This window comes from Microbacterium sp. 2MCAF23 (assembly GCF_052115565.1).
Classification (GTDB): Bacteria; Actinomycetota; Actinomycetes; order Actinomycetales; family Microbacteriaceae; genus Microbacterium.
This window is the reverse complement of sequence record NZ_JBFRGY010000001.1, coordinates 1-54880: the sequence shown is the minus strand read 5'-3', so window position 1 is coordinate 54880 and position 54880 is coordinate 1. Positions and strand designations below refer to the sequence as shown.

The window sequence follows — 54880 nt, the reverse complement described above, 5'->3', positions numbered from 1 at the left end:
AGTACGCGCGCTGGGGGTCGACGAGCAGCACGCTGAGCAGCGTTCCGGCGATCGCGACGACCGCCACCCGCAGCAGCAGCGCCCGGGCGTCGCGGTCCAGCCGCGGACGACGGGCGATCTGCGTCCGCGGCGGCGGGGCGACGACGCCCCTGGCGCGCGCGATCAGGAAGGCCGCCACGGCGATCACGTAGGCGGTGAGGGCGCCCACGGCGAGCGCGCCGAGGAAGAGCAGCGGATCCACGATCCGCCGACCGCCGGAGCTCCCGGTGACGTGCGTGGCGAGCCCGTAGACCAGCACGAAGAACACCGGTCCGGGCGGACCCAGCCGGAAGCCGTAGTGCAACGCGGCGGTGGCGAGCGAGACCCCGACCAGGCCGATCGCGGCGGCCACGGGGTACGGGGCGAGCACTGCGCCGATCGCCGCGCACAGGAGGATCGCGACGCCCACGACGGGCAGCAGACGAAGACGCACGAGCGGGGCGGCGCCGACCAGGTAGATCGCCGTGAAGGCGCCGCTCGCCGCCATCACTCCGATGGCCGGCTGCCCCAGCAGCGTGAACAGGGCCACGGGCAGGAACATCGACAGCGCCGCCTGCAGGGCGACCGGCCATCGACGGCTCGGAGCCGGCGCGAGCGTGAAATGGCTTCGCGCCCACACCCGGATCAGGGCGGTCGGCGGGCGCGAGGACGACGGATCAGGAGAACGCGGATCGGATCCGGTCATCCGCCCACCTCCTCCCGCACACGGCCGGAAGCCAGACTACGCGCCTCGCTCAGGCGACGCGCGTGAACCTCGGGCCGCTGTATCCGTCGCGCTCGACGCGCTCCTCGAACATGGCGAGCGGGCGCGCCCAGTGGCTGTAGTCGTCGTAGAGCTTGCGGTAGAAGACCAGCTGCTCCTCGGTCTCACTGTGCCGGCCCACCGCGATCACCTCGTAGCGGGCGCCCTTGAAGTGCTGGTAGATCCCTGGTTCGACCGCCATGCCCTGCATCCTCTCCCGTGGTCCGTCCGCCGTCCGCGCGGCGACGCGATCCTGGTGCCGACGTCCGTCGACTCCTCGATCGAAGAGCCTCCCATGCCCGCGGCATCTCCGCGGGCGCCGACAGGCCGCCTCGCTATCATCGAGTGATGGCCGATTCCTCCGCAGCGCCCCGCAGCACCGGCCGCTATCGCAAGGGCATCGCCCGGCGGCAGGAGATCCTCGACAAGGCCATCGAGGTGTTCGCACGCCGCGGATCGCAGAAGACGAGCCTGCGCGCGATCGCGCAGGAGGTCGGTGTCACCCATGCGGCGCTGACGCACTACTTCGGATCCCTCGAGGAGCTGCTGGTCGAGGTCTACCGCGCGTCCGAGAGCGCGACCGACACCGCCCATCCGGTTCCCGCGGACGTCCGCCCCGCGCTGTCGATGCGCACCGCCGCGGAGCGCAACCGCCGCATCCCCGGCCTCGTGCAGCTCTACTCGACGCTGGTGTCGACGGCGCTCGAGGATTCGCACGCTGCCGCGCAGGAGTTCATCACGCAGCGCTTCAGCCGCATCCGCACCGGGATGGCCGCACAGGTGCGGCAGTTGCAGGCCTCGGGTGAGGTGCGCGCCGACCTCGACCCGGATCTCGTCGCCGCCCTCGTCATCGCAGCCTCCGACGGCCTGCAGACGCAGTGGCTGCTCGATGACACCGTCGACCATGAGGCCGCCCTCGAGATGCTGGACCGGCTGCTCTCCCGCGACGACAGCACCGACTGAGCCGGGATCCTGTTTCCCTCCCCGCACCACGTTTCCCTCCCCGCAAACGCGCGAACACGCGAAGGGAAACCTGACCAGGGGAGGGAAACGTTCCTCCCCTGGTCATCACCGCGCGCGGTTCAGAGCGTGGCGACGAAGGGGTCGAAGCCCTCGGGCAGCAGCGGCACAGGAGCCACCGTGCTCTGGACCTCGATGGTCTGCCCGGTGCGAGCCGACTCCTGAGCGGACAGCAGCACGTCCAGCACGTGGAAGCCGAGCTCGCCGGAGGCGACGTGCGGCCGGTTCGCGGCGATCGCGCGCACCATGTCGAGTGCGCCCAGCCCGCGGCCGATCTCGATGTCCTCGTGGGTGATCTCGACCCACTCCTGCTCGAACGACATGCCGTCGCGCAGCACACCGAGCGGCTTCACGTAGGCGATCCGCCCGGCGAACATGTTGGGATCCGGGATCACGATCGTGCCTTCGGTGCCGTGGATCTCGACGATGCCGTGGCGCTCCAGCGCGGAGTCGAAGCTCAGCAGACTCTGCGCCTGGGCGCCCTGCTCGAAGGCCGTGACGATCTGGATCGTCGAGGGCACCTCGACCGGAAACAGGGCTCCGGCGTTCGGGCCCGTGCGGATCTCGCGCTCCTCACGCGCCTTGCTGCCGACCGCCGCGACGCTCGCGACCGGGCCGAGCAGGCTCACGAGGGCCGAGAAGTAGTACGGCCCCATGTCCAGCAGCGGGCCGGCGCCCTCGGCGAAGAGGAATGCGGGGCTGGGGTGCCAGAGGTCCGGCCCCTGCGTCTGGAATGCGGTCTGCGCGAACAGCGGGCGCCCGATCACGCCGCTCTCGATCGCCCGGCGCGCGGCCTGGAAGCCGGGACCGAGCAGGGTGTCGGGAGCGGAGCCGACGCGCAGCCCCGCGGCCGCGGCCTCGCGCAGCAGCTCCGCAGCGCCCTCGCGGTCGAGTCCGAGCGGCTTCTCCGTCCACACGTGCTTGCCCGCGGCGATCGCGGCCCGCGAGACCTCCACGTGCACGGCGGGGATGGTGAGGTTGATCACGAGGTCCACCCCGGGGTGCGCGAGGACGTCCTCGGCGGATCCGAAGGCCGCGACACCGTACTTCTCGGCCTGCGCCTGGGCGCGGTCGAGCAGCAGATCCCCGACGATGAGCACCTCGGTGTCGGGGAACCGTGCGAGGTTCTGCAGGTAGGTGTCGCTGATGACGCCGCCGCCGATGACGCCGATCCCGACCGCGCTCATCGGGCGAATCCGCCCTCGGTGAGGAAGGCGTAGCTGGCGGCGATGTCCGCGAAGACGTCGCCGGGCGCGTTGTCGTACTCGATGATGGCGTACTGCACCGCCGACGCCGCACGCAGGGCGTCGGCGAGCGGCACATCGCCACTGCCCGCGTGGCGCTGGTCGAGGCTGTCCGAGCCGAACTCGCCGGCGCCCGGGGCGAACGGGTTGCTCTCGGGAGCGATGCCGTCCTTGACGTGCACCGCGACGAGGCGGTCGCCCAGGCGGGAGACGAGGGCGGGGACGTCCTGCCCGCCGACGAGCGCCCAGTACAGGTCGAGCTCGAGCGCGACTCGCGCGTCGGTGAGCGCCACGAAACGCTCGTAAGCGCTCTGACCGTCGAAGTCGGCCACGAACTCCTGTGCGTGGTTGTGATAGCCGACGGCGAGCCCGAAGCCCGCCGCGGTGTCGGCGAGGGCGTTGAGCCGGTCGGCGATCTCGGTGACCCCGTCCAGCGTGAACCAGCGCTCAGGGGCCACGAACGGGTCGATGACGGTGGTCATGCCGAGCTTCGCGGCAGCCTCGAAGACGACTTCGGGGGCCGGCGTGGGGATGGATCCGTCCGGAGTCCACAGTTCGTCGGAGAGCAGCGGCGCGTGCCCGGTGGGCGAGGCGAGGCCCGAGGCATCGAGCGCGGCGCGGATCTCGTCCGGGCGGCGCACGAAGTCGAACGCCTCCACGTTGCGCAGTCCGATGGCGGCGAGCTTGTCGAGCGAGCCCGACATGTCGGCGGAGAACTCCCCCGCGAGTGTGTACAGCTGAACCGAGGTTTCCGGCAGGGCCACGTCGACCTTCCTTCTCTGAGAGGGGACGGGCGCACGCGGCCCGTCCGGTCAGCGTAGCAGAAACCTCCAAGTGGAGGTAATAGGAATTCGCCGGAGTTCGCCACGTCGAATCCCGCTTCGCCCGCGATACCGTGGTCGACAGGGCTTCCGCGGCATGCATGACGGGGGCCCGACCCTCTGCAACGTTGTAGAGTGGCTCGGGACAGGGGGGTGCACATGGCGGTGACGCTGCACGACGTGGCGCGGATCGCCGGCGTCTCCATCAAGACGGTGTCGAACGTCATCAACGACTACCCGCACATCCGCCCCGCCACGAAGCAGCGGGTCGAGGACGCGATCGCCGAGCTGGGCTACACCCCGAACCTCACGGCGCGCAACCTCCGATCGGGACGCACCGGTGCGATCGCGCTCGCTCTGCCCGACCTGGGCCTGGCCTACTTCGCAGAGCTGGCAGCCTCCGTGATCGCCGCCGCGGAGGCCTCGGGGGTCTCGGTGCTGGTGGAGCAGACCGGGGCGGATCCGGCCCGCGAGCGCGAATTGCTGCGCAGCCCCCGCCTGAAGCTGACCGACGGGCTCATTTTCAGTCCCCTGGGCCTCGGCCAGGAGGACGCAGCCGCCCTCCAGGTCCCCTACCCGATGGTGCTGCTCGGCGAGCGCATCTTCGACGGGCCCACCGACCACGTGACGATGCGCAATGTGGAGGCCGCACGGGCGGCGACGGCGTATCTGCTCGCGTCCGGTCGGCGCCGCATCGCGGTGATCGGCGCGCACGAGGGCGAGGTCGTCGGATCCGCCGCACTCCGCCTCCAGGGCTATCGCGAGGCGCTGGAGGAGGCGGGGATCGGGTTCGACGAGGATCTGATCGGGTACACGACGTTCTGGCACCGCGCCAACGGCGCACTCACGATGCGCGACGTGCTCGCGCGCGGCGTGGCGTTCGACGCCGTGTTCGGGCTCAACGACACGCTCGCGCTCGGCGCCATGCGCGTGCTCCAGGAGGCCGGCCGGCGCGTGCCGGACGACGTCGCCGTGATCGGCTTCGACGACCTGGACGAGGCGGAGTACTCGATCCCGTCGCTGACCACGGTCGATCCCGGTCGCGAATGGATCGCGAAGACGGCGGTGGACGCCCTGCTCGAGCGCATCTCGGGCGAGTTGGATCAGGCGCCGCGGCTTCTGCTGGCCGACTTCCGGATCCGTGAGCGGGAGTCCGCCCCGGCCTGATCGCGCACCGCGCGGGCGCTTCGTCCGCAGCGGTGCAGGATCGACCGCGACGTGAGGAGGGCAATGGCGAACGCGCCGCCCTCCTCACGCCCGCGCGCTACTGGATGCCCTCGCGGAGCAGGCGCCACTGCTGCTGCGCCGATCCGTCCGCGGTCCGCTGCTGCGCGTATGCTCCGTCCGCCGTCGATCCACCTGCGATCTCCAGCGGCTTCCCCGAATTGGCGTTGGTCAGGGTCCAGTAGCCGCCCGACGTGCTCGGCGCCCAGACCTGGGTGGCGTTCCCGGTCGGACCCCATTGGGCGGCGCGCACGCCGTCGGCTGTCTGCGCGCCGGGGATCTCGAGCAGCTTGCCGCTGTTGGCGTTGAGGAGCTGGAGCCCGTTGGGCACCGTGCGCACGTTCCAGACCTGCGTGGCGTTGCCGGTGTCGCCCCACTGCCCCGCCCCTGCCCCGTCGGTCGTCAGCGCACTGGCGATCTCGAGGTACTTGCCGCTGGTGCGGCTCGCGATCCGGAACTGGGGGTCCAGTCCGCCGGCCTGCGCGAGCTGGATCGGATCGAGCTCGGCGTACGAGGTGCCCTTGGCGAACGCGATGGTGTTGGCGCCGGCGTTCAGCGTGACCGGCATCTGCGCCCATCCGTACCGACCCCAGTTGACGGTCGCCGGGTAGTTCAGCGCCGTCGACGAACCGCCGTTCACACGCACGCCGTGCGTCGATGCCGCGCCGGTGCCGTTGTCGTAGCGCACGTTCATGACGTAGGAGCCCGCGGTCGGCACGTGCACCGTGAAGGTCACCGTGCTGGTGGCGTTGTTGATGTTGCCGACCTTGCCGCCGTTCGAGGCGTCGGGGTCGGTCACGAGCGACGTGTCCGAGGTGCGCGCGGCCTTCTCCGCCTCGTACTGCTGGGCGTCGAGCGGGATGGATCCCACCCGGATGTCGTTGTACGTGGTCGCCGGGTTCTCGACGTTCGTCGCCTGGTAGAGCGTGCGCCCGTCGACCGAGGAGTCGATGCTCTGCGCGAATCCGCTGAACGTGCCGCCCTCGGCATCGGGTCCGTCGTAGGTGACCGCCATCGGCAGCCGCTCCCAGGGCCCCTCGCCCAGGTTGTAGTTGACGTAGAAGTTCTGCCCGCCCGTCGATGGTGCCCGTCGCATCGAGCGACCACTTCGACGCCACGACGACCATGCCCTTCGGGCCTCCCGCGGGCACCCACTTGACGTAGGGCGAGGATCCGATCCCCCGGCCGTTCGCGAGCGCGATCGCCGTGCCGATGCTCGACGTCGGAGCCCAGTTGAGCCCGTCCGGCGAGGTCTTGAAATACACGGGTGCGGTGTTCTTCGTCTGCGAAGGGCGATTCACGACCTCATAGGTGGCGAGGTATCGGCCGTCCGGCAGCTTGGTGACGGTGATCATGCCGGGACGATCCGACTGGTTGGTCGGCGCCGAGACGTTGACGAGGGATCCCCAGGTCTGGCCGCCGTCGGTCGAGCGCCGGTACGAGACCGCCTGCAGCACGCCGCTGGACTTCTGCCGCTCGTCCGAGAAGTAGGCGGCGAGACCGCCCTGCCCGTCGACGATGAGCGACGGCTCCCACACCGTGCTGGTCGTGGACGAGGGCGAAGGGTCGTAGACGGCGGGGCCGCCCGTGTCGATCGTGCTCAGGTACGACCAGGACAGCCCGTGATCGGCGCTTTTGTACACCACGAGGCGACTGCTCGACCGGTCCTCCGGCATGACCATGCCCGCGAGCAGCAACGTGCCCGCGGCGAGCGATCCGGTCGCCTGCGGCACCTCGTAGAGGAACGGCTGCGCGGTCCTCGTCAGGGTGGGGAACGTGGCGCTGGGCACGACGTCCGTCACGTGCGTCCAGGTGGCGCCGTCATCGGTGCTGCGGTAGATCGGATAGACCTGCGTACCTCCGACCAGCACCAGCTGGTCGAACGTCACGATCTGGGTGCCGTTCGCCGTTCCGCTGTTCTTCAGCACGATGTTCTTCGCGTAGGTGGTGCCGGCCGCGCGGCCTCCTTCCGGATTGAAGGAGGTTCCCGCGGCCGGCGAGTACACGAGAGACCCGTTCCCCGTCGTCACCGCCTGTGCGGGTGCGGCGGCGAGCGCTCCGGCGATGAGGGCGGCGGCCGCCGCGATCATCACGATGCGTGCCCGACGTGCGCGGGACCTGTCCCCGAGGGGGGAGATGCTCATGCTCTTTCCTCTCTCCAGCTGACCCGGCCGCGGGCGCGGGCGGGCACGACGATGACTCGCCGTGCGGGCTCAGCCGATCAGAACCTCGGCCCAGGACACGGCCGGAAGCGCGAGGCGCAGGATCGAGCCGTCCCGGGTGAACGGCAACGCGGTCAGGGCGACGCGATCGGGGTCGTCGAGCGTGTTCGCCGCGTCGAGGTCGGCATCGGCGAGCACCCGGGCGGTCACTTCGAGCGCGGACGCGTCGCCGAGCTCCGAGAGGTCGATCGCGAGCTCGGTGGGCGCATCCATGGCGCGGTTCACGGCGTAGACGGCGAACCGGCCCGCTTCCGCGTCGTGCGTGGCGACAGCGTCGACGAGCGCGACCTCGCCGAACCTCTCCGTCGTGTACGTGCCGCTCGTGACGTCGACGTCGAGGGCGACGCCGCGACCGTGCGCGGAGGTGGCCGCGAAGGGGAAGAACGTCGTCTGCCGCCAGGCCGGGCCCCCGGGCTCGGTCATGATCGGCGCGATCACGTTCACCAGCTGGGCGAGCGAGGCGCTCGTGACCCGGTCGGCGTGCTTGAGCAGGGTGATGAGGAGGCTGCCGAAGACGACGGCGTCCGAGACCGTGTACACGTCCTCGAGCAACCGCGGCGCGATCGGCCAGTTGTCGACGCCCGCGATCCGGTCGACCTGCTCGAACCGGGTGTTGTACCAGATGTTCCACTCGTCGAACGAGATGTCGATGCTCTTGTCGCTGCCCTTGACGGCCTTCACGTGGTCCGCGGTGGCGACGACGCTGCGGATGAAATGGTCCATGTCGACGCCCGAGGCGAGGAAGCTGCCGAGGTCGCCGGTGTTCTCGTAGTAGGCATGGCAGGAGATGTAGTCCACGTCGTCGTAGGCGTGGGTGAGCGTGACCCTCTCCCACTCGCCGAACGTGGGCATCGACGAACTGGACGATCCGCACACCACCAGCTCGAGATCCGGATCCACCATCTTCATGGCCTGGGCGGTCTTGGCCGCGAGCGTCCCGTAGGCCTCCGCCGTGCTGTGGCCGACCTGCCAGGGGCCGTCCATCTCGTTGCCGAGGCACCACATGCGCACGTCGAACGGCTGGGTGCGTCCGTTGGCGATGCGCTGCTCGGCCAGGGCGGTTCCGCTGCGGTGGTTCGCGTACTCGAGGAGCTCGAGGGCTTCGGCGGTGCCGCGGGTGCCCAGGTTGACCGCGAGCATCAGCTCGCTGCCGACCTTGTCGAGCCAGCTCTGGAACTCGTGCAGGCCGATCTCGTTCGTCTCAGTGGAGTGCCAGGCGAGGTCGAGGCGGCGCGGGCGCTCCGCGCGCGGACCGACCGAGTCCTCCCATTTGAAGCCCGAGACGAAGTTGCCGCCCGGGTAGCGGATGGCGGAGACGCCGAGCTCCTTCACCAGCTCGATCACATCCGTGCGGAATCCGTCGGCATCTGCGCTCGGGTGCCCGGGCTCGTAGATGCCGTCGTACACGGCGCGGCCAAGATGCTCCAGGAAGGAACCGTAGAGGCGGGGAGCAACGGCGCCGATCACGGCGGAGGGACGGAGGGAGAGGCTTGCCTTGTTCATGCGTGCTTCCGTGAGAAGGGTGAGAGGGGTCAGAGCGAGGCCGCGTCGGCGGCGAAGCGTCGGAATCGGTCCGCGACGGGATTGGCCGCTCGCAGGAGCCCTGCGGGCGACTCGACGAGGTCGTGCAGCCCCATGGTCAGCAGGTGGTCGGCGCGGGGCGCGTCGGTGTGGCGCCAGGTCCACTCGTACATGTCGAAGAGCGGCCACCAGACGTAGCCGACGACGTCGGCACCCTCCGCCCGCATGCGGGCGACGAGGCCGAGCGAGTCCTCGAGCCACGCGACGCGCTCCTCGACGGATCCGGTCACGCAGGTCTCGGTGACCATGACGGGCGCCCCGTATCGGCGGGCGAAGGACTCGAGCGCTTCCCGGAGCCCGGCGACGCCGCGGTCGATGCTGGGTCGAGGATCGGCGAAACCGCCGCCGTGGTGCACCCCCGCCTCGAACAGCTCGGTCGAGTGGCGCGGGTAGTAGTTGACGCCCATGACGTCGGGCCGCACCGCGTGGGCGCGGAACCACTCCAGCTCCTCATCGGTGACGGCCGGGGCCAGTCGGTCGCGCAGCGGATGGTCGGCATCGACGCGGCCCGTCACCAGATCCTCCACAAGGTGCACCTGGTGACGCAGGCGCTCGGCCTCCGCACGGTGCTCGGGGGCGTCATCGTCGCCGACGAAGCTCACGGCGGCGTCCACGTGCACGAACACGGCACGCTCCCCGACGACCTCGGCGATCGCACGCTGGCTGCGCACGAAGCCGCGCGCGAGGTTCGCGGCGATCCGGGCGAAGCCCTCGGCGCCCTCCAGGTAGGGCGGCCAGTACCCGTACTCGCCGCAGAACAGCGCGTGGATCACCGGCTCGTTCACCGGCGTGTAGTCGAACACTCGGCCGCCGTAGCGCTCCGCGAACCGGCGCGCGTACTCCTCGACGTGGCGCGGATACGCCGGGTTCGCGAACTGATCCTCGAGCCAGAGCGGCGTGCCGTAGTGCAGCAGATCCACGATGGGTCGCAGCCCTTGGGCGAGCAGCGCCTCGATCGCGCGATCCGTCCAGGCCCAGTCCCACTCGCCTTCGGCGGGCGCGACGCGATACCAGGGGACGCCCCAGCGCAGCACCGAGGCTCCGACTCCGGCGGCGAGCGCGAAGTCCTCCGCGAAGCGCTCGTAGTGCTCGGTGAGCTCGTATTCGTCGATCGCGCGCTCGCCGGGACGGCTCTGCGGCACGAAGGTGTCCTCGATGCCGAGGCCGAGATGGAGGCGCCCGTCCTGGAACCAGCGGCGCGGTTGCGTCGTCGTCATTTGAGTCCTGTCGTCGCGACGCTCTCGATGAAGCGCCTCTGCATGATGAGGAACATCACGGCCAGCGGGAGCACCGCGATGAGCGCGCCGGCCATCATGGTGCCGTAGGGGATGATCCCGCTCGGACCGGTCAGGAGGGTGAGGCCCGAGGTGATCGTCCCCATCTCCGGCGAAGTCGTGAACACGAGCGGCCAGAGCAGGTCGTTCCAGTTGTTCACGAAGGTGAAGATCGCCAGGGTGAGCATCGCCGGCACCGCGTTGGGCAGCACGATGCTGCGGAAGATCCGGAACTCCCCTGCGCCGTCGATGCGGGCCGCGTTGTCGAGGTCGCGGGGCAGGGAGATGAAGAACTGGCGGAGGAAGAAGATCCCGAACGCGTCGGCGGCGCGGGGGATGATGAGTCCGGCGAACGTGTTCACCCAGCCCAGCTGAGCGACCAGCTGGTAGACCGGGATGAGCGTCGCCTGGAACGGGATCATCAGGCTCGCGACGATCACGACCAGCAGCACCCTGTTGCCGCGGAAGTCGAGACGCGCCAGCGCATAGGCGGCGAGCGAGTCGAAGACGAGAGCGAACACGGTCACCCCGCCTGCGAAGAGCAGGCTGTTCAGGAACAGGCGCCCGAAGGGCAGATCGTGGAAGATGCGGGTGAAGTTGTCGAGCGTCCAGGCGCCCGGCAGCAGCGTCGGCGGGTAGGCGTTGATCTCCGCGGCGGGTTTGAAGGCCGTGAAGACGATGACCAGCACCGGCAGCAGCACGAGAGCAGCCAGCACCAGCACAGCCAGGAACAGCAGCCAGCGCTCAGCGATGCGGCCGAGGCGGCGGCGGGGAGCACGTGCCTGAGATCCGGACACGGTGGCGACGCGGGTGGCGGATGCGGTGTGCGCGGTCATCAGAGGTTGTCCTTCTCTCGGCGCCCGAAGAATCGGAACTGCACCAGGCTGAGGATCAGGGTCGCTGCGAGGAGGACGTACGACAACGCGGTCGCGCCACCGAGGTCGAGCTTCTTGAAGCCCTCCTGATAGATCTCCATCACGACCGTCTGCGTCGAGCGGTAGGGGCCTCCCCCGGTCATCACGTAGATCTGGTCGAAGGCCTGAAGAGCGGCGATCATGGCGAACGTCACGACGAACGCGAGGGTGTTGCTGAGTTGCGGGAGGGTCACGTTGGTGAATCGCCGCCAGGCGCCCGCGCCGTCGATCTTGGCGGCCTCGTACAGCGATTCGGGGATCTCCTGCAGGCCGGCGATGAAGATGACCATGTAGAAGCCGAAGCTCTTCCAGATCGCGACGAGCACGACGGCCGGCATCGCGAGGGTCGGATCCTGAAGGACATTGCCGAGCTGGACGCCGATCGAACGCAACCAATGGTTGAGGAGACCGACCTGCGGATCCAGCAGGTAGGTCCATGCGAACGCCGCGACGGCGAGGGAGACGATGAACGGGAGGAAGAAGGCAGTGCGGAAGAAGCCCCGGCCGATGAGCCCCCTGTTGCCGAGGAGCAGGGCCAGGAGAAGCGCGGCGACCAGCGCCGTCGGAGTGAACAGCACGGTGTAGAAGGCCGTATTGCCCAGCGACGACAGGATGCGCGGATCCGTGAAGACGCGCACATAGTTCTCGAGGCCGACCCACTCCTCGACTCCGAAGCCGCTCGCGTTCGTGAACGACAGGCGGAGAGCGGACAGCATCGGCCACCCGACGAAGGCGATGAGGACGACGAGGGCGGGGAGCAGGAAGAGGAGTGCGATCGGGCTGCGCCGCGCAGTCCGGGGGCGGCCGCCGAGAGGAGCCGGCGGACGGTAGGCGCGTCTGCGCACGACGGGGCGGGTGGGAGAGGTCATGATCGCTTTCGTGGGCCGGACGGCCGCCCGCGGGCGGCCGTCCGGAGTGGGTCATTTGCCGAGCGTCTGAGAAACCTGCGCAGAGGCAGACTTGAGGAGGGCCGAGGGATCGCCGCCGGTCAGAGACTTCTGCGTGGCTTCGTCGACCGCGGCGAGCACGTCGGTGCTGTCGGCGACGCCGGGCAGGAGCGGGCGGGCCGTACCGGCGAGCTCGGTGAGGGACGCGACCACCGGGTTCGACGAGACGGCCGAGGCAGGAACGTCGGAGCGCAGCGGCGGCCAGCCGGATCCCAGCGACCACTTCGTCGCCACGTCTTTCGTGAAGAAGTAGGCGAAGAACTTCTCGGCTGCCGCCTTCTTGGCGGGATCCGCCTGCGCCGTCACGGCGGCGGAGATGCCGATCGCCGACACGGCATCGGCCTTCGGGCCGGCGGGGACGCCGGCGATGCCGTAGTCGATCTTGTTCTCCGTCGCCACGGAAGCCATCCACGGACCTCCGACCTCCATGGCCGCCTTGCCGGACGAGAACAGCTTGTCGGCGGCGACGCCGTCGAGACCGGTCGGAGAGATCTTGCCGTCCTTCACCGCGATTGCCCAGTAGGAGAGCGTTTCGGCGTTCGCGCTCGAGTCGAGCACGGACTTCCCGTTGTCCACGATCCCGCCGCCGTTGCCGTAGAACAGGGTGGGCCACACGCCGTTTCCGACGGTGGCGTGATCGGGCAGCGCGAGGCCGTACTGCTCTGGCGTGCCGTCACCGTCGGCGTCGACCGTGAGCTTCTTGGCGTCGGCGACCCATTCGTCCCACGACTTCGGGAAGGACGTGATGCCGGCCTTGTCGAAGAGGGCCTTGTTGTAGATGACCGAGAGCGGCACGAAGCCGGTGGGGATTCCGTAGTACGAGCCGTCGACCTTCTCCATCTCGACCGCGCTCTTGTTGAGCGAGGCACTTGTCACGGCGTCGCTCGCATAGAAGTCGTCGAGCTTGGCGAATGCTCCCTTGCCGGCGTAGACCGGAAGGTTCTCCGCGGGCAGAGCGACGATGTCCGGCCCGGTCTTGGCGGACAGCGCGGGCAGCAGGGTGTCGCCGATGACGGCCCAGGTCTTGGTCTCGGTCTTGATCGTGATGCCCTTCTGGGACTTGTTGAAGTCCTGGACGATCTGGTCGAGCACCTTGCCGTCGGCCTCGGTGTAGCCGTGCCAGAAGGTGAGCGTCACGGGTGCCGAGGAAGCGGATCCGGTTGATCCGGAGCATCCGGTCAGCGCTGCGGTGACGCCGGCGGCGACCACGGCGGCCGCAAGCAGTTTCTTCATTGAATGCCTCTCGTGATTCCGATCGCCTCTGATCGGTCGGGTTTACAACGTTGTACTTCAACGTTGTAAACCCGAGTTTAGACACGCGGATCTGGTACGTCAACGCCTGCTTGTCACGACTTCGACACGACGGGATCAGCCGCGGCGCTGCGGCCCTCCTTCGCGACGTTCCGGCACAGCTGAGCGGCGTGATGCCTAAGCAATAACGGCGCCAGTGGCTACCGGCGGGAAGGCACGGCCGGGTTGAGCCGGTTCAGCGCGGTGAACATCGGATCGAACGTGCGGAGCTGCGTGAAGAGGACCAATGACCGATGACCCGATGCTCGAAGGACGCAGGTGGCGGGAGTGCCCAGGAACCTGCCCGCACCGGTGATCGCGCTCACAGGCAACGCACCGCTGGCGAACGGTGCTTTCCACCGCAGCGTCTCACCGACGAGCTCGACTCGATACGCAGTTCGGAACAGCCACCAGTAGATGTTCCATCCGAGGGCACCGAACCAGAGCGCGAGGAACCACAACGGCGGCCCGGCGTGACCGGTCGCTGTCCGTACCAGGATGAACACGCCCGCGACGACGAGGATCGACATGATGAGCAGTTGGAACCCCACCCACACGACCGGCAGCGACCAAGTCTGGATCCCGGTCGCCTCGTCCCGTTCATCGCGCGTCATGGCTCCCCCTCTGGAGTGCTGTCGGCTGACAGTACCAACGCGCGGCGACGCCCGCTGCTAACTGAGCTCGCACAGTTCCGCCGTCCGATCTCCACCCGCGTCCCCGGTGTTGAGCGTCCCCTGGGGCTCGAACAGGATCGCCTGGACTTCTCCCTCTGCCTTCGGGCAGTGTTCGACGCCCCGCGGCACGACGAAGAGGTCGTTCGGGTTCAACACGACATCCCGATCTCGGAGCTGGATCGTGAGCTGTCCACTCACCACCATGAAGAGCTCATCGGTCTCGGGGTGCGTGTGCCAGACGAACTCGCCCTGCAGCTTGACCACCTTGAGGTCGTAGTCGTTGATGCTCGCGAGTCGATGCGGCTGCCAATGCTCGCCGATCGTAGAGAGCGCTCATCGTCGGATGGTTCGCCGCCCGCAAGAGGATCCTCGCCGCGGCGCGCGAACGCGAGGGCTTCGCCCGGGGCGGGATCCGTCAGGTCACGACGGCCGCGTCACTCCAGCCGTGTGATGTCGACCGAGACGAACAGCTCCGACGCGCCGGATCCGGCGTAGACCCCGCGAAGAGGCGCGATGTCGGAATAGTCGCGGCCGACGCCCACGAACACATGCGACGGGCCGATCTCGACGAGGTTGGTGGGGTCGTACCCGCACCACCGGCCCGAGAACCACTCCACCCAGGCGTGCGACTCGCCCACGACGGTCTCCCCCACCTTCGGATCCGCGTCCGGATGCAGATAGCCCGAAACGTACCGGGACGGAATGCCTGCGGCGCGGAGCATCCCGAGCGTCACATGTGCGATGTCCTGGCACACCCCTGCGCGCGCCGGCCATGCGTCGCGGGCCGTCGAGTTCACGCCCGTCACGCCGCGGCGGTAGGTCATCGCCTCGCCGACCACCCGGCAGATGGCCGTCGCCGCGTCATCGATGCCGTCGTGCGAGGCCCGGGTCTCGGCCGCGATTTCGCGCATCTGCTCGTCCGGCTCGGTGGCGTGCGTCTGGATCAGCATCTCCGCGACGTCAAGCGACGTCGCTGCGGCGTGTGCGATCTGCGCCCAGCCGATCTCGCGGCCCCGAGCGGGGACCGTCCGCGTCTCGACGACGCTCGTCGCCACGACGGAGAGCTCCTCATGCGGGGTGAGCACCTCGAAGGCGGTCACCGGGGTTCCCCAATGGTCGTTGTAGGTATTCGGATGCGTCGCCGGCTGAGTCTCGACGCGGGCCTGCAGCACGAGCTGACGATCCTGCGTGCGCGGCAGCATGCGGGCCTCGTTGTACGAGGCTGTCGCGGGCGAGGCGTACTGGAAGCCGGTGCGGTGCACGATCCTGAGCCTGGTCATAGCGTCTCCTCGGTCCAGACGGGTGCGGCGATCGATGGGAAGTACTGGTCCTGCACGGCGTTGCTGATCGTGGAGACGCTCTCCTGCACGTGATGCATGCTGCTCTCCAGCACGAGCACGAGATCCGCCACGGGACGGTACTCCAGATCCGATCGGAGTCGTCCGATCGCCCGTCCCACGGCGTCGGGTGGCAGCAGCGGCGAACTCTGTCCGATGCGCTGCAGGCTCTCCTCGGCGCGGATCACGCTCGACAGCACCGAGCGCGGGAAATGCCGGTCGATCAGGAGGAACTCCGTCGCCGAGGTCGCGGTCGGCATGGACCGATGCACCCGCAGATGGGCGTCGTACGCATCGCAGCTGCGCAACAGCGTCATCCAGTTGATCGCACCCCCGCCGTCGGTGCGCGCGGCGGAGACCAGCAGCCGCGCGGTCATGTCGGCGGCCTCCAGCGCACGCCCGAGCACGAAGAAATACCAGGCCTCATCACGGCTCATCGACGTCTCGGCGACGCCATAGGTCAGCGCCGCGCGCTCGCGCACCCATTGGAAGAAGGAGTGGGACCGCTCGAAGTCGACGCGCAGCGGCAGGCGGGCGTTGGTCGTGTTCAACACCTCCCAGAGGTCCTGGGAGATCACCTCGCGGGCGCGGCGGGCGTTCTCACGGGCGGAGGACAGCGAATGCGCGACGGAGATGGCCCTGGTCCGATCCGTCGCGAGCGCGCGGAGCGCGTCACCGCGACGCGGGTTGCCCCCGGCCGCATCCGGCATGCCCATGACGGACAGCACGGTGCGGCACACCGACTCCTCGTCGGCCCACGGATCCTCGAGCAGCAGCTGCAGGTGCACGTCGAGGATGCGCGCGGTGCCGTCAGCGCGTTCGACATATCGCCCGATCCAGAACAGCGCCTCGGCGATCCGGCTCAGCATGATGCCTCCTCCTGCCGCACTTGCTGTTGTTGTTGTTGCTGCTGCTGCTGCTGCTGCTGCGGATCATCGAGCGGCGGCACGGGCAGCGGCAGGACCGAAGCACCGGAGAGCCCGGCGGCGGACGGCGCGGCGACCCTGGCGGCGCGGATCGTCGCCGAGGCCCGCGGCATCGCGGGATCCTCCAGCACCCAGGTGTCCTTCGAGCCGCCGCCCTGGCTCGAGTTCACGACGAGCTGCCCCTCCGGGAGCGCCACGCGGGTGAGGCCGCCCGGCAGCACCCAGATGTCCTCACCGTCGTTGACCGCGAACGGCCGGAGATCGGAGTGCCGGGGCCGGAAGCCGTCGTCCACGAGCGTGGGGATCGTGGACAGCTGCACGACCGGTTGCGCGATCCACCCTCGCGGATCGGCGGCGAGCGTCTTCCGCGCCGCATCGAGCTCGGCACGCGAGGCGGCGGGACCCATGATCAGCCCCTTGCCACCGGACCCGTCGACCGGCTTCACGACCAGTTCGTCCAGCCGGTCGAGCACCTCTTCGAGGGCGCCAGGATCCTCCAGCCGCCAGGTGTCGACGTTCGCCAGGATCGGCTCCTCGGAGAGGTAATAGCGGATCAGGTCGGGCACGTAGGTGTAGACGAGCTTGTCGTCGGCGACGCCGTTGCCCACCGCGTTCGCGATCGTGACGTTGCCGAGCCGGGCCGCGTTCAGGATCCCGGCCGCCCCCAGCATCGAGTCGGGGCGGAACTGCTGCGGATCCAGGTACTCGTCATCCACACGGCGGTAGATCACGTCCACCCGGCGCGGGCCGGTGGTGGTGTGCATCCAGACCCGCCCGCCGGAGCAGAACAGATCGCGGCCCTCCACCAGCTCGACGCCCATCAGCCGCGCCAGCAGCGTGTGCTCGTAGTACGCCGAGTTGAACACGCCAGGTGTCAGCACCACGACCGTCGGATCGTCGGCGGCCGACGGAGCCGCCGCGCGCAGGGCGCCGAGCAGGCGGTTCGGATAGTCGACCACGGGCAGCACGCGCATGTCCGCGAACATCTCCGGCACCATCTGCGCCAGCGCCCGCCGGTTGGCGAGCACGTAGCTCACCCCGCTCGGCACCCGGACGTTGTCCTCCAGCACCCGCCACCCACCCGACTCGTCCCGGATGACGTCGATCCCGGCGACCTGGATCCGCACTCCGTTCGCGGCCACGATCCCCGCCGCCTGCCGGTGGAAGTGGCTCGAGGAGGCGATCAGCGGAGCCGGCACCACGCCGTCCGTGACGCACCGGCGTGCGCCGTACACGTCTGCGAGAAACGCCTCCAGCGCCCGCACCCGCTGCGCGACGCCGAGGTCGACCTCGCGCCACTCGTCGGACGCGATCACCCGAGGGACGACGTCGAGCGGGAACGGACGCTCCTCGCCGGCGAAGTCGAAGGTCACACCCTGTGACAGATACGCCCCGGCGAGCGCCTCGACCCGCCCTTGGAGATCGTCCGCCGACATGTCGCTGAGGGCACGGTGGATGGATCGGTACGGATCCCTGGCGGCGAGTTCCGCGCCCGCATCGTGCGCGTCGAACATCTCATCCCAGGGAGAACCGGATCGGGATCCCGCGGTCTGTCGACTCCAGTAGCCGGCGAAGGACGTTTCCATGACTGGACCTTTCCACCCGCGCATTTCGCGGGGATTTCCGGCGGAAGTCCGCGATGCAACATGGCGAGCGCGCTCCGGGCAGGTCAGCCGCACGGATCCGGCCGGCCACCTCGTCCGCATATCAGGCACCCTGACTGTCGAAAGTCGGTAAGTGTGCGGATTTCATCGTGATGCACCCGTAACAGATACGTAATTCGTTGTTATCGCGCGGACATTGACTCGAAACCGCATCCCGCATACCGTTCTGTTCATGTCAACAACACCCATCCAGCTGGAACGCCCCGAAGGCAAGGGGCTGGCGGCCGGAACGCTGGGCCTCTGGGGCTCGACCGTCATCGGCCTGGCGTCCACGGCACCGGTGTACTCCCTCGTCGCGTCCCTCGGATGGGTGGTCATCGCGGTCGGAGCCCAGGCGCCCATCGCTTTCGTGCTCGCCTTCGTGCCGATGCTGCTGATCGCCTTCGCCTATCGGGAGCTGAACAACGCGGTTCCCGACTGCGGCACCACCTTCACCTGGGCCACCAAGGCGTTCGGTCCGTGGGTGGGCTGGATGGGCGGCTGGGGCGTCGCGGTCGCCGGCATGGTCGTCCTCGCCAACCTCGCGCAGATCGCCTCCGTGTACTTCTGGTCCCTGATCGGCTTCGATCTCGAGAACAGCGACTGGCGCGTCATCCTCGCCGCGGTCGTCTTCATCGCCGCGATGACCTGGGTCAGCTGGCGCGGCGTCGAGATCGGCGAGCGCATCCAGAACGTGCTGCTCGGCATCCAGTACCTCGCTCTCGTCGTCTTCATCGTCGCCGTCTTCTGGCAGATCGCCAGCGGCAACGCTCCGCACGCGATCGACTTCTCCTGGGAGTGGATGAACCCGTTCGCCTTCACCTCCTGGTCGGGATTCACCGAGGCGATCCTCCTCGCACTCTTCATCTACTGGGGATGGGACACCTGCCTGGCTCTGAATGAGGAGACGAAGGACCCGAAGCGCATCCCCGGCCGGGCCGCGCTGCTGACCTGCGTCATCCTGCTCTTCACCTATGTCGCGGTGACGATCGCGGCCATGATGTACGCGGGTCTCGGCAAGACCGGAACCGGTCTCGGCAACGCGGAGCACGCGGATGACTTCTTCCTCGCGATCAAGGACGGGCTGCTCGGCCCGTTCGGCTGGGTGCTGGTAGTGGCCGTCATCATCTCGGCGATCTCCTCCACGCAGACCACGATCCTGCCGACCGCCCGGGGAACGCTCGCGATGGGCGTCTATCGCGCACTTCCCGCGAGGTTCAAGGAGGTGCATCCGGTCTACAAGACCCCGTCGTTCTCGACGATCATCATGGGCATCGTCGCGATCGCGTACTACGTCGGCATGACGCTTATCAGCGACAACATCCTGCAGGACTCGATCCTCTCGCTCGGCCTGGCCATCGCGTTCTACTACGCGATCACCGGCTTCGCGTGCGTCTGGTACTTCCGCAGGGACATCTTCACCTCGCCGCGCAGCTTCTTCTTCAAGGGTCTGTTCCCCCTGCTCGGCGGGCTCATGCTCGCGGCCGCGTTCGTGCAGTCGGCGATCGACATGTGGGATGTCGATTACGGCTACTCGGTGCTCTTCGGCATCGGCGGCACCTTCGTGGTCGGCATCGGCTCGCTCGCTATCGGACTCGTGCTGATGTTCGTCTGGTACCTGTTCCCCCGATCGAAGAGGTTCTTCCAGGGCGAGAGCCTGAATGTCGACACCCAGGTCATGGTCCCGGAGAACCCGACCGAGTTCCCCCGGTCGATCGACGGAGGCATCTGAGATCGGTCGATCCTGGCGAGGTCTCCCGGAACGGGACTTAACAGGATCGCAACACGGCTGACATCGTCGGCGGCTCCCGGGGGAACAGGATGGCTCCACGAGCGGCGCGGGCTCACCTGCACCGCTCGCTCCGTGTCCATCCCCCGACGAACGGATCCGCATGACCATCGAAATGACCCGCCCCGCGGACGCCGGCCCCACAACGACGGGCGAGGGCGGTGAGACGACCGATGCGCGCGCCGCGACCAAGGAGAGCCTCGAGGACTACACGCTGCGCTTCGCGCCGCGCAGCTACCGCAAATGGGCGCCCGGCGTCGTCGCGACCAGCGCCCTGGGCGGAATCGCCTACCTCGCCGACTTCTCGATCGGCGCCAACATCGGCATCACGCACGGCACCGTGAATGCGCTGCTGGGCATCGCCGTCGCCGCCGTGGTGATCTTCGTGACCGGCATCCCGCTCGCGTACTACGCCGCGCGCTACAACCTCGATCTCGACCTCATCACCCGCGGATCCGGTTTCGGATACTACGGATCCGTCATCACCAACGTGATCTTCGCGACCTTCACCTTCATCTTCTTCGCCCTCGAGGGCTCGATCATGGCGCAGGGCCTTCAGCTCGGCCTCGGGATCCCGCTGTGGGCGGGCTATTTCGTGTCCACCGTCATGGTGATCCCGCTGGTGATCTACGGCATGAAGGCGCTGTCCAAGCTGCAGGTGTGGACGACGCCGCTGTGGCTGGTGCTCATGGTGCTGCCCTTCGCATACCTGGTGATCACGCACCCGTCTTCGATCGGCGACTTCTTCTCGTTCCACGGCCAGGGCGACGGATCCGTGTCCTTCTCGTCCGTCATGCTCGCCGCCGGCGTGTGCCTGTCGCTGATCGGGCAGATCGCCGAGCAGATCGACTACCTCCGGTTCATGCCTCCGAAGACGTCGGCGAACCGGCGCCGCTGGTGGGCCGCTGTGATCATCGCCGGCCCGGGATGGGTCGTGTTCGGCGCGATCAAGCAGGCCGTCGGTCTGTTCCTCGCGGTCTACCTGATCTCGACGCTCGACCCGCAGGCGTCTGCGAGCGCGAACGAGCCGGTGCACCAGTTCCTCGGCATCTACCAGCAGATGGTGCCCGGATGGCTGGCCATGACGCTCGCCGTGGTGCTCGTGGTGATCTCGCAGATCAAGATCAACGTCACGAACGCGTACTCCGGATCGCTCGCGTGGACGAACGCGTACACCCGCATCACGAAGAGTTATCCCGGACGCGTGGTCTTCGTCGTCGTGAACGTGGCCATCGCGCTCGTGCTGATGGAGGCCAACATGTTCGCCTTCCTCAACACCGTGCTCGGGTTCTACGCCAACCTCGGCATGGCGTGGATCGTCACGGTCGCGACCGACATCGCGATCAACAAGTACGTCCTGAAGCTCTCGCCGAAGCAGCCAGAGTTCCGCCGCGGCATGCTCTACGCCTGGAACCCGGTCGGGATCGTCGCCCTGCTGCTGAGCGGCGGCATCTCCATCGCGATGTTCTTCGGTGCGTTCGGAGCGGCCGTGCAGCCGTTCTCGCCGGTGTTCGCCGTGCTGATCGCGTTCGTCGCGACCCCGGTCATGGCGATCCTCACTCGCGGCCGCTACTACCTCCGCCGCACGGATGACGGCATCGACCTGCCCCTGCTCGACGCGGATGGCAACCCCAGCGCGGAGAAGCTGCTCGACGTCGCCACCGGCATCTCCTTCGAACGGCCGGACATGCTCGCCTCGGCGGTACCCGGCCCGAACGGCGAGAAGCAGTACATCTCGTCGCTGTCGCTCGCGACCGACCGCAGCGGGGAGCACGTGCTGCCGGCCCAGTGACCCCGGCGACGGATGCGGGGTGCGCGGTTGTCTCCGCGCACCCCGCATCCGTCTGCAGCGCGAGTGATCACGCCGAATGTCGCGGAGGCCCCGGCGAAGCCCCAGGGCGATTCCGTTCGTGTCCGAGGGGATGCCTAGTCTCGACGCATGGCCACGCTCGATGATCTGCGTCGTGTCGCCGCCCGCCTGCCCGGCAGCGAGGAGCGCGCGATGACCGGCGGTGCCGCCTGGTTCGTCCGCAACAAGCTCTTCGCGTGGGAGTGCTCGCCGTGGCCGAGCATCCCGGAAGACCTCCGTGAGGTCATCGCGTCGGAGCTTGTGGTCGGCGTGAAGGTCGCCGACGCGCTCGATGCGCTCGCGTTGCGGGAAATGGCGCCGGACGTGTTCCTCCGCCAGACGACACGGTGGGGCGAGCCGAAGATCGCGTTCCGGATGCGGGCGATCGACGACGATCATCTCGCCGAACTCGTGACCGAGGCATGGCGGGTGCAGGCGCCCCAGTACCTGCGCCGCGAGTTCGACGACGGGTAGATCCTCGTCAGAAAGAGGGCGGCGGGAGGAAACCCTGAAGATGTCTCTGCTCAGGGATTCGTGGCGGAGACGGAGGGATTTGAACCCTCGGTCCCCTTGCGAGGACTCCACCTTAGCAGGGTGGTGCACTAGGCCTGACTATGCGACGTCTCCAGATGTCCGGCTCGCCGAACACCAGGGTCCATCCTAACGGACGCTTTGGGATGCTGCGAACCAACCGCCGCGTCGTGGCCGACCGGGCAGCGGCGTGCAGGAGCATGACGATCTGCACACGGTGTCACGATCAGCATACGGATCCACGTCGACACGTGCGCAGATCGTCGCATGGTGTGCAGATCGTCACACTGCGGGACCGCGGCAGTGCCGCAGGGCTGCGGGCAGAGCCACAGGACCGCGGGTACCGCCGCCACCGCCAGCGCTGCGGACAGCGCCACGACGCGACCCCGCGCCACCATCGATCGCGAGGCGGCGTCAGCCTTCGAAGCCGTTGCCGTTGGAGCAGGTCTGCTGCGCCGCGGACTGCCCCGAGACGTTCTTCGGCAGCTCGACGGGGCCGCCAGTCGCCCCGGGCGTCGGTGTCGCGGACGGATCCGTCGTCGCGGGATCGGTCGTCGCGGGATCCGTCGGCGCCGGCGTCGCGGAGACGACCGCATCGTCGCGCTGGCCGGCGACCTGGATCGGCTGGTTCGCCGCGAGGGCCGCCCAGAGCTGGTCCGCGCTGTCGGTGTCCGGCACGACCTTGTTCGGATTGTCGGGGTCGGTGAGCACCGGGTAGTTCACGAAGTTGATCTGGTCCAGCGGCACGTCCTTCATCGCCAGCGCGATCTGCACGAGCAGGGTCGGGCTGGTCAGGGTGGTGCTGGGGGTGACGTTCGACATCACCGTGTTCGCGAGCTTCAGCAGCGTGCCGGGGTTGCCGAGCACCTGGGCCGACACCATCTTGCGTGCCAGCGACGACATGTACACCTGCTGGTTGCTGCCGCGCCCGAGGTCGCTGCCGTCGCCGACGCCGTGCCGGGTGCGCAGGAACTGCAGCGCCTCGTACCCCTGCAGGGTATGCGTGCCCGGCGTGAGCTTGAGCGCGGTGTCGGGATCGTCGATGCCGTTGGCGATGCAGACGTCGACGCCGCCGATGGCGTTCGTGATCTCGATCACGCCGCCCCAGGTGACCTTCGCAGCGAATTGGATGTCGAGCCCGGACACTTTGCTGATCGTGCGGGCGACGCAGTTCAGCCCGCCCGTCTCGAGCGTGACGTTGATCGGCTGCTTGGACATCTCGCTGGTCGCGTTGCCCTGCGCGTCGGTGCACGACGGGATCGGGACCATGAGGTCACGCGGGAACGTGATGACGGTCACCCGTCGCGGGGCGTCGGAGATGTGCAGCAGCAGGTTCGTGTCGTTGCGCTCGCCCTCGTTGCCCGGATCCGAGCAGCGGTCGCCGAACTCCGCGGAGAACTTCGACTCGCAGATGTCGCTGCCCACGAGCAGCATGTTCACGCCGCCCTTGATCGCACCGATGTCCGGCGGCACCGACGCTTCGCCATCCAGAGCGACCGCGTTCGCGCTGAACGTGTGGCCCAGGTCGTAGGCGACGTACGCCGCGACGGAGACACCCGAGACGAGCACCACAGCCATGGCGATGCCGAGGATCTTCATCAGCTGGCTCCAGGCGCTCGGACGGCGCAGCTGGCCGTGTCCGGCGACGGGGCGTCGGGATCGGGGCGTCACGCTCACACGGTGCCTTTCACGATTCGGCGGGTGAACCGCGCCACCCTGCGCTCACTCAGCGGAGAGTGTGGGATTCGAACCCACGGGACATTGCTGCCCACTGGTTTTCAAGACCAGGTCCTTCGGCCGCTCGGACAACTCTCCTCGGCGCGCATGCGCACGCCGAACAGGGGTCGAGTCTAACGGAGAACCGGGTAGCGCCCTGCGAGCGCTTCTCCATTGTGCCCGGACCCGGCTGGGCGGCCGCTGAGTGAAAGCCTGATGGCGGCGCAGAAGAGGATCAGGAGGCCGCGGGAACGGTGAGCACGATCCGCTCGATCGCGGTGGCGAGTCCGCCGTCCTCGACGTCGCCGGTGACCTCACCGGCCGCGGCCTTGACCTCCTCAGGCGCCTGCCCCATCGCCACCGCGCGACCTCCGAAACCGCGCGCCCAGGCGAACATGCCGAGGTCGTTGCGGCCATCTCCCGCGACCATCACGAGGTCGCCCTCGCCGCCGAGCGTCTCCCGCACGCGAGCCAGAGCGGTGCCCTTGTCCACGCCGCGGGGCGCGATGTCGAGCCACGCGGTCCAGCCGATCGCGTACGACACCTCGTTGAGCCCGGCGTCCTGCACGAGCCGGTGGAAGTCGTCCTCATCGTGGCCCGGCGAGACCACGACCACGCGCGACACCTCCTGGGCACTCAGCTCGGCGAAGGAGACCTGACGCCCGCCGTCGAGCGTCCAGTCGTCGAGCTCGGCGGTGTACAGGCGCTGGCCGGATCCGAGCTCCACCATGTACCGCGCGTCGGGCAGACGGTCGTGCAGCAGCGCGAGCACGGCGGAGGGGTCGAAGGTCTCCACGTTCCAGCGCTCATAGCCGTCTACGGCGAGGCCTGCTGCGGCCTCCGCGGCCGACCCGATGCGCCGCATGGTGACCGCACCGTTCGAGCACACCACGAACTCTGGGCGGATCTCGAGCTGGTCGAGGAAGCGGTGCGTGCCCATCCAGCTGCGGCCGGTCGCGAGCATGACCTCGTGGCCTGCGTCGCGCGCGCGAGCCACGGCGTCGGGGACGCCCGGGCTCATCGTCTCGTCCTGCAGCAGGATGGTGCCGTCGATGTCGAGGGCGATGAGCCAGGCGTTCGTCATGCGTTCGAGCCCTCGGCCTCCACGGCCCCTTCGACAGGCTCAGGGACCGATGCGGCGCCGAGCGGGCGGAGCATTTCGAGCCCGCCGAGATAGGGACGCAGGACCTCCGGCACCCGCACGGATCCGTCCTCCTGCTGGTGCGTCTCGAGGATCGCGACGATCCAGCGCGTGGTCGCGAGCGTGCCGTTCAGCGTCGCCACGTGCTGGGTCTTCGCCGTGCCCTCCACCGCGTCCGGCCGGTGCCGGATGTCGAGGCGGCGCGCCTGATACGTGGTGCAGTTCGACGTGGAGGTGAGCTCGCGGAACGCGCCCTGCGTGGGCACCCACGCCTCGATGTCGTACTTGCGCGCGGCACTGGATCCGAGATCCCCTGCCGCCACGTCGATCACCCGGTAGGACAGGCCGAGGGCCGTGAGCATCTCCTCCTGCAGCGCGACGAGGCGAAGGTGCTCGGCCTCGGCGTCCTCGGGGGTCGTGTAGACGAACATCTCCAGCTTGTTGAACTGGTGCACGCGGATGATGCCGCGGGTGTCCTTGCCATAAGAACCGGCCTCGCGGCGGTAGCAGGTGGACCAGCCGGCGTAGCGCAGGGCGCCGCGGGACAGGTCGACGATCTCCCCGGAGTGATAGCCGGCCAGGGCCACCTCGCTGGTGCCGACGAGGTAGAGGTCGTCGTCCTTGTCGAGGTGGTAGACCTCGTCGGCGTGCTTGCCGAGGAAGCCGGTCCCCTGCATGATCTCGGGGCGCACCAGCGTGGGCACGATCATCGGGGTGAACCCCGCCGCCAGGGCCTTGTCCAGCGCGAGGTTCATGAGCGCGATTTCGAGCCGCGCGCCGATTCCTGTGAGGAAGTAGAACCGGGCGCCGGAGACCTTCGCCCCGCGCTCCATGTCGATCGCGCCGAGGAGCTCGCCGATGGCGAGGTGGTCGCGCGCCTCGAAGTCGAACGTCGGGGTCTCGCCGACCCGGCGCAGCTCGACGAAGTCGTCCTCGCCGCCGGCGGGGACTCCGTCGATGACGACGTTCTCGATCGCGGCGAGCGCGTCCGCCGCGACCTCCGCGGCCTCGTTCGACGCGGCCTGCGCCTGCTTCACCCGCTCGGCGAGGTCCTTCGCCTGCGCGACGAGCGCGGCCTTCTCGTCCTTGGGCGCCTTCGCGACCTGCTTGCCGAACGCGTTCTGCTCGGCGCGCAGCTCCTCGAACGCGGAGAGCGCCGCACGGCGCGATCGGTCGGCCTCGATCGCCGCATCGACGGTCTCCGGCGCGTTGCCGCGCGCGGCCTGGGACTGACGGACGAGCTCGGGCTCGTCGCGGAGAAGGGCGAGGTCGATCACCTGACAAGTCTAGGGCGTCGTCTTCGGGCCTCTCCCTGCGTCGAGTAGTCCCCCTGAGCACGGGCTATAGGTCACGCTCAGGGGGACGACTCGATCGAGAGAAGCGCGGGAGGCCGCGGGCTAGGCTGAGCGCATGACTGACGAGGCCGGACGCCCGCGCGCCGCACTCGTCGTCAACCCGGTCAAGGCCGATGCGCCGAAGCTCGTCGAACTGCTGCGCACGCTGTCGGCCGAGGCGGGCTGGGACGCCCCGCTCATCGTCGAGACTTCCGTGCAGGATCCCGGCCAGGAGGCCACCCGCATCGCCCTCGCCGACGGGGCCGCCGCCGTGCTGGTGGCCGGCGGCGACGGCACCGTCCGCGCCGTGTCCGAGACGATGGCGGGCACCGGGATTCCGCTGGCGATCGTGCCCAGCGGCACGGGCAACCTCCTCGCCCGCAATCTGGGCCTGGCGCTGGACACGCCGTCGACCGTGATCGACGCGGTGTTCCACGGCGACCGCCATCCGGTCGACATCGGCTGGGCGGAACTGACCCGGGCGGACGGGAACGTGCAGAGGCACGGGTTCGTCGTGCTCGCCGGCATCGGACTGGACGCGCACATGATCGCGAACACCCGTCCGGGCCTCAAGAAGTCCGTGGGCTGGGTGGCCTACGTCGACGGCGCCGCGCGCTCCCTGCCCGGTGCGAAGCCGTTCCGCATCATGTACGCGGTGGACGACCTCAAGCTGCACTCGGTCAAGGTGCACAGCATGCTGTTCGCGAACTGCGGGGCGCTGCCCGCGGGCATCGCGCTCATCCCCGACGCCTCGATCACCGACGGCACCCTCGACGTCGCGGTCATCCAGGCGCGCGGTCCGTTCGGATGGCTGGCGGTGTGGCGCACCGTGTGGTGGCAGAACTCGGTGCTGCGTCGCAGCAAGGCCGGGAGGCGCATGATCGAGCTCACTGGATCCGGCGGCTCGATCCGCTACCTCCAGGGCAGCGACGCGGATGCCGCCACCACCGAGCCCGCCCCCGTCGAACTGGACGGCGACGAGTTCGGCGAGGCCGTGCGGATCCATTGCCGGATCGACCCGGGCGCGCTGCTGGTGGCCGTGCCGGCCGGGCACGTGATCAGCCCGGCCTGACCGACGTCAGCCGATGACGGTGACCGTACCGTCCAGGTGGTCGCCCTTGAGCGTCAACGTGTAGCCGGCAGGATCGGCGGGCGCGTTCACGCCGAGCATCGTGATCCGGGGCACGAAGTCCATGGTGCAGACCTGGGTGGCGTCGGTCTTGAAGGTCACGGTCGCTCCGGTCTTGTCCTGATTCTCGGTCAGATCGGTCACGACCGGCCGGCACGTCGAGGATCCCCAGGTCAGGAGCATGATCCCATTGTCGGAGAACCAACCGGCACTGGGTTTGCCGTCGCTGCTGCCGCCGGTGCTGAGCGCGCTGCTCCCCTCGAGGGGAAGCCGCCCCTGGAAGCCGCCGCCCTGGAACGACAGGGTCACGTCCTTGGACGCGTCGACGCCTTCCGGCACGCCGATGTACGTCGCCCGCGGCGCGAAGTCTGCCGTGCACACGGCCTTCGGATCCGGTTCGGCGAGCGTCACCGTGATCGTCTGCCCGTCGGCCTTCACGTCCTCGGCGACGGGGGTGCAGGCGAGCGAGGAGGACCCGTAGGTGACGAGGCCGATCCCGCGCCCGCCGTCCAGCCAGGCCGCCGCCGGATCCGTGGACGGCTCGGGCGATGCCGTCGAATCGGCGGTCGGGATGGGTGGGCTCACCGGTTCCAGCTGGGCGCAGCCCGCCAGGGCGATCGTCGCGGACGCGGCGAGCGCCGCGATGGCAAGAGCGGTGCGGATCCTCATGCGCTCATGCTATCCAGCGCGGATTCGGGCCACCATGCCTCGGGCGGCCCCGCAGTCGCCCGCGCCGACGCTACTGCAGCGACGAGGTGAGCCGGGCGAGGTTGTCCAGCACCGTGGAACGCAGCGGCTGCTGCATCCACTCCTCGAGCGTCAGCTCGCGGCTGAGCGAGCGGTAGTGGTCCTCGACCTCGCGCAGCTCCCGCACGAATTCCTTGCCTCGCACGAGCATCGAGATCTCGAGGTTCAGACCGAACGAGCGCATGTCCATGTTGCTGGATCCGATGACCGCGACATCGTCGTCGATCGTGAGGCTCTTGGTGTGCAGGATGTATGGCTTGCGATACATCCAGATCCGCACGCCGGCGCGCAGCAGCGCCTCGTAGTAGCTGCGCTGCGCGTGGTAGACGATCGCCTGATCGCCCTCTTCCGAGACGAACAGCTCGACCTGGAGCCCGCGGTCGCACGCCGTCGAGACGGCGAGCAGCAGCGCCTCGTCCGGCACGAAGTAGGGGCTCACGATCATGATCTTGCGCTCGGCGGCGTACAGCAGGCCGAGGAACAGCCGGAGGTTGTTCTCCGCCTCGAAGCCAGGACCTGACGGCACGATCTGGCAGTCCAGGTCGCCGCTGCCGCTCTCCGTCGGCGCGAAGGCGACCGAGTCCGGCACCTGGTCGGTCTCGCTGTACCAGTCGGACAGGAAGACCGCGTTCACGCTCCCGACGACGGGACCGTCGACACGCACCATCAGGTCGACCCAGTGCAGACCGCGCTTGATGTTCTTCGGCAGGTTGTAGGTCGAGTCGGTGACGTTCTGCGAACCGAGGAACGCCACCTCGTTGTCGACGACGAGCAGCTTGCGGTGATTGCGCAGGTCGGGGCGCTGCGTGCGCCCCTTGAACGGCTGCACCGGTAGCATCAGGTGCCAGTCGGCACCCATCGCGTCCAGCCGGGCGATGGTCTGCTTGTACCGCGGCTTCCACCGGTTCGCCCAGTGATCCAGCAGCACCCGCACCGGCACTCCGCGGGCGGCCGTCTCCTCCATCGCGCGGAAGAAATTGTCGGTCGAGGCATCCGACTGCAGGATGTAGAACTCGACGTGCACGAACTCGGTCGCGTCCCGGATCGCGTCGGCCATGGCGTCGAGCGAGGCCTGGTAGTCGGAGATCAGGTGCGCGCCGTTGTCCCCGAACAGCGGCAGCGCCCCGAGGCGCTGGTTCATGCGCACCAGGGAGGCGAGGCTCTCGGGCATCTCCGCATCGGAGCGCCCCAGATGCAGGTCCTTCGTGACCTCGGCGATGGTCTCGTTGATGAGGTCCTGCTTCTTGCGCCTCGCGCGGGGCAGCCGCGGGTTTCCGATCAGCAGGAACAGCAGCACCCCGATGTACGGGATGAAGTAGATCGCCAGCAGCCACGCCGTCGCAGCTGTGGGGCGGCGGTTGCGCGGCACGACGATGATCGCGATGATGCGGATCGTGAGGTCGATCAGAAGAGCCGCAACCGCGATGATCAGGGCCCACACGTTGGGGTCCATGCGCCACTCCTGACCCGGGAAGAGTCGCCGATCGGCGACTTCGTCCCACAGTAGCGGCTGGAGCGGACAACGCCCGGAGGCGGCTCAGTGGCAGTTCAGTCGCGGCTCAGGAGGAGCGCGGCGGCAGGCCGCGGGCGGCGCGTTCCTCGGCCTCGATCCGCGCGTGCGTCTGCCGCTCGGTGCGGTCGAAGCGCAGGATCCCGCGGAGCACGAACCAGAACACGACGCAGACGACGATCGTGGGGATCACCGACCACGCGGCGGCCACCCAGAATTCGTCCATGCTGCGATCCTACCCGGGGCTCCGGTGGGCCCGCTGGGAGCGGCCGTCGCCGTTCCGCCCGCGAGGCACGAGGAGTGCACGCCGGCGGTCGGGCGCCCGGCGCGCTACACCATCTCCTCGGCGTGCTCGGCGACCCAGGCGACGAGCGGGAGCATCCTCTCCATGAGGTCGTGGCCTAGCGGGGTCAGGCTGTACTCCACGTGGGGCGGGACGGTGGGGAACGACTCCCGGTGCACGAGGCCGTCCGAAGCGAGCGTGCGCAGGGTGGACGCGAGCATCTTCTCGCTGATGCCGTCGACCTCACGGCGCAGCTCGCCCCAGCGCAGGGTGTCGTCCGACAGGGCTGAGAGCACCAGGACGCCCCACTTGCTCATGATGTGGTCCAGAACGACGCGCGTCTGGCATCCCTCCTCGAAAAGCCGATCCTGGGATGACCGGATCTGAGCAAAACTAACGACCATGTGGGTACCTTACCTCAAAGTGGGTACCCATCTGTGGGAAGGTGTCCGTTCCGGGATGCGTTGCGACATGCGAACCCTCTAGGAAAGGAACGCCATGACCATCCTCGTCACCGGTGCCACCGGCCACCTCGGCCGCCTCATCATCGACAGCCTCCTCGCCCGCGGCGTCGAAGCGTCGAGCATCCGAGCGGGCGCGCGCGACATCGCCAAGGCATCCGACCTCGCGGCGCGGGGCGTGCAGGTCGTCGCTCTCGACTACGACGCGCCGGAGACCGTCGCGGCGGCGGCGGACGGTGCGGATGCCGTGATGCTCGTCTCGGGCAGCGAGGTGGGCAAGCGCGCCCCGCAGCACCAGGCCGTGATCGACGCAGCGAAGAACGCGGGCGTCGCGAAGCTCGTCTACACGAGCGCCCCGAAGGCGACGACCAGCGATCTTGTGCTCGCCCCGGAGCACAAGGCCACCGAGGAGGCGATCGCGGCCTCCGGACTCCCCGCCGTGATCCTCCGCAACAACTGGTACACCGAGAACTACGCCGCAGACGTCGCGCGGGCGAAGGACACCGGCGTCATCGCCGCCAGCGTCGGCGACGGCCGGATCGCCTCTGCCAGCCGCGCCGACTTCGCGGAAGCGGCCGCCGTGGTGCTCACGGAGGACGGCCACCTCGGCCAGGTCTACGAGCTCGCCGGCGACATCGCCTGGAACTTCGACGACCTCGCCGCCGCGGCGACCGAGATCACCGGCCGCGAGGTCCGGTACACGCCGCTGAGCGCCGAGGAGCACGCGGCCGCGCTGGAGGACGCAGGGCTGGACTACGGGACGGTCTGGTTCGTCACCACGCTCGACGCGGGCATCCGTGCCGGCGCGCTCGCGGAGTCCGACGGTACCCTCGCGCGCCTCATCGGACGCCCCACGACCCCCCTCGTCGACGGCTTGCGCGCCGCGATCTGAACGGCGGTGGTCCCGGCCCGCACAGGGGCCGCTGCGCCATGACGGATCCCGAAGGAACCGTGGAGGCTCGCGGAGACGGCGTTCACCCCTCGTCGAGTTCGACAAGGGGTGAACGCCGTCCGCGCAGGCCGACCCGAACTCCCCGCCCTCGTTTCCGCTGGTGCCCTCAGGAGCACTCGATCGGTCCGCACAATCGGAGCCGAGCGGATCCTGTCCCCTGGTCCGTTCCTGACGCGGAGCCGGGTCCGGCCGGATGCCCATCGTGGATCCATGACAACGATCGTCCATGCCGCGGGCGCCGCAGAGCTGCTCGCCGCCATCCCCGTGCTCACCGGCTTCACTCCGCGCGACTCCGTGGTGCTGCTGCCCTTCCGCGGATCGCGCACCGCCGGCGCGCTCCGCTTCGACCTGCCGGCGGGGTCCGTCGGATCCGCTCCTCCCACCGGGCCGCCGTCGCCCTCGTCGACTCGGGCCCACCGCGGCACAGAACCCGCCGCCTCGACGCCCGCCCCCACCGCGGAGGAGTTCGCCGCGACGGCGATCGGACTGGCCTGCCGCGTCCCCGATACGGATGCGCTGGCGATCGCGGTGTACGCCGACGGCGCGGCTCCCGCAGCGGGACCGACGCCCGACCCAGATCTTCCGTCCTTGGCTGCGTCCGGCGCCGACGCGTGGCTCCCTGACACACGGCTTCCCGCCGCGTCGCTCGTGGAGGAGCTGGTCCGTCGCGCCGAGGCGTGCGGTCTGCACGTGGTCGAGGCGCTGTTCGTCGGGCCCGGTTCCTGGGCCGACTACCGCGACCCGCAGGCCGCGCCGCATCCGCTGGCCGAAGTGCCGGCCCCGCCCTCGGTGCCGGGCTTCGCCGGGCCCGCCCCGGACCAGTTCAGCGGCACCGACCTGCCGTCCCCCGGACTGTTCGCCGCGGAATCCGTCGGCCGCGCGCTCCTCGCCCTCGAACGCGTGCTCGGCTCCGCCGCCCCCGGGCGCACACCGCCGGCAGCCGTGGAGCGAACGGATCCGAGGGCGCAGGAGACGGCGCTGCTGCTGGACGATCTGCCGTCGTTCCTGGAGGAGGTGCTGGATTCACCCGAGGCGCTGTCGCCGTTCGCGACGGCCGCGCTCGTGTGGATCCTGAACCGTCCGGCACTGCGGGATGTCGCACTCGTGCAGTGGGCCAGCAGCATCGACCGCGGCGACCAGGCGCTGGCCGCGCAGCTGGGCCACGGCCTGAGCGGATCCGCCGTGCCGCCGGACATCGCCGGCATCCTGATCGGGCACGGCCCGCGTCCGGATTGCGATCGCCTGGGCGTGGCTCTGGCCCTGGTCCGCCGCACGATCACGCTCGCCCCACGCCTGGTGCGGGGCGGCCCGCTCGCGGCCGCCGCGTGGTTGTCGTGGGCGATCGGCCGCTCGACGCACGCCGCGCAGTACCTCGATCAGGCTCAGGCCATCGATCCCGAGCTCACCTTCGCGCAGCTGCTGCGCACGGTGGTCGACGCCGGCATGCTGCCGGACTGGTCCTTCCGCGCCGCCGCAGCGTGACGCCCGCGGGATCGGCCCCGCGAGATCCACCCTGCGGCGGACGGCTGCTTCGCCAGGCTCGTCGCGGCTACTTCACCAGCGGGAACAGGATCGTCTCGCGGATGCCCAGACCCGTCACGGCCATGAGGAGGCGGTCGATGCCCATGCCCATTCCGCCGGTCGGCGGCATGCCGTGCTCGAGCGCGCGCAGGAACTCCTCGTCCACGCGCATCGCCTCGAGGTCGCCGCCCGCGGCGAGCTTCGCCTGCTCGACGAAGCGCTCGCGCTGAATGACGGGGTCGACGAGCTCGGAGTACCCCGTGGCGAGCTCGAAGCCGCGCACGTAGAGGTCCCACTTCTCCACGACACCCGGGATCGAGCGGTGCTCACGCACGAGCGGGGAGGTGTCGACGGGGAAGTCCATGACGAACGTCGGCCGCTCCAGGCCGCCCTTGACGAAGTGCTCCCACAGCTCCTCGATGAGCTTGCCGTGGGTGGCATGCGGCGGGATGTCGACCCCGTTCGCCTCGGCGAACGCGATGAGGTCGGAGACCGGGTCGGACGGGGTGAACATGCGCCCCGCCGCCTCGGACAGGGAGTCGTACATCGAGATGCGCGCCCACTGCCCGCCGAGGTCGTACTCGGTGCCGTCGGCCCAGGTGACCAGGGTGGATCCGGCCACCGCGATCGCCGCGTTCTGGATCAGCTCCTGCGTGAGGTCGGCGATGCCGTTGTAGTCGGAGTACGCCTGGTACGCCTCGAGCATGGCGAACTCGGGGCTGTGCGTGGAGTCGGCGCCCTCGTTGCGGAAGTTGCGGTTGATCTCGTACACGCGCTCGATCCCGCCGACGACGGCGCGCTTCAGGTAGAGCTCCGGCGCGATGCGCAGGTAGAGCTCGGTGTCGAAGGCGTTCGAGTGCGTGATGAACGGGCGGGCCGAGGCGCCGCCGTGCTGCACCTGCAGCATCGGAGTCTCCACCTCGAGGAAGTCGTGGCTCGTGAAGGTCTGGCGCAGGCTGGCGTTGACCGCGGCGCGGGCACGCACGGTGCTCCGCGCCTGGTCGCGCAGGATCAGATCGAGGAAGCGGCTGCGCACGCGGCCCTCCTCGCTGAGCTCACCGTAGGCGTTGGGCAGCGGCAGGATCGCCTTGGACGCGATCGTCCAGCTGTCGGCCATGATCGACAACTCGCCACGGCGGCTGGAGATCACCTCGCCGTGCACGAACACGTGGTCGCCGAGGTCGACGAGCTCCTTCCACTGCGCGAGGGACTCCTCCCCCACGTTGGCGAGCGAGATCATCGCCTGGATCCGGGATCCGTCACCGGCCTGCAGCGAGGCGAAGCAGAGCTTGCCGGTGTTGCGGCTGAACACCACGCGTCCGGCGACGCCGACGAGCACTCCCGTCTCGGCACCCGGCTCGAGCTCGCCGTACTCGGCGCGCAGCTGCGGGATCGTGTGCGAGACCGGCACCGCCACCGGGAAGGCACCGCCCGCGGCATCCGCACGATCGGCGATCAGCCGCTCGCGCTTGGCGAGGCGCACCTCGCGCTGCTCAAAGGTGTCGTCCGCCGCAGCGGTGTCGTCGGTGGGCGCGGTGACGGGCGCGTCGGTCATGTGCAGGGCTCCTCGGAAGTCGCCGCCAAGTCTACCGGCGTGCGCCTTCGCGCCCGTCGAGTGCAGTGCGGGGCTGCACGCCGGGACATACGCAGCGCAGCGTCAGAGCGGATCGCCCGTGGAGACTTCGCGCAGCGCCCTGTCGAAGGTCGAGGAGACGAGAGCCGACAGGTATCCGCCTGGGTTCTCCACACCGATCCCGCGCAGGATCCCGGTCGCCTGCCCGACGATCGAGCGTGCGAACTCCGAGGCCGTCGAGATGGCCTCGGCATAGGCCGGCCGATCCGCTTCCTCGATGACCACCGGCTCGCAGCCGAGCTCGACCGCGAGCGCCTGGGCGATCGGCAGCACCATCGCCGGCGCCGTCACCGCGGCGTACGAGGCGTGCAGCTGGCGCAGATCGAGCGTGGTGCCCGTGAACGAGATCGCCGGATGCACGGCGAGCGGGATCGCACCGCTGCGCACCGCCGGCTCCAGCACATCCGTGCCGTAGGCGGGGTCGGTGTGCAGCACGAGCTGCCCCGGCTGCCAGGCGCCGACCTCGGCGAGGCCCGCCACCAGTCCGGGCAGCTGGTCGTGCGGCACCGCGATCACGACGAGCTGCGACGCACGCACGAGGTCGGGTGCGCCCATCACGGCAACACCCGGGAGCACCGCGGTCGCCCGGTCCGGGTCGGACCCCGCGGTGATGCCGACGAGGGCGTGGCCGGCACCGCCCAGAGCGGCACCGATCACCGGCCCCACATGGCCCGCACCGATGATGCCGACGTTGAGGCGCCCCGCGCGGGTCATGCGGCACCGTCCGCGGATCCGCCCAGGCTTGAAGATCCGCCCGACCCAGCGGATCCGCCCAGCCCAGCGGGGAGGCCGTGCCCGGCCGGGAGACTGTCTCCGGCCGGCAGGCTGTCGCCGGCGGGGCCATATCCGGCGGGAAGACCGTGGCTTGCGGGCGCCGGGTCGTGCCCTTCGGCCCAGCGGTGCGCCCGGTCCGCGGCGGCCGCGCGCGCGGCCTCCACCGACAGCGTGTTCAGCATGCCGAGCAGCGCCTGGCTGTCCAGCCCCGAGACATCGCCCCGCACAGGGCCGACGGCGGAGTGCGCCTGAGCCTTGGCGACGCCCTGCGCCCGGTCGATCGGGCCCTGGTGCAGCGAGAAGCCCTGCAGCCGTGCGAGCGGGAACACGGCCAGTTGCCGCCAGATCCGGCCGCGGCGCAGCAGCAGCGCGAAGTCGGTGAGGGCGGCGCCGTGCCGGCGCCAGGACAGTGGTCGCCGCCACCAGGCGCGCGGCGGGATCGTCGTGTACGGGTCGTCGGCGACGGGGCCGAGCACGCCCTGCTCCCAGATCAGCGGCAGCACGTCGGCGGGGACGTCGGGCAGGATCAGCCCGAGCACGCGCTCCACATCCGCGCGGGCACCCACCGGCAGCACGATGTTGAACTGCTGCGCCTGGCTGGACTGCTGCTGGGACGCAGCCTTGCCGCTCATCCGGTTGATCCGCACCGACCACCAGCCGAACGGCCGCCACAGCAGCGGCTGCATCACCTCGACGGCGAAGATGCGCCCGGGCGGGATCGTCTCCGTCACGGTCGTGAACAGGCCGAACGTGATGCGCACACCGTCGGGGGTCGGCGCGATCGAGTAGCGCAGCGCTCGCGCGATCCTGCTCCAGGTGACCGCGATGGCACCGAGCAGCAGCGGGATGCCCATCGCCAGAGCGATGCCGATCGCGACCGCGCCGCCGGCCGGCCCCGCATCGGCGAGTACCGCGGGCAGGGTGCCGATCATGCCGCCCACGAAGATCACCGCGAACAGTGCGAGCCACGTGAGTCCGGACAGCACGTGCGAACCCACGAGACGCCCGGTGGGGATCCGCAGCACGTGCTCCGGTGCGACGTCATCGAGGTCGACGCCGGCGATCAGCCCGGTGACGCCGGCGTCCATCGACGCCGCGAGCTGCGCGCGCATCGTGCGCGCAGCTGCCGGGTCCCCTCCGCGCGTCGCGTCGCGGGCATGCCGTGCCCCGGAGGCGAGGCGCAGGATGTCGGCGCGCACGGACTCGGCCTTCGCCGTGGAGAGGTATTCCAGCGGCACGTTCGCGTCATTGCCCGCACCGTCGACCTCGAGCTTGGCCAGCCCGATCAGGCGCGCGGGGAACGGGCGGGTGAGGTTCACGCCCTGCACCCGGTCGAGCGGCGCACGGCGGTGCGAGCGGAAGATCACGCCCTTGCGCACCTCGACGTGCGCCTCGGTGATGCGGAAGTCGTGGAAGCGCCACATCAGCCAGAACATCGCCACGAGCAGCACCGCCAGGGCGAGCACGCCCAGCAGCACCACCAGCACCAGGTTGTTGTTCAGCACCCAATCGACGGGGTCGCCCCCGAACTCGGGCACCCGCGCCGGCGTGAACATCGAGATGAACCAGTACACGATTTTCTCGCGCAGGTTCGCGATCAGGTATCCGATCACGATCACCAGTACCAGGCCGCCCTTCATGAGCGGCGTGAGCGGGTGCATCCGGTGCCAGTCGCCATCGGCCAGCGAGGGCGTGCCGGGCGCCTGTGCGGGCGCCTGCGCGGGCGGGCTCCCCCAGGAAGCGACCTGCCCCGGCGCGGGGGGCGAGCCGTAGGGCGGCTGCTCGGGCGCGCTCACAGGCCCGTCCGGCGCATCTCGGCGACGTCGATGAGCGTGTCGCGCAGCGACTCCGCGGCGTCCTCGGTCATGCCGGGGATCTCGACACCGGTGGTCGCGGCGGCCGTGACGAGCTTGAGCTTGGCGATCCCGAACGCCCGGTCGACCGGCCCGCGGGTGATGTCGACGAGCTGCATGCGTCCGTACGGCACCGCGATCATGCGCTGCCACAGGATCCCGCGCCGGAAGACGATGTCGTCGGCGCGCAGCATGTAGCCGATCGCCCTCGCCTGCCGCGGCAGGATCACGAGCTCGAACAGGACCACGACAGCGATCACGCCCGCCACCGTCCAGGCCCACGGCCAGGGCTGGGCGAGCAGGGTCGTGGCGGCGTACGCGCCGACCGCGATCACCGCGAGCAGGAGGATGCGCAGCAGCACCTCGGCGATCACGTACTTCGGCGAGATCTGGTGCCATACGCCGTCCAGCGCGAGCGCGCCGCGGGCCGTCGGCGTGCGCAGGGCCGGATAGGTGCCGTCGTCGAGCACCGGGGCAGCGGCGGGTGCCGCGTGCACGGGCACCGGGATCCCGGCCGGTGCGGGAGCGGATCCGGGCTGAGCCGGGGGCGCGTAGGCGGGCTGTGCCATGGGCGCGGAGTTGAGCTGTCCCGGCAGCGGGTAGGCGGGGTACGCCAGTGCCTCTGCGGGTGCCTGCGGGGGAACCGGATCCGCGACGGGCCCGGACTGAGCGGCGGCGGCCTGGGCGCGCGCCTGTGCACGCGTCGGCGGCGCGGCGGCGTCAGAGCCCGGGTTCTGCGGCGGTTCGGGGATGGTCGTCATCGTCGTCCTCCAGGCGCGGCCCGTCGTGGCCGTCGGGGTCGTGGGGCCCGTTTCCGGGCAGCAGGCAGAAGCTCTCCGCGATCACCGCCGCGATCGTGAGCACGAGCGCGGCGACGGCTGTCGCGATGATCGAGCCTATCGGCGGGGTGATCGGACGCGAGAGCAGATAGGCCCCCAGGCCGACGGCGAAGCCGGTGATCCCTGCGCCGACCAGGCTCGAGGCCCTCGCGAGCATCGCGATCCGCACAGCGTGGAACGGGTTGACGCGTGGCAGCGACGCCGACCGTGTGCTGCGCCGGATCGGCCACGCCAGCGCGAGCACGGCGATGGCCAGCAGCACGAGGAAGATCGGCAGCAGGATGGCCGGGGCGAAGGTGGCTCTGCCGGCGGTGGTCAGCGCGTGGTCGAGCAGGAACCCGGCCGCCGCACCGGCGAGCGCGAGCACCAACAGCACCACCGGGGAGATCCGCTTCATGAGTCGTCCTCGAGCGCAGCCAGCAGGTCGGAGACCCGCCCGCGTCCCGGCAGCACCGCATCAGGATCCACGTCGAGCCACGGCGCCAGCACGAACGCGCGCTCGAACGCGCGCGGGTGCGGCAGCAGCAGGTGCTCGTCATCGCTGCGGACGTCGCCGTACGCGATCAGGTCGAGGTCGAGGGTGCGGTCGCCCCAGCGCTCGGCGCGGACGCGGCCGTGCTCCTCCTCGATCGCGTGCAGCATGCCGAGCAGCACCTGCGGGGCGAGCCGGGTGGTGACGATCGCGACCGCGTTCGCGAACTCCGGAGCATCCGGATCCGGGCCCTCCAGCCGCACCGCGACCGTGCGGAAGACCTTCGAGACGCGTACGTCGTCCACGAGGGGCAGCCGGTGGATCGCGCGCACCGCCTCATCGATGGTCGAGGTGGTGTCGCCGAGGTTGGAGCCGAGAGCGACGACGGCTTCGACCGGCTCCTCCTCGGGGCGCGGATCGATGACAGGGAGCCTGCGGCCGCGCGGGACGGGCGGGATCGGGTGCGTCGGCGTCATCCTTCGCTCCATTCGCGCTGCGCGTGGCTCACGCGCTGCACCGTCACCGACACGTCGGCGAAGGTCAGCGGGATCGGCGCGTGCGGCTTGTGCACGGTGACCTCGACGCCGTGGATCCGCTCGTCCTCCATCACCACGTCCGCGATGCGAGTGGCGAGCGTCTCCAGCAGGTTGACCGGCTCGCCTGCGACGACGGCAGCGACCCGCTCGGCGAGCTCGCCGTAATGCACGGTGTCAGCGACGTCGTCGCTGATCGCGGCCTGACGCACCGACAGGTGCAGACTCAGGTCGACGATGAAGTCCTGGCCGTTCTCGCGCTCATGGTCGAACACGCCGTGCCGCCCGAACACGGTCAACCCGGTCAGCGTGATCGTGTCGAGGAAGTCCATGCCCCCAGCCTACGGCGGCGGGACGACAAGGCTCGCGGATGTCCGCGGCAGGCGAAGCGCGGGCGCTCAGCCGTCCCAGGCGCCGAGCACGGCGAGCGCGTCGCGTGTCCCGGCGACGTCGTGCACCCGCACGGCCCAGGCCCCGGCGCGCGCCGCGAGCACACTCGTCACGGCCGTCGCGAGATCCTTGCGCGCCTCTTCGGCGTCAGCGCCCAGCGCGTCGGCGAGGAAACGCTTGCGCGAGGTGCCCACGAGCACGCGCGGCCCGAGCGCGACGACGTCGGCAAGCTCGCGCAGCAGCTCCCAGTTCTGGCCGGCGGTCTTCGCGAAGCCCACCCCGGGGTCCACGATGATCCGCGAGGGCGCGATGCCCGCAGATGCCGCCGCCTCGACGCGCTCGCGCAACTCGGTCGCCACCTCGCGTCCCACCCGGGAGTACTCGGCGCGTGCGTACATGTCCGACGAGGGACCGCGCCAGTGCCCCAGCGCGATGTCGGCGCCCGTTTCGGCGACGGCCGCGAGCATCTCCGGATCCGCGAGTCCACCCGAAACGTCGTTGACGATGCGTGCTCCCGCGCGCACCGCCGCGACCGCGGTGGCGGCGTTCAGGGTGTCCACGCTCACCGGGATCCCCTCCGCGGCGAGGCGCTCGATGACCGGCAGCACGCGGCGCTGCTCCTCGGCGACGGACACCCGCACCGCACCGGGCCGGGTGGACTCCCCGCCGATGTCGAGCACGTCGGCCCCCTGCGCGCGCAGCAGCACGCCGTCGCTGAACGAGTCGGGGGTGGTGTTGACGATCCCCCAGATCGCGGTCATGCGCCGCCGAGCCCTGAGGCCGTCGAAGAGCCGATCAGCGCGATCAATTCGGCGCGCGCGACCGGATCCGTGTATACACCGCGGGCCGCGATCGTGAGAGTCGACGCCTCGGTCTGACGTCCACCGCGCATGGTGACGCAGCCGTGCACCGCGTCCATCACCACGAGCACACCCTGCGCATCGAGGTGGGAGGCGATCGCATCCGCGACCTGCTCGCCGAGTCGCTCCTGCACCTGCGGACGCGACGCGAGGATCTCGACCACCTTCACGAGGGCGCCGAGCCCCACCACGTGCTCGCCCGGCAGGTACGCGATGTGCGCGTGCCCGGCGAACGGGAGCAGATGATGCTCGCACACCGAACGGAACCGGATCCCGCGCAGCAGCACGGCGCCCGACGGCAGCGTGTCGGGGGCGGGGCCGTGCGAGACGCTGATCGTGTGTGCGAGGGGAGCCCCCGGATCCTCACCGAGTCCGGCGAAGAACTCGACGTAGAGGTCAGCCATCCGCGCCGGGGTCTGCTTCAGCCCAGGGCGCTCCGGATCCTCACCGATCGCGAGCAGCAGCTCACGGGTCAGGCTCGCGACGCGATCCCGATCGACGGCCATCGCTCAGGCCGTCGCGGGGCGCGGCTTCCCGCCGCCCGCGGTGCCCGGCCGGCGCTCCGTCGACGGCTGCGCCGCCTCGGTCGCCGCCGCACCGACCTCGACACCGCGCTGCGGCATCTCGATCGGGGGCAGCAGCGACACCGGACGGTCCTCGCTGGACAGCCACTGCGGACGCTCGGGGAGCTTGCGGATCTCGGTGAAGATCTCCGCGATCTGGTTGTGATCCAGGGTCTCCTTCTCGAGCAGCTCGCGGGCGAGCTTGTCGAGGATGTCGCGGTTGGCGCTGATCACCTCGTACGCCTCGTTGTGCGCCTGCTCGATGAGCGCGCGCACCTGCGTGTCCACCCGCTCGGCGATCGTCTCGGAGTATTCGCGCCCTCGGCCCATGTCGCGGCCGGCGAACGGCTCGCCGCCCTCGGTGCCGAGCTTGACCGGACCGAGGTCGGTGGTCATGCCGTACTCCAGCACCATCTTGCGGGCGATGGACGTGGCCTTCTCGATGTCGTTCGACGCGCCCGTGGTCGGGTCGTGGAACACGATCTCCTCGGCGACGCGGCCGCCCATCGCGTAAGTGAGCTGGTCCTGCAGCTCGTTGCGGGTCACCGAGTACTTGTCGTCCAACGGCAGCACCATCGTGTAGCCGAGGGCCTTTCCGCGCGGCAGGATCGTGATCTTGGTGACCGGGTCGGTGTAGTTCATCGCCGCCGCCGCGAGCGCGTGGCCGCCCTCGTGGTAAGCCGTGATGAGCTTCTCCTTGTCCTTCATCACGCGGGTGCGGCGCTGCGGGCCGGCGATGACGCGGTCGATGGCCTCGTCGAGAGCGCGGTTGTCGATCAGCTGCGCGTTCGAGCGCGCCGTCAGCAGCGCGGCCTCGTTCAGCACGTTCGCCAGGTCGGCGCCGGTGAAGCCAGGCGTCTTGCGGGCGACGACCTCGAGGTCGACGCCATTCGCGAGCGGCTTGCCCTTCGCGTGCACCTCGAGGATGTGCTGGCGGCCCTTGAGGTCGGGGGCGTCCACGCCGATCTGCCGGTCGAAGCGGCCGGGGCGAAGCAGCGCGGGGTCGAGGATGTCGGGGCGGTTCGTCGCCGCGATCACGATGACGTTCGCGTTCGGGTCGAAGCCGTCCATCTCGACGAGCATCTGGTTCAGCGTCTGCTCGCGCTCGTCGTTGCCGCCACCGAGGCCCGCACCGCGGTGCCGGCCGACGGCGTCGATCTCGTCGATGAAGATGATCGCGGGGGCGTTCTCCTTGGCCTGCGTGAACAGGTCACGCACGCGGGAGGCGCCGACGCCGACGAACATCTCGACGAAGTCGGATCCGGAGATCGAGTAGAACGGGGCGCCGGCCTCACCGGCGACGGCGCGGGCGAGCAGGGTCTTGCCTGTTCCGGGAGGGCCGTACAGCAGCACGCCCTTCGGGATCCGCGCGCCGATGGCCTGGAACTTGCCCGGATCCTGCAGGAACTCCTTGATCTCGTGAAGCTCCTCGATGGCCTCGTCCGCACCCGCCACGTCAGCGAACGTGACGGTCGGGTTCTCCTTGCTCACGAGCTTCGCGCGGGACTTGCCGAACTGCATGATCTTGCTGTTGCCGCCCTGGGCGCTGGACAGCAGCCACCAGAAGAGCAGGCCGAGCAGCACCATGGGGATCAGAATCGACAGGAAGCCGTCGAACCAGCTCGCCTTCGGCACCGCGTCGTTGTAGCCGTCCTTGGGCGCGGCGTCGTCGATCGCCTTCACCACGTCGGCCGCGCGGGCCTGCACGTAGTAGAACTGCACCGCCTTGGAGCCCTTGTACTCCTCGGACAGCGTCATGTCCACGCGCTGGTCGCCGTCGGTGTTGACGACCTTCGTGACGCTCCCCTTCTTCAGCAGGTCGAGACCCTCCTGGGTCGAGACCTGCGAGGAGGATCCGAGGTTGCTGATCAGCAGAAAACCGCCGACCAGGAACAGGCCGATCAGCACCACATAGGTCAGCCAACTGCGCGTGATCTTCTTGACATCCATGATCAGATCAGCGTAGCGCGAGAGACTTGAGGCCCTCCTGGGGATTCGCCCACGGCGTACCTGCCGCTCGGTCCCTGACCCTGTCGAAGGGATATCCCGCGAGAGGGCGCTTCGACGGGCTCAGCGACCGGCAGGACCTTACGCGTACACGTGCGGCGCCAGCACCGCGACGTCGCGCAGGTTGCGGTAGCGCTCGGCGTAGTCGAGGCCGTAGCCGACCACGAACTCCGGCGGGATGTCGAAGCCGACGTACTTGCAGTCGATCACGACCTTGGCCGCCTCGGGCTTGCGCAGCAGCGCGAGCACCTCGATCGACGCGGCGCCGCGGGAGGCGAAGTTCTCCAGCAGCCAGCTCAGGGTCAGGCCGGAGTCGATGACGTCCTCGACGATGAGCACGTGCTTGCCGTGCAGGTCGGTGTCGAGGTCCTTGCGGATCTGCACGACACCGCTCGAGCGCGTGCTCGCACCGTAGCTCGACACCGCCATCCAGTCCATCGGCGCCGAGAACGGCAGCGCCCGGGCGAAGTCGGCCATGACCATGACGGCGCCCTTGAGCACTCCGATCAGCAGCAGATCCTTGCCCGCGTAGTCTTCGGCGACTCGCGCCGCGAGCTCATCGAGCTTGGCGCGGATCTCCTCCTCTGTGACGAGGATGTCGGTCAGGTCGTCGGGGATGTCCGCAGCGCGCATGCATCGATTTTACGGGACCGGATCCGTTCTCCCGCAGGAGTGCCGCGCCCGCTACTGTGAGCGGAGAGGCGGGGTTGCGCTTGGGGGAACCGAGCCCCCGTCGCGGACGGAAGGAGTCCCATGGACATCGACGAGATCCTCAACCAGGTGCCGATCGGCGACATCGCGCAGAAGCTCGGCGTCAGCGAGGACGTCGCGCGGCAGGCGGTGCAAGAAGGCGGCGCCGCTCTGCTCGGAGGCCTTGCCAAGAACGCCGAGACCCCGGAAGGCTCCTCCGCGATCGAAGCGGCCCTCGCCAAGCACGACGGCTTCTCCGGCGCGGCATCGGTGGACGACATCGACGAGGCCGACGGTCAGAAGATCGTCTCGCACGTTTTCGGCGACAGCGCCGACCAGGTCGCGCAGACCCTGACGAACGATCAGAAGACGGCCGGCATCGACTTCGGCAAGCTGCTCCCGATCCTCGCCCCGATCGTGATGGGGCTCATCGCGAACAGCCAGAAGGGCTCCTCGGCGGGCGGCAGCGGCGGTGGTCTCGGCGACATCCTGGGCGGCCTGCTCGGCGGCGGCCAGCAGCAGGGCTCCTCCGCCGGTGGCGGCGGGCTCGGCAGCATCCTCGGCGGCCTCGGCGGCCTGTTCGGCGGCGGTCAGGGTTCCTCGGCCGGCGGCGCGGGCGGCATCGACATCGGCGGCCTGATCGGCGGCCTTCTCGGCGGCAAGAAGTAACGCGACGGCAAGACTGTTCCTCGGAACGCGGCGTCCTCCGGGCGTCGCGTTCCGTCGTCCCCGGCGCTAGCGGGCGGCGAACACGATGCGGCCGCCGACACGGGCGGCCGTGCAACCGGGCAGGTCGAGCGGCCCCTGGCCCGACCAGTCGGTCACCAGGCGCGCGACCTCGACGGTCTGTGTGCGGGTCAGGCCGACCCCGAACTCGCTCTGCACGACGAGGCGGATCACGCGGTTGCGCAGCGCCGCCGGGTTCGCGGCGAGCGCCGCAGCGCTGACGGAGATCCCCGCTTCAGCGTGCTCGACGATGTCCTCGATGGTCTCGTGGATCATCTCGTCGAACGCCTCCGCGTCCTCGCGCAGCTGTTCGGCCGTGCGGGCGAGCGCCTCGGCGATGCCCGGCCCCAGCTCGGCTTCGAGCACCGGCAGCACGCGTTCGCGGGCCCGCACGCGCAGATAGCGGGGGTCGGCGTTGTGCGGATCATCCCAGGGCTCGAGCCCCTCCGCTGCGCAGGCGGTCCGCGTCGTCTCACGGCGCACGGCGAGGAGCGGACGGATCCACGTGGTGCCGTCCTCATCGATCCGTACGGGAGCCATGCCCTGCAGACTGCCGGCGCCGGATCCCCTCGCCAGGCCCAGCAGCACCGTCTCCGCCTGGTCGTCGAGCGTATGCCCGAGCAGCACCGGTGCCTCCTCGCGCTGTGCGATCCGGCGCAGCGCGGCGTAACGAGCGGTCCGCGCGTCGGCCTCCGGCCCCTCCCCCGCCTCCGCCACGACGACGCGCTCCACCAGCGCCTCGATGCCGAGCGCCGAGGCCTTCGCCGCCGCCTCGGCCGCGACGCGGTCGGATCCGGCCTGCAGTCCGTGATCGACCGTGACGCTCCGCACGCTGATCCCCGCGGCGCGCGCCTCGAACGCGGTCGCCGCGGCAAGTGCCAGGGAGTCGGCGCCCCCGGAGAGCGCCACGATCACGGTGTTGGGCCGTTCGGGCAGCGCGGCCAGCGCGGCACGCACGGCACGGCGAATCTCGGCGACGGCGGGAGAGAGGGAGGGCACGCTCTCACGCTACCCGGACTGGTTCTCGGCCGCCCTCTGCACGGGCGACGGGCGCGCACCGGTGCGCGCGACGCCGGTGAGCGCGGGGCCCACGCGCGAGGATCCTTACGCGAAGTAGGCTTGTGCGCGGCATCCAACCGTCTTTTCTGAGGAGCACACGCATGGGCGCACACGACGCCGTCATCGAGATCCCGCGCGGCAGCCGCGTGAAGTACGAGGTCGACCACGAGACCGGACGAGTGCACCTCGACCGCGTGCTCTACACGACCTTCGGCTACCCGGCCGACTACGGCTACTTCGACAACACCCTCGGCGAGGACGGCGACCCGCTGGACGTGCTTGTGCTGCTCGACCAGGCCATCTTCCCCGGTGTGGTCGTGAACGTGCGCCCCGTCGCGGTGCTGAAGATGAGCGACGAGGCTGGTGGCGACGACAAGCTCGTTGCCGTGCTGAGCAAGGACCCGCGCTGGTCGCACATCCAGGACGTCGACGACCTGGCCGAGTACACGAAGAAGGAGATCTCGCACTTCTTCGAGCACTACAAGGACCTCGAGCCCAACAAGTGGGTCAAGGTCGACGCCTGGGGCGACGCCTCCGAGGCGCAGCGGATCCTCGACGAGGCCATCGAGCGCTTCGCCAACGAAGGCCACTGACCCGTTCGGTCCTGAGGTTCTCAAGGACCTGACGCCAGATACGCAGAAGACCCCCGGCGCCGCTCAGCGGCCCGGGGGTCTTCTGCGTGGGGATCCGAGGATCAGCCCATGTAGACGCCCTGGCCCTCCATGAAGCTGATCGGGTTGATCGTGTCGCCCCACTGGTAGACCTCGAAGTGCAGGTGGCAGCCGAAGGATCCGCCCGTGTTGCCCGCGAAGGCGATCACATCTCCGGCATTCACCCATTGACCTGACCAGACGTTGAAGCCGCCGTTGAGGATGTGACCGTAGCCGGTCGCGAGTCCGCTGCCGTCGCTGTTGTCGATCTTGATGTAGTTGCCGTAGCCGCCGTTCCAGCCGGCGTAGACCACGTTTCCGGAGTGCGCCGCGTAGATCGGGGATCCGCAGCTGCCGTCGGCGAGGTCGACACCGCGGTGGAAGCTGGAGGAGCACCCCGACGCATCGCAGTCCGGCACGCGCGGGCCGTAGCCGGACGACTGGTAGCCGCCGAACGGACGGACCCAGCCGCCGCTGCCGGCCGATGGGCTCCCGCCTCCGCCACCGCCGCCGCCGTTGTTCTTGGCGGCATCGATCGCAGCCTGCCGCTCGGCGGCGAGCTGAGCCTGACGTGCGGCTTCCGCGGCGGCACGAGCAGCTTCGCCCGCCTGGTAGCCGGCAACGGTTTTGGCTGTGGTGTCCTGCAGCGCGGCGAGCTGGGCCTGTAGTTGACCGAGGTTCGCCTGCTGATTGGCGAGCGCGGCAGCGGCAGCCTCCGCCGCAGCCTGCGCCTTCTGCATCTTGTCCTCGGCGATCTTGGCGAGCCGGTCGCGTTCGGTTTTCGCCGCAGTGGCCTGATCAGTCAGCGACTGCGCAGTGTTCTTCGCCTCGAGCGCCTTGTCGTAGATGGCCTGAGTGCCGACGAGCACGCGGTCCATCTGACCGAGGCGCTGCAGCAGCTGGTCTTTGTTCGCCGTGGACTTGGAGAAGAACAGTTGCAGAGCGGTGGTGTCACCGCCATCACGGGAGAGCTGCGCGGCGATCTGCCCCGCCTTGCTGGCGCTGTCGTCAGCGACCTTCTTCTGCGCGTCAGCCTGCGCCTGCAGATCCGCGAGCCGGCGCGCCTGCGCGTCGACCGCTTCCTGCGCGGCGAAGTACTCGTTGCCCGCGGCCTCAGCTGCGGCCTTCGTGTCGGCGACGTTCTGCGTGAGGGTGGCGATGAGCCCCTGGATCCGGCCGACCTCGTTCGCGGTCGCGTCCTCGTTGGCCTTCGCCGCCTGCACGTCGTCCCAGCTGGGGTAGTCGTCGGCGTAGGCGGCCGGAGCGCCCATGAGAAGGCCGAGGATCAGCGCACCGACAGTGGCGATGCTCAGCGCGACGCCGCCGCGGCGGCGTCCGAGGCGCGCCGCGCGGGCACGCCGAACGAGCGACGCCTGTCCGGGTCGGCGGGCGTCTTCGATGTTCGGATGGTTCACGCGGCTCCCTTTCGCCGGTTTCACTCATGTCACACTAACAACATCAGCCTCAATCGCAACCCTCGGATCCGGGTCGGGATCGGGAATTCTTCGGGTCGGCGACTGCTGGTCGAGCGTTCGGGGACGGGACGGGACCAACTCCCATTGTGCGCCGGACACGCCCGGGATCCAGAGCGACGCGCTCTCGATTGGTGTTTTCCCTCGAGAACCCCTTATGCTTGAGCGTCGGCAAGGGAACCCCCGAGGTTCGCCTCCGGCCCCATCGTTTAGCGGCCTAGGACGCCGCCCTTTCACGGCGGTAGCACGGGTTCGAATCCCGTTGGGGTCACTCTTTCCGATACAATTTCATAGTTCTGGCCCTGTAGCGCAGTTGGTTAGCGTGCCGCCCTGTCACGGCGGAGGTCGCGGGTTCAAGTCCCGTCAGGGTCGCTCCAAGCGACAGGCCTTTCCTCGGAAAGGCCTGTCGTATAGGGCGCAGGTCAGAAGCTTCCACCTTCCGGCTTGTGCGGCTCTGTAGCTCAGTTGGTAGAGCGTTCGACTGAAAATCGAAAGGTCACCGGATCGATGCCGGTCGGAGCCACAAGGGTGATCGTTACAATCACCCCAGAAACCCTCGCGTAGCTTCTACATCGCGGGGGTTTCGTCTTTTCCAGTGGGATACGGGTTCTGGGCTGCCACACGATTGCGCGGCTAGCTCTCGATAATCGCCGCGACCAATCGATCCAGTTCGAGCTGCAGTGCTTCCTGCGCAGCCCAGTTCCGTACCAGCACGTCTCGCACCTGGTCTGCATTCCGTGTCGAGAGCTTCGCGGCAAGGGACGTGAAGAAACGCTGATGGTCCTCGTGGCGCGAGGCATCGAGAGCCATCAGCACGTCAACGCGCTTCGCGTCGAGTTCGACCGCCACCGCCGCCACATTGGAACGGGCTGCGCGCGCCAACTCGACTTCGGGTGCGCCACCGGGGAGCTTGAATACCTGCCCATGCGCATCGTCTTGGGCATCGCCGTCGAGCACGCCCGCAACTGCAACCCTCTGTGCATGCGCAAGCGCGCGCACGCCGGAGACGACATTCGAACTGCCATCTGCGACCACGATCTCGGTGAAGGCGACTGCCGACGGAGCGAACCGGCGTAGTGCCGCGAGCGTCATGGCCTGCGCGGTCATGTCTTCGACCAGCACGATCCGGCGCACCGGTGCCTCGTCTCGTCGCAGCGAACGGAGCAGCGTCTCAACATCATCGACGCGTTCGAACGTCGACTGCTCATCGGCACGAAGAACGACACGCAACATCGACACCGGCGTCCGCCGGATCATCGTCTCGGAATGCGTTGCCACGATCGTCTGGCACCCCTGCTTCAGCGTCAGCCGCGCGATCTCATCCAAGAATGCTTGGTGGCCCGGCGACGACAGCGAGGTCTCCGGCTCGTCGATGATCACGAGCTCGTTCTCCGCGGCCCAAGAAAGCACCCACAGGATGTAGGAGACCCAGAACTCCGCCGAACTCATCGTCCAAGTGCTGATAGGGGCACCGTCGCGGCGACCCCGAAACTCGGGGAAATCACCTCCATCGGTGTCGACCAATGCGACAGACAGTTCCGTGTATGTATGGCCCAGGATCTGACACATCGCGGCTGAGATCGCGGCGGCTACAGGAGTACCGACTGCGGGCGTGCGCGGGTAGACCACTCCGCTGTCGAAAAGAGGAAACAACGAACGCACTTCGTGAGCGTCAAGCCACGTGGCTTGCAGCTCGGTCGCCGCAGTGGGCGCGTGACGCCCATAGTTGGTCTCGATCGGGAATACCACATGCTCGACTCCTCCGCCCACACCCTGCGCAAGGACCACGTCGTAGGCCGCCGTCAATGTGACCTCGCGACGCGGACCTATCGGAGGTACATCCCACAGCGACTGCCACTGTGGCAGCGCTTCTCGTAGCAGTACCAGTGCGTGCGACTTCCCCGCTCCGTGCAGCCCTGTGAGCACCGTCAGCTGACCGAGCTCCAGCCTCCCCGGCGCGAATACCTCTGACTCAACGATCTCCAGGGACCGAACGGGGCCCTGCCGATCCATCAGCTGATTCCAAACGCGCAGTCGCCGATCAACCATCCTTGCCCCCTGCCCCCTGCCCCCTCTGCCTCGTCACGTCCAGAGGCACGCTAGCTCACACCAGAATCAGCCGCTCGCAACTTCACGCGCGACACCGCGTTGCCCGATGATCGATTCCAGGTCATGTTCACCTCACCCTCCACTGATGCCATCCTGAACCGTTCGAGAGCAACTGCGACAACGGATGCGGCGCCGAGAGCCGGACGCCCCAACGCCCCCGTCGCCTCTCTCGAGTCCAACTGACATTCGAAAGCTCACCGGATCGATACGGTCGAGCTCCAGTAACCCCCGCGTGGCTTCTACCTCGGGGGGGTCGTCTATCTGGCCCCGGCGACAGAGGGCTGTCCCCGTGCCCGTCCGCGCGCAAGACTGACAGCGTGCGCTACGTGGGTAGAAAGCCGGCTCCGCCGCTGGATCGCTACGTCGATGATGTCTACTGCCTCTTCGGCGACCCGGGTCATCGGCGCCGGCTGCTGGTGCCGCCGATGCCGTCCGCCCACCTCATGATCAACCTCGGCGATCCGATCGTGCTCCATGATCCGTCGGGCGCACGCTCGCCTGAGTCGCTGGTGGACGCGTGGTTCCTCGGGATCTGGACCCGCCGGTACGTCATCGAGTACGGCCGCGACGTGAACGTCGTCGGCGTGCATCTCAAGCCCTGGGGCCTCGCACCGTTCGTGGACGCACCGATGGGCGAGCTGCGGGATCGCTGCGTGCCCGCCGACGCACTGTGGGGATCGCGCCTGGCCGAACTCCGCGATCGGCTCGCGGAAGCCGACTCGCCCTCGGCGCGGCTCGCCGTGCTCGAGACCGAGCTCGTGTCGCGCCTCGTCGACGCCGCTCCGGACGAGCGGGATCCGGCCCACCATGCAGCTCGACGGCTGGAGTCGTCCTGGGGATCCGGCACTGTCGCGGCCCTGACCCGCGAGACCGGGGTCAGCAGCAACCGCCTCGCGGCCCGGTTCACGTCCGTCGTCGGCGTCACCCCGAAGCGCCTCGCCCGCATCTACCGATTCGCCCGCGTGGTGCTGTCGGTCGACGCGGCGACCCCGCCGACCTGGGCCGATCTCGCGCAGACCGCCGGCTACTTCGACCAGCCGCACCTGATCAACGAGTTCCGCGACTTCACCGGCCGCACGCCGACCGACTATCTGGCGCTACGGCGCCGCTTCCCACAAGAGCCGGCGTTCCCGCCCGACATGGGCCCGGTGCCCGCCGAGTGTTTTTTCCAAGCCCTGCGGCTGACACCCGGCGAGGATCATCAGGTCAGCATCCGGCACCACGAAGGGAACCACCATGGGCACGGTGATCATGCACAGCGTGACGAGCCTCGACGGCTACATCGCCGACGACCGCGACGGCGTCGGGCCGCTCCACGACTGGTACTTCAACGGGAACACTCCCATCCTCCCGGAACCGGATGCCACGGAGGGAGATCACGACCACTCGGGATCCGGGAGCCGTTTCCGCGTGTCACCCGCGTCGGCCGAGTACGTCCGCGGATTCTGGCAGTCGATCGGATGCATCGTGATGGGGCGGCATCTGTTCGACCTCGTCGACGGCTGGGAGGGGCGCCCGCCGGCAGGCGATCACGTGGTCGTCGTCTCGCACCGTCCCAAGCCGGAAGGCTGGCACCCCGAGGCGTCGTATCACTTCGTCGGCGACATCACCGAGGCGATCGCCGTCGCCCAGGATCTGGCGGGCGACCGCATCATCGCCGTGAACGCGGGCCGCGTCGGGGGCCAGCTCTTCGCGGCCGGGCTCGTCGACGAGGTCGCGATGGACGTCGTCCCCGCCGTCTTCGGATCCGGGAAGCCCTACTTCGGCGACGTCGACGGCCCGCACTTGTTGGAAGGTCCGACGGTCCTCGTGCAGGGCGATGGAGTGCTGCACACCCTCTACACGGTGCCGGCAGCCCGTCCCTGAACACCGCGCTGGATCGCGCCGCCGGGGTCGCATCCACGGGTGGTCTTCCGACTCCTACTGGTCGTGGCGGGTGTATTTTCCCGGACGATCGTGCACCGAATGAGGCGGCGGAGCGCTGCGGTCTGCGTGGTCCGCGTCCGTGTAAGCGCCCTTGGTCTCGCGGTCCGGCCCGCCCTGGTCGGTCCGCGTGTACCGGCCGCGCAGGGAGCGGCGTGTCACAGGCTTTCCGTCGATGTCCGTGTACCGTCCCTCGTTCTGCTCGTTCGGGTCGTCATTGCCGTCTCCCCGCAGCGCTTCACTGTCCATGGTTCCTCCTCATCTGCTCCCTTCTTCGCCACGGTACGTCCGGGAGCAGTGCACCGTCATCCCCTTGACAACCGTTCGGGTCCGTTCGGGCACGGCACCGGCGGCCTGAACGCCGCACTGGATCCCGCCGAGGCCGCGGTCTCAGAATGGGACGATGAGCGACGTCCTCCACGAGACCCCCGACGGGCTGGCCGTCCGGCTGCTCGGCGAGGACACGTGGGACGCGTTCGCGGCCCTCGTCGAGGCCAACGGCGGCGTCTGGGGCGGATGCTGGTGCATGGGGTTCCACGTGAACGTCAACGACCCCGCGCGCACCGCGGAGCGGAACCGCGCCGAGAAGCGGGAACGGGTCGCGGCGGGCACCACCCACGCGGCGCTGGTGTTCGACCGCGACGCCTGCGTGGGGTGGTGCCAATTCGGCAGCCCGGCCGAGGTGCCGCGGATCAAGAGCAGCAGTGCATACGAGAAGGGCCTCACGGCACTCCCCGAGTGGCGGGTCACCTGCTTCTTCACAGGCAAGGGCCACCGCAAGCGAGGCGTCGCGTCGGCTGCCCTCGGCGGCGCGCTGACGGCCATCGCGGAGCTCGGCGGCGGCACCGTGGAGGGCTACCCCGAGGAGACCGACGATCGCCGCGTCTCCGGATCCTTCCTGCACACCGGGACCATGCCGACGTTCGAGAAGCAGGGCTTCCGCCGCGTGCGCGCCATCTCACCGCACCGATGAGTGGTTGCTCGGATCGTCGAGCCCACTTGATCCCGCGGGTGGCGCCCACCGCCGGGGTCAGTCCTGCGCTTCGAAATGCGCAAGCCAGCCGGCCAGCGTCGCCTCCAGGGCCTTGCGCTCTGAGGCCGGCACCATCGCCAGCAGCCTCTGCTCGTTCGCGACGTGATCGGCAAAGGCGGCGTCGATCAGCTCCCTGCCCTTCGCCGTCAGCGCCACGACCCGGCCGCGTCCGTCGCCCGATCCAGCACGCCGCGTGACGAGACCGGCGCCCTCCAACCGGTCCAGGCGCTTCGACATCCCGCCGCTCGTGATCATCGTCGAGGCAGCGAGGTCGGTGGGGCTCGCCTCGTACGGCCGGCCGGAACGGCGCAGCGCGGCCATCACGTCGAAGTCGCCCTCCGACATCCCGTATTCGCGATAGACGGCGACGAGTTCCTCGGTCAGCGCCAGAGCCAGCCGGTGCAGGCGCCCGATGGTGCCGATCGGGGTCACGTCGAGATCGGGACGCTCCCGCCGCCATGCCTGCTGGATCCGCGTCACCTGATCATCGATCTCCGTCACCCCTTCACTATATCTTCCAAGGAAGCTATAGTGTCTTCCATGGAAACTAATTGGCATTGGTTCGTCGTCGCGATGATCGCTCCGATCGCCTGGGGCAGCACCTACTTCGTCACGCGCGAATGGCTCCCCGACTCGCCGATCTGGGGTGCGGCCATCCGCGCGCTGCCCGCCGGGCTGCTGCTCCTGGCCTTGGTCCGACGGCTCCCCCGGGGCTCCTGGTGGTGGAAGTCCGCCGTGCTGGGCACCCTCAACGTCGGGGCCTTCTTCGTGCTCGTCTACGCCGCGGCGCAACTGCTGCCCACGAGCATCGCGTCGACGATCATGGCGACCTCCTCCGTCGCGATCGCCCTCGCGGCCTGGGCGATCCTGCGTGAACGACCGGGGATCCTGCGCCTGCTCGGCGCCTTCGTCGGCATCGGCGGTGTCGCGCTGATGCTGCTCGGCACCACGAACTCCGTCGATCCGCGCGGCGTGATCGCCTCGATCGCCGCGATGGCGATGTCGTCGATCGGGTTCATCCTCGCCAAACGCTGGAACGGCGAGGTCGGGATCCTCCCGTCCACCGCCTGGCAGCTCGTCTTCGGAGGCCTCGCCCTCATCCCGTTCGCGGCCGTCGTCGAGGGTCCGCCGCCCGTCGTCGACGGCGCGGGTCTGGCCGCCTACGGCTACCTGACCCTGGTCGCGACCGCCGTCGCGAACGTCGCGTGGTTCGCGGCGCTCAAGCACCTGCCCTCCGGCACCGTCGGTCTCGTCGGCCTGCTCAACCCGGTCACCGGCGTGCTGCTCGGCGTGCTCGTGGCCGGCGAAGTGCTCGAGGGGCGGCAGCTCGCCGGACTGGCACTGGTCCTGCTCGGCATCGCCGCGCCGCTCGTGCTGGACGCATTCGCGGCCCGACGACGGCGAGCGCAGGCTGTGTCAGCGCTCCCGTCCGCCACATCGTCCCTCGTCAGCTCGCTCTGGGATCTGTTGACGGGGACGACTCGAGGCGTGAAGGAGTTCGCGCCCCCACCCCGGGGGAGATAGACGCACCATCGAGACGCGAGCCGCACAGAGAATCCCCAGATCTGGGGTGAAATCGATATTCAAGAATGTAGAAGAAATGTTCGATTCTTGGTAGAATCGGAGCATGACCAGCACCCTCGATCCGCTTCTGGAAGCCACCCGGCTTCTGGCGGCGGCGTGGGGTGAGGCAGTGTCTGGGTCGGAATTGTCGCGGGCGCAGCTGGTGGCGGTGAACGACGCGCTGGGCCTGGTGAAGCGAACCGTGGACGGCGTGCATGCGGAGGTCGCGGCGGGGATCGCGTACGAGTCTCGGCGCGAGTTGGGTCCGGACAGCCTGGCGAAGCAGCAGGGATACCGGAGCCCGGCGCAGCTGATCGCCACGACCACGGGCGCATCGACCAGGGATGCGGTCCGGCTGGTGAAGGTCGGGGAGGCGACCGCGCCGCGGACGAATCTGATCGGGGAGGTGCTGCCGGCGAAGTTCCCCGCCGTGCGGGAGGCGCTGGGGGCGGGGCGGATCGGGGCGGTGGCCGCGGGCATGCTGGTCGGGTTCCTGGATCGGATGATCCCGAAAGTCGGCCGGGCGATCGCCGCGGAGGCGGAAGGCCTGCTGGCCGCCAAGGCGCCCGGGCTGTCATTGGACGAGGTCCGGCGGATGATCACCCGGATGGAGGCGCACCTGGACCCCGACGGCGTCGCACCCCGCGAAGACGAGCTGCGGGCGCGGGCATCGCTGAGCATGTTCGAGCGGGACGGGATGCTGCACCTGAACGCGGTCCTGGACCCGGAACGGGCAGCGTCCGTGAAGACCGCGATCGAAGGATACGTGTCCGCGCAGTTCGCCGCCCGCCGCGACCGCGACCCGGCCCTCGCGGACGCGGACCGGCGCACCGTCGGACAGATCCAGGCCGACGCGCTCGCGCACTTCGC

General features: G+C 69.3%; 52 protein-coding genes, 5 tRNA genes and 2 pseudogenes (1 of these 59 cut by a window edge). 18 read left to right on the top strand and 41 right to left on the bottom strand.

Going from position 1 to position 54880, the window contains the following annotated elements; all coding sequences use genetic code 11:
- Together AB4078_RS00295 and AB4078_RS00290 are read right to left on the bottom strand one after the other, a co-directional pair.
- Positions 1-724: the 5' portion of an FUSC family protein gene (locus AB4078_RS00295; protein WP_441975496.1), read on the bottom strand. Its footprint begins 386 nt before the window's first position; only the first 724 of its 1110 coding nucleotides appear in the window; its start codon is at positions 722-724; the stop codon falls past the left edge of the window.
- A 49-nt stretch (positions 725-773) separates the two neighbouring features.
- Entirely contained in the window at positions 774-983 is a 210-nt protein-coding gene (locus AB4078_RS00290) for a DUF1653 domain-containing protein (RefSeq protein WP_440735029.1), read from the bottom strand.
- 146 nt (positions 984-1129) lie between these two features.
- On the opposite strand from AB4078_RS00290, the gene AB4078_RS00285 reads away from it, so the two are divergent.
- On the top strand, positions 1130-1744 hold the full coding sequence (locus tag AB4078_RS00285; protein ID WP_441975495.1) for a TetR/AcrR family transcriptional regulator: 615 nt from the start codon (positions 1130-1132) through the stop codon (positions 1742-1744).
- A gap of 119 nt (positions 1745-1863) precedes the next feature.
- Here AB4078_RS00285 and AB4078_RS00280 read toward each other — a convergent pair whose 3' ends face one another.
- Both AB4078_RS00280 and AB4078_RS00275 read right to left on the bottom strand, forming a co-directional pair.
- Positions 1864-2988 (bottom strand): Gfo/Idh/MocA family protein, encoded by a 1125-nt coding sequence (locus AB4078_RS00280; RefSeq protein WP_441975494.1) that lies wholly within the window; start codon positions 2986-2988, stop codon positions 1864-1866.
- A complete protein-coding gene (locus tag AB4078_RS00275) occupies positions 2985-3809 on the bottom strand; it encodes a sugar phosphate isomerase/epimerase family protein (RefSeq protein WP_441975493.1) in 825 nt (274 codons plus the stop codon). Before AB4078_RS00275 ends, AB4078_RS00280 begins: the two co-directional genes overlap by 4 nt.
- Positions 3810-4025: 216 nt before the next feature.
- Between AB4078_RS00275 and AB4078_RS00270 the strand changes: the two genes are divergently transcribed.
- Positions 4026-5033 (top strand): LacI family DNA-binding transcriptional regulator, encoded by a 1008-nt coding sequence (locus AB4078_RS00270; RefSeq protein ID WP_441975492.1) that lies wholly within the window; start codon positions 4026-4028, stop codon positions 5031-5033.
- Positions 5034-5130: 97 nt separating this feature from the next.
- Here AB4078_RS00270 and AB4078_RS00265 read toward each other — a convergent pair whose 3' ends face one another.
- From AB4078_RS00265 to AB4078_RS00210, 12 genes and pseudogenes are all read right to left on the bottom strand, one after another.
- The gene (locus tag AB4078_RS00265; protein ID WP_441975491.1) at positions 5131-6186 is read right to left on the bottom strand and encodes an RICIN domain-containing protein; all 1056 of its coding nucleotides are present in this window, start codon (positions 6184-6186) and stop codon (positions 5131-5133) included.
- Between the two features lie 190 nt (positions 6187-6376).
- Positions 6377-7180: pseudogene (locus tag AB4078_RS00260) on the bottom strand (exo-alpha-sialidase); the annotation flags it as partial.
- A gap of 123 nt (positions 7181-7303) precedes the next feature.
- Positions 7304-8815, bottom strand: a complete 1512-nt coding sequence (gene arfA / locus AB4078_RS00255; RefSeq protein WP_441975490.1) for an arabinosylfuranosidase ArfA — start codon at positions 8813-8815, stop codon at positions 7304-7306.
- A 29-nt stretch (positions 8816-8844) separates the two neighbouring features.
- Positions 8845-10110 carry a family 1 glycosylhydrolase gene (locus AB4078_RS00250; RefSeq protein ID WP_441975489.1) on the bottom strand — a complete coding sequence of 422 codons (1266 nt, stop codon included), beginning with the start codon at positions 10108-10110 and terminating at the stop codon, positions 8845-8847.
- On the bottom strand, positions 10107-11003 hold the full coding sequence (locus tag AB4078_RS00245; protein WP_441975488.1) for a carbohydrate ABC transporter permease: 897 nt from the start codon (positions 11001-11003) through the stop codon (positions 10107-10109). The genes AB4078_RS00250 and AB4078_RS00245 overlap by 4 nt, the downstream gene beginning before the upstream one ends.
- The gene (locus tag AB4078_RS00240) at positions 11003-11950 is read right to left on the bottom strand and encodes a carbohydrate ABC transporter permease (RefSeq protein WP_441975487.1); all 948 of its coding nucleotides are present in this window, start codon (positions 11948-11950) and stop codon (positions 11003-11005) included. Before AB4078_RS00240 ends, AB4078_RS00245 begins: the two co-directional genes overlap by 1 nt.
- A gap of 51 nt (positions 11951-12001) precedes the next feature.
- Positions 12002-13261: an ABC transporter substrate-binding protein gene (locus tag AB4078_RS00235; protein WP_441975486.1), complete on the bottom strand. Its 1260-nt coding sequence runs from the start codon at positions 13259-13261 to the stop codon at positions 12002-12004.
- A 218-nt stretch (positions 13262-13479) separates the two neighbouring features.
- The gene (locus AB4078_RS00230) at positions 13480-13932 is read right to left on the bottom strand and encodes a hypothetical protein (RefSeq protein ID WP_441975485.1); all 453 of its coding nucleotides are present in this window, start codon (positions 13930-13932) and stop codon (positions 13480-13482) included.
- Between the two features lie 57 nt (positions 13933-13989).
- The gene (locus AB4078_RS00225; protein ID WP_441975484.1) at positions 13990-14256 is read right to left on the bottom strand and encodes a cupin domain-containing protein; all 267 of its coding nucleotides are present in this window, start codon (positions 14254-14256) and stop codon (positions 13990-13992) included.
- Positions 14257-14426: 170 nt separating this feature from the next.
- Positions 14427-15272 (bottom strand): transglutaminase family protein, encoded by an 846-nt coding sequence (locus AB4078_RS00220; protein ID WP_441975483.1) that lies wholly within the window; start codon positions 15270-15272, stop codon positions 14427-14429.
- Positions 15269-16198 (bottom strand): alpha-E domain-containing protein, encoded by a 930-nt coding sequence (locus AB4078_RS00215; RefSeq protein WP_441975482.1) that lies wholly within the window; start codon positions 16196-16198, stop codon positions 15269-15271. The genes AB4078_RS00220 and AB4078_RS00215 overlap by 4 nt, the downstream gene beginning before the upstream one ends.
- Positions 16192-17841: a circularly permuted type 2 ATP-grasp protein gene (locus AB4078_RS00210; RefSeq protein ID WP_441975481.1), complete on the bottom strand. Its 1650-nt coding sequence runs from the start codon at positions 17839-17841 to the stop codon at positions 16192-16194. The genes AB4078_RS00215 and AB4078_RS00210 overlap by 7 nt, the downstream gene beginning before the upstream one ends.
- A gap of 250 nt (positions 17842-18091) precedes the next feature.
- On the opposite strand from AB4078_RS00210, the gene AB4078_RS00205 reads away from it, so the two are divergent.
- From AB4078_RS00205 to AB4078_RS00195, 3 genes are all read left to right on the top strand, one after another.
- Positions 18092-19630 (top strand): APC family permease, encoded by a 1539-nt coding sequence (locus tag AB4078_RS00205; protein WP_441975480.1) that lies wholly within the window; start codon positions 18092-18094, stop codon positions 19628-19630.
- Positions 19631-19802: 172 nt separating this feature from the next.
- Positions 19803-21479 (top strand): purine-cytosine permease family protein, encoded by a 1677-nt coding sequence (locus AB4078_RS00200; RefSeq protein ID WP_441975698.1) that lies wholly within the window; start codon positions 19803-19805, stop codon positions 21477-21479.
- A gap of 147 nt (positions 21480-21626) precedes the next feature.
- Entirely contained in the window at positions 21627-22010 is a 384-nt protein-coding gene (locus tag AB4078_RS00195; RefSeq protein WP_440735012.1) for an MmcQ/YjbR family DNA-binding protein, read from the top strand.
- A 61-nt stretch (positions 22011-22071) separates the two neighbouring features.
- On the opposite strand, the gene AB4078_RS00190 is transcribed toward AB4078_RS00195, so the two are convergent.
- The 5 genes from AB4078_RS00190 to serS form a co-directional block, all read right to left on the bottom strand.
- A tRNA-Ser gene (locus tag AB4078_RS00190) sits at positions 22072-22163 on the bottom strand.
- 318 nt (positions 22164-22481) lie between these two features.
- The gene (locus AB4078_RS00185; RefSeq protein WP_441975479.1) at positions 22482-23738 is read right to left on the bottom strand and encodes an LCP family protein; all 1257 of its coding nucleotides are present in this window, start codon (positions 23736-23738) and stop codon (positions 22482-22484) included.
- Between the two features lie 59 nt (positions 23739-23797).
- A tRNA-Ser gene (locus tag AB4078_RS00180) sits at positions 23798-23882 on the bottom strand.
- A 136-nt stretch (positions 23883-24018) separates the two neighbouring features.
- Complete coding sequence (locus tag AB4078_RS00175; protein WP_440735009.1) at positions 24019-24867, bottom strand: HAD family hydrolase; 849 nt, start codon at positions 24865-24867, stop codon at positions 24019-24021.
- A complete protein-coding gene (serS, locus tag AB4078_RS00170; RefSeq protein ID WP_441975478.1) occupies positions 24864-26201 on the bottom strand; it encodes a serine--tRNA ligase in 1338 nt (445 codons plus the stop codon). Before serS ends, AB4078_RS00175 begins: the two co-directional genes overlap by 4 nt.
- A gap of 133 nt (positions 26202-26334) precedes the next feature.
- On the opposite strand from serS, the gene AB4078_RS00165 reads away from it, so the two are divergent.
- Positions 26335-27330: a diacylglycerol/lipid kinase family protein gene (locus tag AB4078_RS00165; protein ID WP_441975477.1), complete on the top strand. Its 996-nt coding sequence runs from the start codon at positions 26335-26337 to the stop codon at positions 27328-27330.
- A 6-nt stretch (positions 27331-27336) separates the two neighbouring features.
- On the opposite strand, the gene AB4078_RS00160 is transcribed toward AB4078_RS00165, so the two are convergent.
- The 4 genes from AB4078_RS00160 to AB4078_RS00145 all read right to left on the bottom strand — a co-directional run bounded on the left by AB4078_RS00160 (position 27337) and on the right by AB4078_RS00145 (position 30331).
- Complete coding sequence (locus tag AB4078_RS00160) at positions 27337-28056, bottom strand: hypothetical protein (protein ID WP_441975476.1); 720 nt, start codon at positions 28054-28056, stop codon at positions 27337-27339.
- A 70-nt stretch (positions 28057-28126) separates the two neighbouring features.
- Entirely contained in the window at positions 28127-29587 is a 1461-nt protein-coding gene (gene cls / locus AB4078_RS00155; RefSeq protein WP_441975475.1) for a cardiolipin synthase, read from the bottom strand.
- Between the two features lie 106 nt (positions 29588-29693).
- Positions 29694-29870, bottom strand: coding sequence for a hypothetical protein (locus AB4078_RS00150; protein ID WP_309336988.1), 177 nt, complete (start codon positions 29868-29870; stop codon positions 29694-29696).
- Positions 29871-29974: 104 nt separating this feature from the next.
- The gene (locus AB4078_RS00145; RefSeq protein ID WP_441975474.1) at positions 29975-30331 is read right to left on the bottom strand and encodes a winged helix-turn-helix transcriptional regulator; all 357 of its coding nucleotides are present in this window, start codon (positions 30329-30331) and stop codon (positions 29975-29977) included.
- Between the two features lie 94 nt (positions 30332-30425).
- Between AB4078_RS00145 and AB4078_RS00140 the strand changes: the two genes are divergently transcribed.
- Both AB4078_RS00140 and AB4078_RS00135 read left to right on the top strand, forming a co-directional pair.
- The gene (locus tag AB4078_RS00140) at positions 30426-31280 is read left to right on the top strand and encodes an SDR family oxidoreductase (protein ID WP_441975473.1); all 855 of its coding nucleotides are present in this window, start codon (positions 30426-30428) and stop codon (positions 31278-31280) included.
- Positions 31281-31550: 270 nt separating this feature from the next.
- Positions 31551-32822 carry a DUF4192 family protein gene (locus AB4078_RS00135; protein WP_441975472.1) on the top strand — a complete coding sequence of 424 codons (1272 nt, stop codon included), beginning with the start codon at positions 31551-31553 and terminating at the stop codon, positions 32820-32822.
- Between the two features lie 67 nt (positions 32823-32889).
- Here the strand turns inward: AB4078_RS00135 and lysS are convergent, their stop codons facing one another.
- The 11 genes from lysS to hpt all read right to left on the bottom strand — a co-directional run bounded on the left by lysS (position 32890) and on the right by hpt (position 43418).
- A complete protein-coding gene (gene lysS / locus AB4078_RS00130) occupies positions 32890-34416 on the bottom strand; it encodes a lysine--tRNA ligase (protein WP_441975471.1) in 1527 nt (508 codons plus the stop codon).
- Between the two features lie 102 nt (positions 34417-34518).
- Positions 34519-35208 (bottom strand): DUF2520 domain-containing protein, encoded by a 690-nt coding sequence (locus tag AB4078_RS00125; protein WP_441975470.1) that lies wholly within the window; start codon positions 35206-35208, stop codon positions 34519-34521.
- The gene (locus AB4078_RS00120; RefSeq protein WP_441975469.1) at positions 35205-37064 is read right to left on the bottom strand and encodes a PH domain-containing protein; all 1860 of its coding nucleotides are present in this window, start codon (positions 37062-37064) and stop codon (positions 35205-35207) included. Before AB4078_RS00120 ends, AB4078_RS00125 begins: the two co-directional genes overlap by 4 nt.
- Positions 37061-37690: a PH domain-containing protein gene (locus tag AB4078_RS00115; RefSeq protein ID WP_441975697.1), complete on the bottom strand. Its 630-nt coding sequence runs from the start codon at positions 37688-37690 to the stop codon at positions 37061-37063. Before AB4078_RS00115 ends, AB4078_RS00120 begins: the two co-directional genes overlap by 4 nt.
- A 151-nt stretch (positions 37691-37841) precedes the next feature.
- Entirely contained in the window at positions 37842-38357 is a 516-nt protein-coding gene (locus AB4078_RS00110) for a DUF3180 domain-containing protein (RefSeq protein WP_440734998.1), read from the bottom strand.
- Entirely contained in the window at positions 38354-38908 is a 555-nt protein-coding gene (gene folK / locus AB4078_RS00105; RefSeq protein ID WP_441975468.1) for a 2-amino-4-hydroxy-6-hydroxymethyldihydropteridine diphosphokinase, read from the bottom strand. Before folK ends, AB4078_RS00110 begins: the two co-directional genes overlap by 4 nt.
- On the bottom strand, positions 38905-39297 hold the full coding sequence (gene folB, locus AB4078_RS00100) for a dihydroneopterin aldolase (protein ID WP_440734996.1): 393 nt from the start codon (positions 39295-39297) through the stop codon (positions 38905-38907). Before folB ends, folK begins: the two co-directional genes overlap by 4 nt.
- Positions 39298-39363: 66 nt before the next feature.
- A complete protein-coding gene (gene folP / locus AB4078_RS00095; protein WP_441975467.1) occupies positions 39364-40116 on the bottom strand; it encodes a dihydropteroate synthase in 753 nt (250 codons plus the stop codon).
- Positions 40113-40721, bottom strand: a complete 609-nt coding sequence (gene folE, locus AB4078_RS00090) for a GTP cyclohydrolase I (protein WP_440734994.1) — start codon at positions 40719-40721, stop codon at positions 40113-40115. The genes folP and folE overlap by 4 nt, the downstream gene beginning before the upstream one ends.
- 3 nt (positions 40722-40724) lie before the next feature.
- Entirely contained in the window at positions 40725-42728 is a 2004-nt protein-coding gene (ftsH, locus tag AB4078_RS00085) for an ATP-dependent zinc metalloprotease FtsH (RefSeq protein ID WP_441975466.1), read from the bottom strand.
- 138 nt (positions 42729-42866) lie between these two features.
- Positions 42867-43418 (bottom strand): hypoxanthine phosphoribosyltransferase, encoded by a 552-nt coding sequence (gene hpt, locus AB4078_RS00080; protein ID WP_440734992.1) that lies wholly within the window; start codon positions 43416-43418, stop codon positions 42867-42869.
- A gap of 120 nt (positions 43419-43538) precedes the next feature.
- Here hpt and AB4078_RS00075 point away from each other — a divergent pair, with 120 nt between their 5' ends.
- Positions 43539-44144: a DUF937 domain-containing protein gene (locus AB4078_RS00075; RefSeq protein WP_441975465.1), complete on the top strand. Its 606-nt coding sequence runs from the start codon at positions 43539-43541 to the stop codon at positions 44142-44144.
- A gap of 66 nt (positions 44145-44210) precedes the next feature.
- On the opposite strand, the gene tilS is transcribed toward AB4078_RS00075, so the two are convergent.
- The gene (gene tilS / locus AB4078_RS00070) at positions 44211-45200 is read right to left on the bottom strand and encodes a tRNA lysidine(34) synthetase TilS (RefSeq protein WP_441975464.1); all 990 of its coding nucleotides are present in this window, start codon (positions 45198-45200) and stop codon (positions 44211-44213) included.
- 161 nt (positions 45201-45361) lie between these two features.
- Between tilS and ppa the strand changes: the two genes are divergently transcribed.
- Positions 45362-45853 (top strand): inorganic diphosphatase, encoded by a 492-nt coding sequence (gene ppa / locus AB4078_RS00065; protein WP_440734989.1) that lies wholly within the window; start codon positions 45362-45364, stop codon positions 45851-45853.
- 101 nt (positions 45854-45954) lie between these two features.
- Here the strand turns inward: ppa and AB4078_RS00060 are convergent, their stop codons facing one another.
- Positions 45955-47325 carry a M23 family metallopeptidase gene (locus tag AB4078_RS00060; RefSeq protein WP_441975463.1) on the bottom strand — a complete coding sequence of 457 codons (1371 nt, stop codon included), beginning with the start codon at positions 47323-47325 and terminating at the stop codon, positions 45955-45957.
- Positions 47326-47580: 255 nt separating this feature from the next.
- Between AB4078_RS00060 and AB4078_RS00055 the strand changes: the two genes are divergently transcribed.
- From AB4078_RS00055 to AB4078_RS00045, 3 genes are all read left to right on the top strand, one after another.
- Positions 47581-47653: transfer RNA gene (locus AB4078_RS00055), tRNA-Glu, on the top strand.
- Between the two features lie 27 nt (positions 47654-47680).
- Positions 47681-47754: transfer RNA gene (locus tag AB4078_RS00050), tRNA-Asp, on the top strand.
- A 78-nt stretch (positions 47755-47832) separates the two neighbouring features.
- A tRNA-Phe gene (locus tag AB4078_RS00045) sits at positions 47833-47905 on the top strand.
- A gap of 110 nt (positions 47906-48015) precedes the next feature.
- Here AB4078_RS00045 and AB4078_RS00040 read toward each other — a convergent pair.
- A complete protein-coding gene (locus AB4078_RS00040; protein WP_441975462.1) occupies positions 48016-49395 on the bottom strand; it encodes a hypothetical protein in 1380 nt (459 codons plus the stop codon).
- A 413-nt stretch (positions 49396-49808) separates the two neighbouring features.
- On the opposite strand from AB4078_RS00040, the pseudogene AB4078_RS00035 reads away from it, so the two are divergent.
- Together AB4078_RS00035 and AB4078_RS00030 are read left to right on the top strand one after the other, a co-directional pair.
- Positions 49809-50573: pseudogene (locus AB4078_RS00035) on the top strand (DUF6597 domain-containing transcriptional factor); the annotation flags it as partial.
- Between the two features lie 154 nt (positions 50574-50727).
- Positions 50728-51357: a dihydrofolate reductase family protein gene (locus AB4078_RS00030; protein WP_441975461.1), complete on the top strand. Its 630-nt coding sequence runs from the start codon at positions 50728-50730 to the stop codon at positions 51355-51357.
- A gap of 54 nt (positions 51358-51411) precedes the next feature.
- Here the strand turns inward: AB4078_RS00030 and AB4078_RS00025 are convergent, their stop codons facing one another.
- A complete protein-coding gene (locus tag AB4078_RS00025; RefSeq protein WP_441975460.1) occupies positions 51412-51663 on the bottom strand; it encodes a hypothetical protein in 252 nt (83 codons plus the stop codon).
- A gap of 154 nt (positions 51664-51817) precedes the next feature.
- On the opposite strand from AB4078_RS00025, the gene AB4078_RS00020 reads away from it, so the two are divergent.
- Positions 51818-52387, top strand: a complete 570-nt coding sequence (locus AB4078_RS00020; protein ID WP_441975459.1) for a GNAT family N-acetyltransferase — start codon at positions 51818-51820, stop codon at positions 52385-52387.
- 57 nt (positions 52388-52444) lie between these two features.
- Here the strand turns inward: AB4078_RS00020 and AB4078_RS00015 are convergent, their stop codons facing one another.
- Positions 52445-52927: a MarR family winged helix-turn-helix transcriptional regulator gene (locus AB4078_RS00015; protein WP_441975458.1), complete on the bottom strand. Its 483-nt coding sequence runs from the start codon at positions 52925-52927 to the stop codon at positions 52445-52447.
- Between the two features lie 60 nt (positions 52928-52987).
- Between AB4078_RS00015 and AB4078_RS00010 the strand changes: the two genes are divergently transcribed.
- Positions 52988-53971 carry an EamA family transporter gene (locus AB4078_RS00010; protein WP_441975457.1) on the top strand — a complete coding sequence of 328 codons (984 nt, stop codon included), beginning with the start codon at positions 52988-52990 and terminating at the stop codon, positions 53969-53971.
- A gap of 103 nt (positions 53972-54074) precedes the next feature.
- Positions 54075-54880: DUF222 domain-containing protein (locus AB4078_RS00005; protein WP_441975456.1), on the top strand; the 806-nt coding region annotated here is incomplete at its 3' end.

Bases quoted from the DNA above. Each gene is read 5' to 3' on its own strand.
- AB4078_RS00165 (WP_441975477.1), top strand. From the start codon at position 26,335: ATGACTGACGAGGCCGGACGCCCGCGCGCCGCACTCGTCGTCAACCCG.
- AB4078_RS00140 (WP_441975473.1), top strand. From the start codon at position 30,426: ATGACCATCCTCGTCACCGGTGCCACCGGCCACCTCGGCCGCCTCATC.
- cls (WP_441975475.1), bottom strand. From the start codon at position 29,587: ATGGACCCCAACGTGTGGGCCCTGATCATCGCGGTTGCGGCTCTTCTG.
- AB4078_RS00265 (WP_441975491.1), bottom strand. From the start codon at position 6,186: ATGCGACGGGCACCATCGACGGGCGGGCAGAACTTCTACGTCAACTAC.
- AB4078_RS00220 (WP_441975483.1), bottom strand. From the start codon at position 15,272: ATGACCAGGCTCAGGATCGTGCACCGCACCGGCTTCCAGTACGCCTCG.
- AB4078_RS00150 (WP_309336988.1), bottom strand. From the start codon at position 29,870: ATGGACGAATTCTGGGTGGCCGCCGCGTGGTCGGTGATCCCCACGATC.
- folP (WP_441975467.1), bottom strand. From the start codon at position 40,116: ATGACCGCGATCTGGGGGATCGTCAACACCACCCCCGACTCGTTCAGC.
- folB (WP_440734996.1), bottom strand. From the start codon at position 39,297: ATGGACTTCCTCGACACGATCACGCTGACCGGGTTGACCGTGTTCGGG.
- AB4078_RS00245 (WP_441975488.1), bottom strand. From the start codon at position 11,003: ATGACCGCGCACACCGCATCCGCCACCCGCGTCGCCACCGTGTCCGGA.
- AB4078_RS00240 (WP_441975487.1), bottom strand. From the start codon at position 11,950: ATGACCTCTCCCACCCGCCCCGTCGTGCGCAGACGCGCCTACCGTCCG.
- AB4078_RS00125 (WP_441975470.1), bottom strand. From the start codon at position 35,208: ATGACCCGCGCGGGGCGCCTCAACGTCGGCATCATCGGTGCGGGCCAT.
- AB4078_RS00215 (WP_441975482.1), bottom strand. From the start codon at position 16,198: ATGCTGAGCCGGATCGCCGAGGCGCTGTTCTGGATCGGGCGATATGTC.
- AB4078_RS00030 (WP_441975461.1), top strand. From the start codon at position 50,728: ATGGGCACGGTGATCATGCACAGCGTGACGAGCCTCGACGGCTACATC.
- AB4078_RS00270 (WP_441975492.1), top strand. From the start codon at position 4,026: ATGGCGGTGACGCTGCACGACGTGGCGCGGATCGCCGGCGTCTCCATC.
- AB4078_RS00285 (WP_441975495.1), top strand. From the start codon at position 1,130: ATGGCCGATTCCTCCGCAGCGCCCCGCAGCACCGGCCGCTATCGCAAG.
- AB4078_RS00290 (WP_440735029.1), bottom strand. From the start codon at position 983: ATGGCGGTCGAACCAGGGATCTACCAGCACTTCAAGGGCGCCCGCTAC.
- AB4078_RS00230 (WP_441975485.1), bottom strand. From the start codon at position 13,932: ATGACGCGCGATGAACGGGACGAGGCGACCGGGATCCAGACTTGGTCG.
- AB4078_RS00280 (WP_441975494.1), bottom strand. From the start codon at position 2,988: ATGAGCGCGGTCGGGATCGGCGTCATCGGCGGCGGCGTCATCAGCGAC.
- lysS (WP_441975471.1), bottom strand. From the start codon at position 34,416: ATGACCGACGCGCCCGTCACCGCGCCCACCGACGACACCGCTGCGGCG.
- AB4078_RS00160 (WP_441975476.1), bottom strand. From the start codon at position 28,056: ATGAGGATCCGCACCGCTCTTGCCATCGCGGCGCTCGCCGCGTCCGCG.
- AB4078_RS00025 (WP_441975460.1), bottom strand. From the start codon at position 51,663: ATGGACAGTGAAGCGCTGCGGGGAGACGGCAATGACGACCCGAACGAG.
- AB4078_RS00135 (WP_441975472.1), top strand. From the start codon at position 31,551: ATGACAACGATCGTCCATGCCGCGGGCGCCGCAGAGCTGCTCGCCGCC.
- AB4078_RS00145 (WP_441975474.1), bottom strand. From the start codon at position 30,331: ATGGTCGTTAGTTTTGCTCAGATCCGGTCATCCCAGGATCGGCTTTTC.
- AB4078_RS00110 (WP_440734998.1), bottom strand. From the start codon at position 38,357: ATGAAGCGGATCTCCCCGGTGGTGCTGTTGGTGCTCGCGCTCGCCGGT.
- AB4078_RS00235 (WP_441975486.1), bottom strand. From the start codon at position 13,261: ATGAAGAAACTGCTTGCGGCCGCCGTGGTCGCCGCCGGCGTCACCGCA.
- AB4078_RS00020 (WP_441975459.1), top strand. From the start codon at position 51,818: ATGAGCGACGTCCTCCACGAGACCCCCGACGGGCTGGCCGTCCGGCTG.
- folE (WP_440734994.1), bottom strand. From the start codon at position 40,721: ATGGCCGTCGATCGGGATCGCGTCGCGAGCCTGACCCGTGAGCTGCTG.
- AB4078_RS00075 (WP_441975465.1), top strand. From the start codon at position 43,539: ATGGACATCGACGAGATCCTCAACCAGGTGCCGATCGGCGACATCGCG.
- ftsH (WP_441975466.1), bottom strand. From the start codon at position 42,728: ATGGATGTCAAGAAGATCACGCGCAGTTGGCTGACCTATGTGGTGCTG.
- AB4078_RS00250 (WP_441975489.1), bottom strand. From the start codon at position 10,110: ATGACGACGACGCAACCGCGCCGCTGGTTCCAGGACGGGCGCCTCCAT.
- AB4078_RS00175 (WP_440735009.1), bottom strand. From the start codon at position 24,867: ATGACGAACGCCTGGCTCATCGCCCTCGACATCGACGGCACCATCCTG.
- arfA (WP_441975490.1), bottom strand. From the start codon at position 8,815: ATGAACAAGGCAAGCCTCTCCCTCCGTCCCTCCGCCGTGATCGGCGCC.
- ppa (WP_440734989.1), top strand. From the start codon at position 45,362: ATGGGCGCACACGACGCCGTCATCGAGATCCCGCGCGGCAGCCGCGTG.
- AB4078_RS00200 (WP_441975698.1), top strand. From the start codon at position 19,803: ATGACCCGCCCCGCGGACGCCGGCCCCACAACGACGGGCGAGGGCGGT.
- AB4078_RS00010 (WP_441975457.1), top strand. From the start codon at position 52,988: ATGGAAACTAATTGGCATTGGTTCGTCGTCGCGATGATCGCTCCGATC.
- AB4078_RS00205 (WP_441975480.1), top strand. From the start codon at position 18,092: ATGTCAACAACACCCATCCAGCTGGAACGCCCCGAAGGCAAGGGGCTG.
- hpt (WP_440734992.1), bottom strand. From the start codon at position 43,418: ATGCGCGCTGCGGACATCCCCGACGACCTGACCGACATCCTCGTCACA.
- AB4078_RS00210 (WP_441975481.1), bottom strand. From the start codon at position 17,841: ATGGAAACGTCCTTCGCCGGCTACTGGAGTCGACAGACCGCGGGATCC.
- AB4078_RS00115 (WP_441975697.1), bottom strand. From the start codon at position 37,690: ATGGCACAGCCCGCCTACGCGCCCCCGGCTCAGCCCGGATCCGCTCCC.
- AB4078_RS00195 (WP_440735012.1), top strand. From the start codon at position 21,627: ATGGCCACGCTCGATGATCTGCGTCGTGTCGCCGCCCGCCTGCCCGGC.
- AB4078_RS00040 (WP_441975462.1), bottom strand. From the start codon at position 49,395: ATGGATCGGCAGGGCCCCGTTCGGTCCCTGGAGATCGTTGAGTCAGAG.
- folK (WP_441975468.1), bottom strand. From the start codon at position 38,908: ATGACGCCGACGCACCCGATCCCGCCCGTCCCGCGCGGCCGCAGGCTC.